The following is a 45,255-nucleotide window of genomic DNA, read 5'->3' on the forward strand; positions in this document are numbered from 1 at the left end:
CGCACCATCCCCAACCTTTGTGTCGTTCTTAGCGTCTTTGCGTGAGCCGCCTTTGATGTTGTCTTTCACCAGGAAGCCCCATTGACCGCCACTTTTCTACAATCGCTCATCGCCCTGTTCGCGGTGATCGACCCCCTCTCGGGGGCGGCCCTCTTTGCCGCCATGACCCCTGACAACACCGCCAACGAGCGGACCGCCATGGCACGCCGGGCGGCGCTGACCGTCTTTGGGGTGCTGACGGTTTTTCTTCTGTTTGGCGCCGCCATCCTCGCCTTTTTCTCGATCACCATCCCCGCCTTTCAAATCGCCGGGGGGCTGGTGGTGGGGATCATGGCGCTCGATCTGCTCAAGGCGACCCAAACCGGGGTCAAATCGACCCCCGAGGAGCGGCGCGAGGGGGTGGTGAAAACCGACGTTTCGATCACCCCCTTGGCGGTCCCCATGCTGGCGGGGCCGGGGGCGGTCTCGACCGTCATGCTGCTGACCTCCCGCCATCCCGGCACCGAGGGGACGTTGATGTTGCTGGCGGCGGTGGGGTTGGTGGCGCTGATCGTCTGGGTTTGCCTGCGTTCGGCGGCGCGGCTGGTCAAACTGTTGGGGCAGACCGGGATCAACGTGGTCAGCCGTTTGATCGGGTTGATCGTGCTGGCGGTGGCGGTGCAGTTCGTGATCGACGGGGTGGCGGCGGTGTTGCCGATGTTCAGGGGGGTGGGGTGACGCTGCGATGGGCCACTGTTGCACGCCCCCCTTTCGCCCCTCTTCCCCGCCTCACCCTCAAATCACCATGAAAATCGTCTTATGAATGTTCGATTTTCATGGTAAATTTCCTCCATGATCCCCCGCTCCCACTACCTAGAGGCCCTGCGCCTGGCTTTGGCCCGCAGCCGCATCGTGGCGCTGATCGGTCCGCGTCAGTGCGGCAAAACCACCCTGGCCCGTACCTTCCTGCCCGAAGGTGCGGCGAATTATTTCGACCTTGAGGACCCGGTGGCGCTGGCCCGCCTGAGTGAGCCGATGACAGCGCTTTCGGGGCTGACCGGGCTGGTGGTCATCGACGAGGTGCAGCGTCGCCCCGATCTCTTCCCGGTTTTGCGGGTGTTGGCCGACCGTCAGGGGTACGCAGGGCGTTTTTTGTTGTTGGGCAGCGCCAGCGGGGCGCTTTTGCGGCAATCGTCGGAAAGTCTGGCGGGCCGGATGGAGACCCTGACGCTGCGGGGGTTTGCGCTGGGTGAGGTGGGGGGGGATCAGGCAGATCGGCTGTGGCTGCGTGGCGGTTTCCCCCCCGCGTTTTTGGCCCCCGACGAGCAGGCCAGCCAGGTGTGGCGCAAGAACTTCATCCAAACCCTGCTGGAGCGCGACCTGCCCCAATGGGGGGTGCGCACCCCGGCGACGGCGTTGTGGCGCTTTTGGTCGATGTTGGCCCACTACCACGGTCAAACCTGGAATGCCGCCGAGCCCGCCCGCTCTCTGGGGGTTGGTCAGACCACCACCCGGCGCTACCTCGATATTCTGAGCGATGCGTTCATGGTGCGGCAGTTGCAGCCCTGGCACGCCAACATCGGCAAGCGGCAGGTGAAGGCGCCCAAAATCTACATCCGTGACAGCGGCCTGCTGCATCAACTGCTGGGCATCACCCTGCCCGGCGACCTGTACAACCACCCCAAACTCGGTGCCTCCTGGGAGGGTTTTGCGCTGGAGGAGGTGCTGGCGGCCGAGCAACCCGACGAGGCTTATTTTTGGGCGACCCACCAGGGGGCCGAGATCGATCTGGTCTTGCGCAAGGGGGGGCGGTTGCTGGGGGTGGAGTTCAAACGCAGCGACGCCCCCCGCCTGACCCCCTCCATGCACCACGCCCTAGCGGATGTGCAACTGGAACACATCGCGGTGGTGTACCCAGGGGCGGTGCGTTACCCCTTGAGCCCCCAGGTCGAGGTGGTGCCTTTGAATCAGGTGGGGCAGGGAAGGTTGTTTTAGAAGGGTTACCCCGCCACCCCAGCCACCACCCAATCCCCCTGACTTTCATCCCGTTCCACCACCTCAACCCCCCGCCATCCCGCCCAATCGTTGCGCACCGCCGCCGCGATCACCTTGTGGCTGAGCGCAGCCGCCTCCCGCCTTGAAACCGAACCGGGGATGGGGGGCAGATAGTGCAGGCGCACGGTCAATTCGGGCAGCTCCAGCAGCCGCCAGATGTGGCTCCCCAATCCCTCTTCCCCCACGAAAGGGGCGACCTGGGAGGGGTTGCGGCGCTCGTCCAGGTAGCTCAGTGCCACCGGCTGGATCGGGCGTCCGGCAAGGCTGGCCGCCTCCAGCATTCCGGCATGAAAGGGGGCGACCCGGTCGCCCTGGGTGGTGGTCCCCTCGGGGAAGAGCAGCACCGACTCCCCGGCTGCGAGCCGATCGGCGATCCCCTGCATCGAGGCCCGCGCCTCACGGGCGCTCCCCCGCTTAACAAACAGGGTGCCGGTCACCCGTGCCAGCCAACCGAACAGGGGCCAGGCGGCGACCTCCTCTTTGGCCAGAAACCTTCCTTCACGCATCGCCCCCAGCGCCATGATGTCGAGCCACGACACATGATTGGCCACGCACAGGTGGGGGCGGTCGAGTGGGGCGCCGTGCAGCTCGATGCGGATCTCAAGCGCCCGCAATATGCCGCGAAACCACCATTCCATGGCGGGGCGCAGGGAGCTCTGGTGCAAATGGCCCTGGCGGCGTTGCCAGGCGAAAAACAGGGCGATGGGGAGGCTGGCCAGGATGTGGCTGGTCAGGCGGAGCAGGCGGCTGGTACGGCGCAAGGCAACGGTCATGAGACCCCCCTTAGCTCAAAGTCGTCTGGCAGTAGTGCTTGCGGTAGCGCGACGAGATCCACCCCGCCCCGAGCCAGATGAAGAAATCGCTGCTGCCGAACTCGGGATCCCAAGCCGGTGCGCCGCCGATCTTGGCCCCGGTGCGCAGGTACCCCTTGAGCAGCGGGGGGATGGGGGCCGGTTCGCATTGAGCGTCGGCATCGAACAACGGTACCGCCAGGCGGGGGGTGACCCGGTGTTCGGGGTCGACCAAATAGCCGCCGAGCCGCTGGTAGAGGGCGCCGATCCGGTCGCCCCGCTCCTCGTGGACGCTGGCGCACCCCATCAAGAAGTCGATGTTGTGCCGCTCCATGGCGGCGGCGATGCCGTGCCAAAGCAGGGAGATCGTGCCGCCGTTGCGGTAGTCGGGATGAACACACGACCGCCCCAGCTCCATCACCCGTCCCCCCGCGCTCATCGGGCCGCTCAGGTCGAACTCCTGCTCGGAGTAATACCCCCCCAGCCGCTTGGCCCCCTCGGGCATCAACATGCGGTAGGTACCAACCACCTCATCGCGCTCCTCGTCGAAAACCAGCAGGTGTTCGCAGTAGAGGTCGAAGCGGTCGGTATCGAGCCCGGTGGCGGGGTTGCCGATGTGGGCGCCGTATTCCTGGTTGAAGATGCGAAAGCGCAGGCGCTGCGCCTCGCGCACCTCTTCAAGGTTGCGGGCAAAGAGCAGCTTGAGGCCGGTGTCGTTGCCGGTGGGGATGAGATCGGCGCGGTGCAGGGCAATCGAGGTTTGCAGCATGGGAGCCTCCCTTGGGTCGTCGTTGTTCGAGTCCCAGGGAGTGTGGTCGGGCCCCATGATGGGGGATTGACGGGGATGTGAGCGGGGCGTGACGACGATTTGAACCGGCTGTGACTTGGCGTTGAGCCCAGTGTGACACGTCAGGATTGACGGGGGTGCAGCCGGTGGGGGATGGGGCGAGCGGGGCAGTGCGGGGTGGCCGAGGCCGGAGGATCCAGCCTCAGACCACCACGATGGCGGCGGTGCCCAGCACCAACAGAACAGCGAAGAGCGATACAACCGATTTCAAGGGAATGGCCATGGTATTACCTCCTTTTTGTGGTTCCATTTGCCTGTGGTGAATTCCACCACTGCCCCTATACGAGGGGTACTAACAAGAAACGTTCCAACACTGCGGGGCGAAGCATAGGGATGGGATTTGATCGGGGTGTGATGGGGGTGGAACGGTGGGGGTTGGTGTGACGGGGTTACGACGCCGGTTGTTGGATGGAGGGAGACACGAGGTGGGGCATTGCCCGGTTCAACCGGTTTCCCCGCTTGGGGCTCCCCCTCACCCCGACCCTCTCCCCCTGGGGGGCGAGGGGAAAAAGCCCGGCATGTGAGGGGGGCATGGCACCGGTACGGCAGCGGCGAGCGGCCCTGATCGGTCAAGCCGATGCCCCCTCCGCCATCCCCACCTTTTGCAAGCGCTGCAACCCCATCACCCCCTTGACCGCCTGTTTGCCCATGCGGCGCACCAGCCCGGCTTGGTCGATCAGCCCCACCATCTGCCGCACCGGCAGCTCGTCCCGCGCCCCCGCCTTGAGCAGCATCCCTTTGAGTTCGTCGTACCCCTGACGCAGCTTGGCCATCTCGGCATCGCCGTCGAAGGGTTCGTCGCTGCCGGTTTGGGGGTCGATACGGCCCAGCAACGCCGCAGTCTGCCCCTTGAAACGGGCCAGCGCCTCCACCACTTGTGGGTGCTCGACCTCCCCCAGGGTGGTGAGCATTTGGGCAATTTCCTGGGCGTGCTCGGCGGTGGTGGCGAAGTACTGGGCCACCTGCATCGCTTCAGGCAGCGCCTGCGCCACCGGATCGGACAGGTCGCCGCGCTGCATCTGGGCGACGTATTGACCGACCGCGGCGAGCAGCGGCTCCAAAATCGCTCGGTCGCTGGAGAGCCGGGGCCCCGGTCCCCGCTCCGAACTCAAGGCGCCGCGGGCCATGCGATGGGCGATCCCTCCCACCCGGCGCAGCTCCAGGGCCAAGGCGTTGAGGGCCAGCGAGGGGGCGGCGAGCAGGGTGGTGTCGAGGTGGCGGGGTTTGGCTTCGTCCTCTTCAAAGGTGCGGAATTGCCGCTCCAGAAAACGGGCCAACGGCGGCGCCAGGGGCCAGATCAGCGCCACCCCGAGCAGATTGAAGGCGGTGTGGAAGAGCGCCAGGGTGGTGGCGGGGGAGCCGTCCAGCCCCATCCCCTCGCGCAGCCAAAGAATCGCCCCCAACAACCAGGGGAGGATGAGGATGGCGACCGCGCCGGTGAGCAGATTGAAGGCGACATGGGCCGCGGCCGCCCGCTTGGCGTTGGGGGTCGCGCCCAGCACCGCCAGGATGGCGGTCGAGGTGGTCCCCACATTGGCGCCGATCACCACTGCCGCCGCCGCACTCAGCGGAATCACCCCTCCCGCCACGGCGGTCAGGGTGATCGCCAGCGCCGCGGAGGAGGACTGCATCATCAACGTCAGGGCAAAACCGAGCAGCACAAAGAGGAGCTCGGCGCCGAATCCCTCTCCGGCCAGGTCGGCCAGGTCGATCCCCGCCTCGATCCCTTCGAAGGCGGTTTTGAGGATGTCGATGCCGAGAAAAAAGACCCCGAACCCGGCCAGCGCCTCGCCGATCGCCCCCCGGCGCAGTTGCGGCCCCGAGAGTTTGAGCGCCATGCCGACGCCGATGGCGGGCAGGGCAAAGAGTTTAATGTCGACATGAAAGCCGATTAGGGCGACCAGCCAGCCGGTCATGGTGGTGCCGATGTTGGCCCCGAAGATCACCCACATCGCCCCGAGCAGGGTCAGCAAACCGGCGTTGACGAAGCCGATGGTCGCCACCGTCACCGCGCTGGAGGATTGCACCATCGAGGTAATCAAAACCCCCGACAGCACCCCCCGCACCGGGGTGCCGGTCCAGCGCGACAGAATGCGGCGCAGGGCGTCGCCGGCGGCCAGTTTCAGGCCGTCGGTCATCAGGGTCATGCCGAGCAGGAACAGCCCCAACCCGCCGATGAGGGTGCCGATGGAGGTAAAAGTCATGGAGACTCCGGTGGAGAAAGCGACCGGAAGAGCTTGCCGCGACTGGGCGGGGGGCGCCAGGGGCACCCCCCGCAAATGGATCAGGATTGGCCGAGCCAGTCCTCGATTTGTTCCATCGGCAAATGGTCGGCGATGTGGCTACCGTAGTAGGCCACGGCGATGACGCCATCGGCTTCGATGAGGAAGTCGGCAGGAATCGACGCCATCGCCCCCTCAGCCCGCATCTTGCCGCGCATCATGGTGCTCATCAGGGTGCCCATGTGGCGCGCCATCCCCTTGATCATTCCCCACATCGAGGTATCGACCCCGTAGCGCCGGTACAGCGTGCGCGACGGGTCGGCCAGAATCGGGAAGGGGGAGGTGGTCAGGGCAGCGTTGTAGCCGAGCTGGGTTGGGGAGGATTCATACACCGCCAGCAGGTGCAGCCCCTGGGTTTTGAGGTGGTCGATTCGACCGAGCAGCCGATGGACCCGCAGATTGCACAAGGGGCAGGAGGCATAACGGTAAAAGGAGAGCAGCACCCGTTTGCCGCGGTAATCGGCCAGCTGAACGGGGTTGCCCTCCAGGTCGAGGAGCGAGAAATCGGGGGCGGGGGTGCCGGGGGTGAGCTTCATGGCGGTCATCCTTTCGGGGATCGGAAAAAACAGCGATGACCGTGATGTCGCTCGGGTGGGCCGGATCTTACAGGGGAGGTGTCATCCCACCGTCCACCCCACCTCCACCAACAGTCGCGCCCCCGCAAACACCTTTCCTACCATTTGCTGCCCGGTGTGAATCGCCCCGACCCCCTCCGGGGTGCCGGTCATGAGCAGGTCGCCGTCGGCCAGGGTCATGAAGGTCGCCACCTCCGCCAGCAGCGCCTGGGGTTTGAAGAGCATCCGCGCCACCCCACCGGCCTGAACCCGCGCCCCGTCGATCCATAGCTCCAGCCGTAAGGAATCGAGATCGCCGACGAAAGGGACGAAATCGGAAAAAACCGCCGCTCCGTCGAAGCCTTTGGCCCGCTCCCAGGGTAGCCCCTTGGTTTTGAGCCGCAATTGCACCGCCCGCTTGGTCAGGTCGAGACCGAAGCCGACCCCGGCGATGGCCCCTCCCTGAATCAACAAGGCGATCTCCCCCTCGTAGTGGATCTCGTCCGCTGTGCTGGCGAGCGGACGCGCCCCAATGGCCGAGTTGGGTTTGACGAAAATCACCGGCTCTTCCGGGGTTTCGTTGCCCAGCTCGGCGATGTGGGCGGCGTAATTGCGCCCGACGCAGACGATCTTGCTGGGGGCGATGGGTTGGCCGGTAAAAGAAACCGTATTCATGGGGCGCTCCTGTGGGTGGGGAGGGGGATTACGGCACCGCCGGGCTGGGAATTCAACGGCCTTGCCCCCACCATCGAGGGAACGACAGAAGGCCTCTCAAAAACCGTCGCGCCGCAGGTTTTTGGGGGTGCCCACAAGGGGGGATTCATGACCATCAGCGGTCTCGACCCGCAACGCTGGCTCGATGAGCACGGCGACACGCTCTATCGCTACGCCCGCCTGAGGGTGGGGGAGGCGGCGGAGGACATCGTTCAGGAGACCCTGCTGGCCGCCTGGCAGGGGCGGGCGCGCTACACCGGTCAAGCCGCCGAGCGGGGCTGGTTGATGGGGATCCTTAAACACAAGGTGGTCGACCATCTGCGTCGCCACTACCGCCAGCGCGACGTGGAGATCGACGCGGGGGAGGATGGGATCGACGGGTGGTTCGACGCCAGCGGCCATTGGGCCACCCCCCCCGGCGATTGGGGGGGCGACCCCCGCAAGCTGGCCGAATCGACCCAGTTCTGGAGCTGGCTGGAGCGCTGCATGGAGCGGCTTCCCCCCCGGCAAAAGCTGGTCTTCGCCCTGCGCGACCTGGAGGGGGAGGAGGCCGAGGTGGTCTGTAAGGAAATCGAGGTCAACGCGAATCACCTCTACGTACTGTTGCACCGCGCCCGCTTGTCGCTACGGCGCTGCCTTGAAGGCCAAGGAATTGGCGCGACGTTTCCCGAGGAGGGTTTGAAATGATCGATTGCCGCCGCGCCAGCGAGCTGGTTTCTCAATCGTGGGACCGCCCTTTGACCAGGCGCGAAAAGTTCGGTTTGCGCTTCCACCTGCTGATCTGCGCCGCCTGCCGCCGTTTCGAGCGGCAGCTCGCCCTGATGAACCGTGTCTTCAAGCGGGGCGAGGAGTGCCCCCCCGAGCCGATGCCGGTCGAGGTCAAGGGGCGGTTGGCCGAGCGGTTGGATCGGGCGATTCAGGCATCGACACCACCGCAGTCCCAAGAGGGTAATCGCCCCCCTCGGTCCGAGTGAGGGCTGCCGGTGGTGGCCCATTTGCGAAACTGCACGGCCCGTTCGGAGTTGACCTTGTACCCCACGGCGATGATGGCGGGGAGCTTGTAGTGCAGGGTGTTGTAGCTCTTGCCGTCGGCGGCAGTTATTCGAAAATTTCGAATAACTGAATCTTCCTGTAACTCACTGTCGGAAAACACCTTTTTCAGGTGATAGTTGATGGTGTGGGTCTCCACATCATAAAGCACCCCCATCATCTTTTGGGTCAGCCAGATGCTTTCATCGGCATAAACGGCTTCTACGCCACCGCTGCCGCTGGCGGCGACAAAGGTCAGGTATTCGGCGGCAGAGGAACGGACGAGGGAAATGTCCCTTTTTTCGCGCCCCTTTGAACTTTTGCCCTTGCTCATCTCAGCCCCTCCTTCTTTCTATCGTCGGAGTTGCTGAGACCGTTTGCCCCATCCTCATCGATTTCAAACAAATCAGGCGTCGAGCGATGGACGCCGATGCCGTGCTCCATCAGCAGCATCACAAGCTGTTCCCCGTTCATCAGGGCGATGGGGGTCTTGTCGGATTGGGCAGCTTCCTTGGCGGCTCCTGGGCTGAAGTCGCTTGTGGTGATGATCAGGCCTTGCTCGTGCGCTCCGAGGCTGCCGCGCACCTGCTGTACCACCGGGGCCTGGATGTTGTTCTTGAGCTTCCACTTCTTGACCTGGACGGCCATCTTGATGCGGACCACGTCGCCCACCACCAGGGTGCCCCGGACATCGATGCCGCCGTCGCCGCTGAGTTTGGTTACCTCGACCATCTCGAAGCCCATCTCCGCCAGCAACTGCGAAATAAGCTCCTCGAACTCGCCGGGGTTCATGGCCAGCAGACGCTCACGCAGAGCCTTTCGGACCTGCTGATTGTGCTGCTCGATTTGAAACGCCAAACCGCGCCCCATCCATTGGCTCAGGCCCACATAGCCTCGGCCGTGCTGAACGAAGCGGGGCCGCTCACCGCGTTTCTGCTGGCGCTTGATCTCGGTGATCACCTGGGCGTACATGGTGGCCTCGGGCGTTTTACCACCCGTCACCAGCCAACCTTTTTGCAGGGCCTTCTCGGTAATCTCCTTGTAGTGCATCGGTTTCTTGTCGCCGAACTCCTCAAGCACTTTCTGCGCGCAATCGGTGAACGAAAAACCAGCGCTTGCAGGGGTGGGTTCTGGCGCCTCTTGGACGGCCGTAGGAGCCGGCCAAGCGCCGCTCGGTATTTCAGCGGAATCCCGCAGCGCGAAGGTCTGAGGGCCGACCTTTACAAAGGGCGACTTCTCACCGTTGTTCTTGATGTCGGAGTAGAGCCGGGCGCTGACGGTGGCATCTGGGGTCTTGCCGCCGGACTGCCAGAGACCGGCGGCCATGATCCTCTCGGTGATGTCCCTAGCGTGCAGAGCCGTTCCGGCCTGTTGCAACACCTGGATGGCGGCCGCTTTGATGTCTCTGCCCATGATCACGCCCCACTCAACTGGTAATAGGTTTCCAACGATTCGGTCAGCCCTTCCTCCAGTTGCCGGGTGCTTTCAAAGCGCAGTTGCTGCCAGCTTTTGAGGTTGAAACCGATGTCGCTTTCCAACTCGTCGCCGCGCGCTTTTTTGTCGGCAATGAGGATGAAATTATCCTGCTCCAGCCCCTTGCCACGATTGAGCCCCATCAAATAACCGATCTCGTGGTAGACGTTGCGGTTGCCGAAGGTGAGATCGGCAATCAACAGGCCCGAGCCTTCGATCACCTTGAGGATTTCGTCGTCGATGGTGTAGCTGTGGCCCTTATTGAACTGATCGATGCGGATCTCCCGCAGGCGGATATCGAGCTGGTGTTTGTCGTTGATTTGCTGAACGGTCTTCTGAATCGTCTTGTAGGTCTCTTCGCTCTCCTTGCGAAAGGCCATGGAGATGAAGATCTCCCGGTGCCGGGCGGTGAGGATGCTGTCGAACACGCTCACCAGGCTGGCGGCGTCCACCGCCTGAACGCGGCCCAGGTGGTAGTGGTAACCAAGCCCCTGCGTGGTGGTGACCGGGGCGAGATGGTCGATGCGGTTGCTGGTCACCCAGCGGGCGAAGGCGGCAAGCTGCCGCCCCTCGTTGTACAGGGCGAAATAGAGAAAGGCCACCAGCACCCCGTGGCAGCCGTTTGCCGCCAGCTTCGGGCGTTCGCGATACAACCCGTTGACCTGCTGAACCGCGTCGCGCAGGCGCGGCACCTGCGCATCGAGCGCGGCGGCATCCTTGGCCTGACTGACCGCCTCGTCGCGCCCCATGAGAAACTGCGTCCATCCCAACGCCAGGGAGCGGCGGTTCTTCAGGGGCTCCGCCAGAGCGGCCAGATAGCGGTCGTCGATCTCGGCCAGCAGCTTGCGGGCCAGATAATAGGCCGGGCCGAAGCTAGGGCTTTCGAGCAGGGTTGTGTCGTCGAACAGGCTGCCGTCGCCATCTTCTAAAATCAGCCGCAGATTCTCCTCGGAGGTGAGCGGGATCTGTTTGGCGTTGATGTTGTGGAACACCACCTTCTCGAAGCGTTGGGCCTGCGTGGCGTCATCGTGCAGCACGATGCAGAACGGCGTGGGTAGGTTGTAGTTGGCCTCACCCGGGCTGGCGTGGTTGGCGGCGCTCAGGCGGTGGTTGCCGTCGATGCGGAACAGCTTCAGGCCGCTTTCAATCTTGTCATCTGGCAGGCTCAGATAGGCCAGTTGCGGCGCGTTGGCCCCGCCCACCGTCTCCAGCGCCTTCGGCAGCTTGGTGGTGACCGTCTTCACGCTCAGGCCGTTGACGTTGGAGGCAAAGCCGGTGCCGGAAAGGATGTCGGCGATGGGGGCGATGCTGCGCTTGCCCTTGTAGGCGTTGAAGTCGAATTGCAGCGAGGCCGACAGGATCACCTCGGGGAAGAAGAGATATTGCCGGTCGTCGAGAAAGCGCTCGATCTCCGCCTTGTGGGTGTCGATCAGGTTGCGCTGATACTCGGCGTTGAACTCGGAACAGCGGGCCAGATCGCCCAGCGGCGCAACGCCCCGGATCACCGTGAAGCCGCCCAAGGAGGTGTGCAGGATGCCGGAGAGGATCATGCCTTGCCTCCCTGCAACAATTGTTGCTCGAAACACTCGCGGGCCTTGCGCCAGACGGTTTCGGCGTGGGCCTGCAACCGCCGCGCTTTGTCTTTTCTGTCCACAACTTCGCGGGCAATGGTTTGTTGCGTGTCGGCATCAGGCACGGGAACGCGCAGTTCGGCCAAAGTGCTGGTGTTAATGCCTGCCTGGTTGTTGAAGAAGGTGCTTAACGCGGAGAAATAACCGATACCGCGAAACGCATTCAGCAGCGCGGCGACAAAATAAGGCTCGATGCCCGGTTTCAATGCAATGCGGGTCATGTGGTTGGAACAAGCGCAGGGCGTCTCCAAATCGAAGACGGCTGTCTTACCCACCCATTCGGCGGAGTTGGTGTTATTGAACAACACTTCGCCTTGAGTCAAATAATCATCCTCTTTGACCCTTGATGCCGGAACGCTCTTGGTCTCGGCGATGGATAGCTCGCCCCACGCATTCAAATTGAGTGGCCGCAAGTGTGGCACGGCGGCTTCATCTCCACGTGCCTGGTCCTGCCGACCAGCAGCAAAACCGGAACGCATGAACACCGCCAAGTCACCGAGATTCCGCGTGGCATGTTTTGACTGCTCGCTGGCGCGGCGGAGCCGCTGAAAATAAGGGCTGTGATAATCGGCATCGAGCCTGGGTTTTACCTGATTCAGCCGAACAGCAAAGACCCGGCGACCATCCGATTCCGGAAGAATCGCTAGTTCCGCGAGCACATATTTATCAATCGATTTAAGCAACCGCTCCGCCTCCGCCAGGGCGCGGTCGCGCTCGGCGCGGGCGGCGTCGAGTTCGGCCACCAGGCGGCGCTGGATGTCGAGGGGTGGGAGGGGGATTTCTAGGGATTTGAATTCCTCTTTGTTGATATTCGGTTGTCCTGCCGGACGTTGAATTGCACCAACCCATGACGCATAGGCATCTGTTTTCGTAAATCCGCAAACGAATTCAGGAAGTACCTCGTTGTTGAAACGAAACCGTATGCAGTATCCAGCGAAGACAGCCGGATCAAAGCGAACATCGTGCAGATAGGTCTTGCCAACCGTCGCTCCGCTTCGGGCAAACAGCAGATCACCTTTTGAAAGCAAATGTTTGTCAGCCCACTTTTCGGCGGCAACAAACTCATGGGGCAGTGTGATTCCGTCATCACCATAGTCTGTGATGCGGATATAACGAGGCTGATCATCACTTGTGCGTTCGACGGCACTTGCTGAAGTGCCATAACACGGCTCTTCGGAAACTAAGGTTGCGAGGCTACGTTTCGGATATGCGTAGTTTTGCTTCTTTGAGTTGCGCACAAATCCAGGATCGAGACGCTCGTCTGGCAGCTCCCCCCGCCGCACCGCAAAGCAGACTGGCTGCCCTGTGGGGACGGGGGCTAGACGAAAAAAGGTTCTGGGTCTCGCTTGAAGACGGCGTATTGGCCCAATAGACCGCTGCCGGGGATGACATGGCGATGGCGCTCGGACCAGTGGCCGGGCTTTTTGCCCTCGCCGGGCACCCAGTCGAAAGCCACCTGCCAGTCGAACAGATCGCTGCGCTGGCGCTCGGTGCGCGACTGTTCCGGCGTCTCGTCCAGCATCTCCACCTGGTAGGTGGTGCGGCCGGTGGCGTCGTAGCCGATGTTCTCGGCCATGGCCATGAAGATGGCCTCGTCGTCCGAGGCGGGCACGTTGGGCTGGCGTTTCTCCAGAAACACCACGCTTGACTTCACCCCCGCGCCGAAGTGGGCGAAGGCGAATTGCGGCAGGCTGACCACGGCCAGCACCTTGAAGCGCTCCAGTATCCAGTCACGCACCCCTTGCAGGCTGGCGTTGGTCAAGAGGCCGTCGGGCAACACCACACCGGCCTGGCCGCCCGGTTTCAGCAGTTGCCAGACCCGTTCGCAGTAGATGATTTCGGTCTTGACGCTGGAGCGCTGCTTGACCGCCTTCTTGCCCGCCTTGTAGTCGGCATTGGTGTCTTCGTCGTCGTCCTCGTCCTCGTCCTTGCCGCCGCCCTTGGCGACATAGCGGGAGAGTTCATAGCTGGAAAGGTAGCTGTGCAGCTCGTCCTTGATGACCGCGCCAAAGGGGGGATTGGTGGGGATCTTGTCGAAGCCCTTGCTCTCGTCCCGCTTGATGACCTCTTCGGGCTTGCCGGTCTCTTCGTTAATGACCGTCTCCCGGTAGAGGCCGAGGATGTCAAACATCCCTTGGTTCTTGCGGGCGATATTCGGCAGCGGTTCCAGTGCGTCGTTGCCGATGATGTTGGTATGGCCGTCGTCGTGGACGATCATGTTCATCTTGGCGACGCGGGCGATCTCCTCGTTGATCTCCACACCATACAGGCGCTTTTCAGCAAAGCTGTGCCAGTAGTCGAAGTGCTCCTTGCTGTCCTCCTCGTAGTACTCGCCCGCCAACTTGCGCACATGGTCGAGGGCGTGCAGCAGGAAGCCGCCGGAGCCGCAAGCCGGGTCAATCACGAAATCCTCGGCCTTGATGTCGAGCATTTGGGTGGCGAAGGCGATGATATTGCGCGGCGTGAAGTACTGGCCGAAGTCGCCTTTGAAAAAACCGTCCATGAACTGCTCGAAGGCGACGCCTTTGGTGTCCAGGTCGGTGGCGGTGAGATTGACGCCTTCAAGGTGGAGCACCACGTTTTTCAGGGTGGTGTCGTCGATCTTGATGTCGTCGTTGAAAACGTCCGGCTCGTTCTGGCGCTCGATGGCGTACATGGCCTTGATGCGGTTGGCCAGACGTTGCGGCGTTTCGTTGGTTTTGATCTGGAACTCGTAGGGCTGACACTTTTTACGCGGCTTCTTCTCGTCGCGTGTCTTCAGGAAGATCAGCTTGGTCAACTCACCAAAAGCCATGGGTGGCGAGAGGCGGCCGCCGCCCCATAGGGTTTGATGACACTTGCGGATGGTCTTGATCAGGTCGTCGCGACTGACTGCGCCGATGTCCGGCTTGGGGAAGGCGCTCTTGTAGTATTTGAACTCCTCCGGCTTACCGTACTGGATCGGCAGGTCGGCAACGATGTTCGCTTCGCGCTCCAGCGCGCCGAACTTGTCGGAACAGTCGTAGAAGGCGCGGGTCTGGCCAGCGATGACGCCGATGTACACGGCGCGAAATTTATGGGCGTGGCCGTTGCCGAAGGCCTGCTCCACGGCCTGCTTGAACTCGGTATCGGAAACGCCGTCACGCTTGCACTCGATCACGCCGAAGGGCTTGGTGCGCTCCTTGTCACGGAATACCACCAGATCGGCGCGGTCCACCGGAGTGCGGTCGGGAACCGTCACCTCCACGCCGATGCACTCAGGCTGATACCCATACCGATAGATCAACTCGGCGTAGTAGGCGGCTCGTACCTTCTCTTCTGGATCGCTCCACTTCTCGGAGACATTCACTGCCACGTAGCGGATCTTCTCGGTCTTGCCGCTGGTGATGAGTTGCAGGTGGCCGTCCGCGAAAGCACGTTGCAACAAGTCCTGGGTGTCCGTGGTCATCTCAATTCCCCTTCATTTCATACAGCCCTGTCTGGCTGATCTTCTTTTCTTCACAAAACTTCTTGAACTGCCGCTGAGCCAGCTTCGAAGGCACCGTCTTCCCATTTTCCCAACGATTGACCGTGGCGAAGCTCACCCCCAGGGCGTGGGCCAGTTCCTCCTGGGAGAGCGCCAGCTGCCGCCGCACCTCCTTGACCGTGGCCGGAAAGTTTTCGGGCTGGCGGATCATGGCCATTGGACGTCTCGCGCTGATTGAACCAGGCGCAGCAGGCCGGGCGCGACGTTCCACTGGTGGCCGTCGTCGGTGGCGATGCTGATGGTCTTCTTGTTGAAGCGCAGCACGGTGCCTTCCAGCATCCGGCCGTCTGGGGCCTGAAAACCGACCCGGTCGCCTCTGGTGAAGCTGGTCATCAGCGTGGTGGCGCGGGCCTGGGAGATGAGATTGAGCCGCTCGACGATCAGCCGGTTGAGAAAGAGCAGATCCTCTTCGTCCAAACGCTTGATCGCCTCGACGGCGGAGAGGCGGTCGACGATTTTGACGCTGCCGGGTTTCATGGCTGTTCCCCCTGTTGATGCGCTCGAAGACGCGAAATTGGTGTGTTTGTTGACGACGCGTTGGAGGCCGTCTTTCAGGAGCGGTGCGCCGAAGTTGATGGGCAGCCCGAGGGGCAGATTCATTCGCGCAGGTAGGTCAGAAGCTGTTTGAGATGAACCGACTTTTGCCGCTCAACCGACAGCCCTCGCTGTTCTGTTGAATATTTTGGCCAGTACCGCCTCATAGACCGATTCCAACAGCCCCAGCCCAGTATTCCGATGCAGTTGCAGCGCCACATCGACCACGATCCCGCCGACTTCCTCGATATCTCTTCGCGTCTTCGCGTGAGGCCATCTCAGACATTGACCTGCTCCTGTTCAATATAGGCGCGCAACTCCGGCCGCAGGGCCTTTTCGGTGACCAGATCGACCGGACAGCCGAGCAGGTCCTTCAGGTAGAACTGCACGCCGAAATAGCGCTTGGAGGTGGCCGGACCGTCGAAGGCCACCAGCACATCGACATCACTGTCTCTGCTCGCCGTATCGCGGGCGGTGGAGCCGAACAGGGCCAGCCGCGTCACGCCGAAACGGGCCTGCAACTCCGGCTTGCTGCGGCTCAGCAGGTCAAGAGCACGTTGTCTGTTCATCGCTCAGCCTCCAATCATCTGGTTCATCACCTGGCCTTGAGCGCCCCATACGCGGGCGCACGAAGACCATTAACAACCATCCGGCAATATAACATCCGCTATGCCACGTGCAGCTCCAAATTTGCGGGAGTCCCGACAGATTTAAAACTGCTCCGGTACGTTAATCGGGGAAGCAACCAGAACCCACAACGAGGAGCGACCGGCCATGGACATCAACGCCCGGTTTGACGGAATCATGAAAAGCATCAACCAGTTCGCCTTTGATCCTGCCGAGCAGCGGTTGCAGGAAAAAATGCAGAACTCCGGACAAGGTGCGGAGGACGGGGAAAAACCCGGAGGCATAGATGGTTGGAGGGGACAGTCGTAAGGCTGGCAGCAGGACGCGAAGTCGGGACGATAAGCGCAGTGCGGGGGACTTTGAGGCGAAGGAGTAAGCGGGATATGAGGGATTTGTGCCCCGTTGGCGCGGCAGCATCCCTACGGGACTCGCCTAAGGAGGCGCTGATTTATTCGCGCTTCCGAGCGACCCAGGGATGGGCCGCCAAAATCAGGAACGTAAGTGACTGATTTTGAAAGCGAAGCAAAAACCACGTTTTTTGCGAAGCGTGCTGATTCAAGGCAGGAGCCTTTAATCAGCGTTTCCCTAAGAAGGCGCTGATTCACGGCAAAACTCCGCCATTGAAGCGCCTGTAAATCCCCCCTATCCCCCCTTGAACAAGGGGGGGACGCTCGCGGGGGCGTTCGGGTTGAATTCATCGGCGCTTCCGGGCCAACCGTTCGCAGACTTCGGTCCACCCTCACGTAGGAGGCGACCCCGTCGCCGAACCCCTGCTGTACGCAAAGCGGCGTAAGGCGCTGGCCATACGCAGAAAAAACAAAAAACCCCGCAAGGCCCAAAGGCCCTGCGGGGTTTTGTTTTCGCCCGGATCTTCATGAATTTGCTCTTGCCCTGGCTTGTTCCTTAGCCGCACTAGGATCTTTTGTTCGTTTGGGCGTATGCACTGCTACGCCGCGCACTCACAAAAGCCCTATTGCGACCAAGGCCCGTCGCCATCATCAAGGCAATTCATGAAGATCCGGGCTAATTGGTGGAGGTGGCGGGAGTCGAACCCGCGTCCGAAAGTGATCCAAGCCGGTCTCTACATGCTTAGTCGGTGATTTGATTTACCGGCATTGACCCCCACCGACGGGGTTCGCAACCGGGGAGTCCAGTTAATCTCGATTGCAGGCCCCGGACATGCCTGAAATCCAGCAGCGGTGGATGATCGAGGTCCCAACCCCCCGATGCTCGGAGTTGGGTTCGAGGCCGCATTAAGCGGCGGCCAGCGCGATGTCGTCGTTGGCGACTATGTTTTTTCTTGGCTTTTTACGTGGATCCAAGACCACGGCATGCAACCAAACCTTTCACGCCTTCCGTCGAAACCGTGACACCCCCGTATTGGCCCTGTTGAGGCGGCAGGGGCAACCCCTCCTCCAATGGTTCATCCTTCGACAGGCTCAGGATGAGCGTATTGAGGGAGATGGAAACCCAACGCCTCGGGCCAAATTGTAAAGATCGTGTACGCACCCCTTCGACAGAGCTCGGGGGGATGGTTCCAAAACAGGGGCGGGATGATGACAGGGTGGGGCGATGCCGCAAGCGGCATTAACCCCCCCGTGCTCCGCTCTTCAGGATTCGCCCCTTCTCCCGCGCCCAATCCCGGTCTTTATCGGCCTGCCGCTTGTCGTGCAGCTTTTTGCCCCGGCACAGCCCCAGCTCCACCTTCACCCGGTTTTTGCTCCAGTGCAGGTCGAGGGGGATGACGGTCAACCCCTTCTCTTTGACCTTGCCCATGATCCGGTTGATCTCCTGCCGATGCAGCAGCAGGCGGCGGGTGCGGTCGGGGGCGTGGTTTTCCCGGTTGCCGTGGCTGTAAGGGCTGATGTGCCCTGCCAGCAGATAGGCTTCGTTGTGGTGAAAGGTGACGTGGGCGTCGGCAAGGTTGCCCTTGCCCTCGCGCAGCGCCTTAACCTCGGTGCCGACGAGTTCCAGCCCCGCCTCCAAGCGCTCCAAGACCTCGTAGTCGTGGAAGGCTTTGCGGTTGCTGGCGATCAGCCGCTCCGGTTTTTTGTCTTTCTTCGCTTTGCTCACGGCCATCCTAAAAAAATCCCCCTCTCCCATCAGGGGAGAGGGTCGGGGTGAGGGGTGGTGCTCGGTACCCTCTGCGACCCCCTTGCAATAGGAAAGTCGGGGTGAGGGGCGGTGTTCGGACCCCCTGCACCCGCTTTCGATGGAGGGGTGATCGTCGCCAAAACACGGCATCGGGGGGGCGGATTCCGGGTGCTGCTTTGGGGCGACCCGGGAATGACGCCCTCCCGGTCGGCGTTCGTGCGCGGGGGTTACTCCCCGCCCGGCAAAGACTCCTCCACCACATGGTCGTTCTCGGCGCGGGCGAGCTGCACCGCCAGGGTGGTGGGGGCGTCGGCGCGGGTGATGGTCTTGGCGATGATCTGCTTGGTGCCGCTGACCGACAGCAGCTCGAACAGATAGATGAATTCGTCCTCCAGCGCCTGAATCACCGGGGCTTGATCCTCGGGGCTGAGCTCCCACAACACCTTTTTGAAGTGGCCGAAACCCTTCTTTCGGGTCTTGTAGATGAACTGCTCCTGGGTGTCCTTGCCGCTCTTCTCGTCCGCGTGTTGGGCGGCGATCAGAGCGTCGATCCTGGCGACCAGCGCGGCGGGCAGGGTGTCGTAGATGATGTTCTGGAAGCCGGTGGCCAGGTGGATCTCGCAGGTCTGGGTGCCGGGGAAGCGGTTGAACATCTCTTTGGGCAGGGTCGAGGCGCCGTGCTGCACGCAGCCGCCCAGGCCGTATTCGTTGCGGGCCGCAATCGAGAGCTGTTCTAGGGTGGTGAAGTCGAGCTTCACATCCAAGATCTTGCCGTCGGGACCGGGGACGCCGCCGTGGCTGGTGCCGGTCTGCACCGACAGCTTCGACAGCCCCGGTTTGCCGGGGGCCATGGCGCCGAAGTCGCGGTTGAAGCCGTCGAGGAAGGCGCGCAGCTCGTGGATGTTGGAGTTTTCATGGCCGACCTCGCCGATCTCGCCGCCGACGGAGACGGTCACCCCGGCGGGTTCCACCGAACGGATGAAATCGGAGATCTCGGCGCAGTGGGTGTAGTTGAGTTTTTGCTGCTCATCGACGGTGGGGAAGCTCAGGTCAACCAGGGTCGAGGTATCGACGTCGATGTTGAAGAACCCCGCCTCAATCGCCTCGCGGGAGAGATCTTTGATGCCGTCGATGATCGCCTTGGGATCGTTCTTGTAGGTCTTGGCGTTGGCCTGGAAGTGGTCGCCCTGGATGAAGACCGGCCCCTCGACCCCCTCGCGGATGGCGGCGGCCAGCACCACGGCGGCGTATTCGGCGGGGCGTTGGAAGGTGTAGCCCATCTCGGAGCGGGCGATCTCAAAGATATAGGCCCCGGCGTCGATGGCGCTGGCCGAGCGGATCATGGCGCGGGCGACCTGGTAGGTCATGCCGCGGATGTTGACCGCCGGGACGGTGAAGCCGTCGACCTCGCCGCGCCCCATCGCCATGTAGAGCTCGTGGATCGAGGCGGGGAAGACCCCCACCTGAAGGCCGCCGTTGCGGATCAGGGTCCGGGCCAGGGCGCGCACCTCGGCCGATTCGCCGAAGGCCGCTTCGAAGGCGAGCAGATCCATTGATTCGCGGAAGCGGTGGGCGTCGAGAACGGTCACCGCCCCCTCTTCGTTGTCGAGGACGATGGCGTTGGCGACGGCGTCGAGCAGGGCCTGGCGGTTCATGCGGCGGACTCCTTGGCGGTTTTTTAGGCAGTAAAGACAAAGCTTGAATGGGATGCGCTGCGAGGATGGCCTGGCGGCGGTATGTGATCGGTTGTTTTTGTCCCCTCGCCCCTCAGGGGAGAAGGTTGGGGTGAGGGGTGGTTTTTGATGATGCCTTCAACTTGTGGGAGCGGCGTCCCCGCCGCGATTATTCAGCTAGGAGTCTGTCGGACTTGAGATCGTCCTACTGCGCCGGCGGGTAATCGGTCCAAATTTCCCCGGTTTTTCGTCACATAGACACCACTATGATCCTCAAAACCGTGAAAATTTGGCCTCGATTCCCCACTCGGCTCGCTACGGACGCTCAAGCCCGACAGACTCCTAGATAATCGCGGCGGGGACGCCGCTCCCACAAAAGCAGTGCTCCACAATTTCTCTTCAGTTGCCTGACACCAACCCCAAACCCTGCATCTCCTCCCACAGCGGCTGGCGGTACTGCTCCGACAGCGGCGTCAGGGGCAAACGCAGTTCCTCGCCGCAGCGCCCCAGCATGGCGACCGCCGCCTTAACCGGGATCGGGTTGGATTCCACGAACATCAGTTTGTTGATGTGCAGCAGCTTCATGTGCAGCACGCGGGCGTCGTCCCACCGCCCTTCGAGGCAGGCGTGGACCATGTCGCTGACCATGCGTGGGGCGATGTTGGCGGTCACCGAGATGACCCCTTTGCCCCCGATCGCCATGAAGGGGAGCACGGTGGCGTCGTCGCCGCTGATCAGCTCAATCTTGTTGCCAGCCAGCCGCAGGATGTTCGAGGCCAGCTCCATGTCGGCGGTCGCCTCTTTGATGCTCACCACGTTGGGAATCTCGGCCAGACGTGCGACCGTCTCGGCGCTCATGTTCACCGCCGTTCGCCCAGGGACGTTGTAAAGCATGATCGGCAGGTGGACCGCCTCGGCGATGGTCTTGTAGTGCTGGTAGAGTCCCTCTTGGGTCGGCTTGTTGTAGTAGGGGGTAATCAGCAGCGCCGCGTCGGCCCCCGCCTCCTTGGCAAAGGCGGTCAGCTCCAGCGATTCGCGGGTGGCGTTGGACCCGGTCCCGGCGATGACTGGGATGCGCCCCTTGGTCTGCTCGACCACGATGCGGATGACATCGTGGTGCTCGGCGTGGCTCAGGGTGGCCGACTCGCCGGTGGTGCCGGTGGCGACGATGGCGTCGGTCCCCTCGGCGATATGCCACTCGACCAGGGCGCGCAGCGCCACTTCGTCAACCTGCCCGTCCCGGAAGGGGGTAATCAGGGCGACCATGGATCCTTGGAACATAGGAACCTCGTGTTTCATACTTGAAATAACCGGCTTGTGAATGCCGGGTTTTTGATCTTGAGCGGTCCGTTTTGGGGGCAGGCGGGTAATGTGGCCACGGTTAGCCCCCCAAAAGACCGGGGACTATATCACAGCCCGCCTTCCCCCCTACAACCCGACGACGAGGTTCCCATGACGCTTGCCATTGGCGAAGCCGCACCCGAGTTTTCTCTTCCCAATGCCGCCGGACAAACCGTGCATTTGAGTGATCTGCGCGGCCAGTGGGTGGTGCTGTATTTCTACCCCAAAGATATGACCCCCGGTTGCACCACCGAGGCCCAGGAGTTCCGCGATCTCAAAGAGGCCCTGGCCGCCAAGAACGCGGTGGTGCTGGGGGCGAGCAAAGATTCGGTGGCCCGTCACGCCAAGTTTCAAGACAAAGAGGGGCTCAATTTCTGCTTGATCTCCGATGCCGACGCCGACCTATGCGAGCGCTACGGCGTCTGGCAAGAAAAGAAGAACTACGGCAAGACCTACATGGGGATCGTCCGCTCCACCTTTTTGATTGACCCCGAGGGGAAGATCGCCAAGGTGTGGACCAAGGTGAAGGTCAAGGGGCATGCCCAGGCGGTATTTGAGGCGATCCCATAATTAGACCCAAGGGGGGGAAGACAATGAATTACCGATGGCTTGGGTGGATGGGGTTTATCGCCGTGCTTGCCGGATGTGCTTCGGGCAAACCGCCGCTCCACCAAGAGTTGGGCAGCAACACCATCCGGGTGGGGGTGGTGCTCTCGTTCTTTGAGAAAAACGGTATCCCTGATCGACTCGACGCCATGGCGGCGGCCAGTTTAGAGACGGCGCTGAGTTCGACCGGGTTGATGGATCGCATGAGCAGCGGCATCGGCCGCGTCATGGGCGACGATTCGGATGAGGTCCACATTCAGCTCCTCACGCGAGATCGTCTGAAGCAGGTGATGCAAGAACAGAGACTCCAAACCAGCGGCGTGGCCGATGCCGACCAGATGGTGGCGCTGGGCAAGGTGGCCGGTTTGCAGGTGGTGGTTACCTTGGAGCCGACCTCACTCAGGAGCGAAGAGATCAAATTCCGCAAAGGGGAGCGCTACTGCGTGCAGCGCACCGCCTATGCGGGGTTGAGGATCGCCGCCATCCGGGTCGACACCGGCGCCATCGTGGTGGGTGGTTATTACGAGGGTGACGAAGAGAGCAGCGACTGCGACACCCGTAGCTATCGCATGGACAAACTCGAACCGGCCGACATGTTGATCCGCAAAGCGGCGCAGGAGGCGACCGAAAGTTTTGCCTCCGATTTCCGGGGGAGTTTGTAACCCCGCGAAGCCCCATCCCCTTCCCCTGTCTGAAGGCGCTTCGAGGGAGGGATTGGTGGGAGGGATTGGTGGGAGGGATTGGTGGGAGGGGATTGGTGGGAGGGGATTGGTGGGAGGGGATTGGTGGGAGGGGATTGGTGGGAGCGCCGTCCCGGCGCGATTATTTGAACGTTCTTCGAGGTTTCCTGTGTCTGAACCAATCCTGGTCCGCTATCGCTTGCTCGGTTGTCCCGACGAAGCGACCGCCCTGAAAAAGGGGGAGTCGGTCGCGGTGGGGATGACGGTGGGATCGTGGACCGACCTGCCCGCCGCCGAACAGGAGGCGATGCGCCCCTACAAGGGTTCGGCGGTCGCCTCGGGGATGGAGGCGGGGGGCGATGCCTGGGTCGAGGTCGCCTATCCGGCGGGTAATTTTCCGGCCCGTCTGCCTGCCCTGCTGACCTGCGTTTTTGGCAAGTTGTCCCTCGATGCCAGGGTGCAACTGGCCGACGTCACCCTGCCCCCCACGTTCGCCGCCGGATTCCCCGGCCCCCAATTCGGCATTCGTGGAGTCCGCGAACGGGCTGGGATTTCGGGGCGGCCGCTGCTGATGAGCATCTTCAAGTCGGGGCTGGGGATGAGCCTGGAGGATTTCGCCCAAGCCTTCGCGGAGCAGGCCGACGGCGGGGTCGATCTGATCAAGGATGACGAGATCGTCTTCGACACCCGCGCCTTCGAGCGCATCCGCGCCGTCGCCCCCATCGTCGAGGCGAGAGCCCGCTCTGGCCGTCCGCTGATCTACGCCGTGAACCTCGGCGGCCCGGTCGAGGAGCTAACCACCCGGGCCCGCTGTTTGGTCGAAGCGGGGGCGGGGGCGCTGCTGCTCAATGTGGCTGCCTACGGTTTCGACTCCTTGCATTCGCTCGCCGCCGCCAAACTCGGGGTTCCCCTCTTGGCCCATCCCGCCGTGGCGGGGGCGATCACTGGGATTGACCGACATCTGATCCTCGGCAAATTCATGCGCTGGTGCGGTGCCGATCTGGTCCTGTTTCCCGGCGCCTACGGCTCGCTCGCCATCCCGCAAAGCGATGCCGAGGCGATCAAGGCGGCGCTGGTGAGCGCGTCCAAACTTCATCGCCGCTCTTGGCCGGTCCCCTCGGCGGGGATTCATCCCGGCATGGTGGCGCGGCTTCAGGCCGATTTCGGCAACGACTACGTGGTCAACGCCGGGGGTGCCATCCACGGCCATCCCCTGGGGGTCCAAGGGGGGGTGGTCGCCTTCCGGCAGGCGATTGCCCGGGTTTCGGGGGGTATGGAATTGGCGGGGGCCGACGAGCCGGAGCTGAAGGCTGCGTTGGAGAAGTGGGGGATTGCCGAATGAGGTTTTGTCGGAGCGCCGCCCCCGGCGCGATGAGTCATTCAGGGGTAAAAGCCATCGGCGCGAGAACGAGCCTCCCACCTCCTTTTTCGACCGCAACATCGGAGCTCGATTGTGGGGGCGGCGTCCTCGCCGCGATGACGTTGCGATGAATCCGAAACGCCCCGTCATCCTCTGCGACTTCGACGGCACCATCACCAATCGCGACGTCATCATCTCGATCATGGCCCACTTCGCCCCCCCGCAGTGGGAGGCGATCAAGGACGAGATTCTCGCCCGCCGCCTGAGCATTCGCGCCGGGGTCGAGCGGCTCTTCGCCTTGATCCCTTTCCATCGCAAGGCTGAGATCGCAGCCTGGGCGGTGGCCAACATGACCATCCGCCAGGGGTTTGTGCAGTTTCTGACTGAGGTACGACGGCGGGACATTGAATTTCGGGTGGTGAGCGGCGGCATGGGTTTTTTCGTCCGCCCCATCCTCGCCCCCTTCGCGATTGCCCCGAGCGAAATCCTGGTCAGCGATGTGGTCGAGCGGTCCGATGGCATGATGGGGGTCGCTTGGGCAACCCCTTGCGACGACCAATGCAACAACGACTGCGGCCTGTGCAAACCGACGGTACTGCGCGGCTTGGTGGGGCGTCATCGGGTGGTGATCGGCGATTCGGTCACCGATCTGGCCGGGGCGCGGATCGCCGAAACCGTCTTTGCTCGCGATTACCTGGCCCGGACCTTGGGCGAAGAGGGGCGTACCTTTTACCCCTTCGAAACCTTCGACGACATCACCCCGAAATTGGCGGATTTGGTATGACCCCACCCCCCTCGATCCTCACCGAATTCAAACGCCGCCTCGCCGCTCGCGGTTGGATGCCCGCCACCAGCGGCAATCTGTCGCTCAAGGTGGGGGGGGATCCGCTCACCTTTTGGGTCTCGGTCTCGGGGCGCGATAAAGCGGTCGACAAGGCCGACGATTTTATTCAGGTCGTTTGGGCGGGGGGCAAGCTGGAGCGCAAAGGGGGCCCCGCCGCCGACCCCCGCAAACCCTCGGCCGAGGCCAAGGTGCACGGTCGTATTTACGAGGCGACCGATGCAGGCTGCGTGCTGCACGTCCACACCCTGCCCGCTGCGTTGCTGTCGAAGCTGTGCCCCGGCGACATCCTGCAATTCCAGGGTTTGGAGCTCATCAAGGCCTTCGGCATGTGGGAGGAGGATGCGGTGCTCACCGTGCCGCTCGCCTCCAATCCCGCCGATTTCGACGCCTTGGCGCGGGCGGTGGCCGGGGCGATTTGCGAAGGGGTGCCGGGGGTGTTGGTACGGGGGCATGGGTTGTACGCTTGGGGCGCGGACGGCCCCGCCGCCATCCGCCACCTGGAAGCCTTCGAATTCCTTTTTGCATACGCCGTCGAGGCGCTGAAATTGACAGGGGAGACGCCATGGCCGTCGTGACCGTATCGACCGGAGAACGCTTCGAGGGGGAGGCGGCTCGCCAGTACTTAGACGAGCACGGGGTGGTGCTGGAATTCTGGAGTGCCGACGCTCTGCCCGAGGATTTGCGCAAGGAGCGGACCCCGAGCAGCGAGCAGAAGGATGAAATCCTCACCGCCTTCGCCGGTCGGATCGACGACCTGAAAACCAAGCGGGGCTACAAGGCGCAGGATGTGGTGGTGCTCAATCCCGACACCCCCAACCTGGAGGCGATGATGGTCAACTTCCGCAAGGAGCATCACCACGAGGATGACGAGGTCCGCTACGTCATCGACGGCGAGGGGGTCTTCACCATCAACGGGGGCGATTTTACCTTCGATATTCTCTGCCAGGAGGGAGACGCCATCGTCGTCCCCCAAGGAACCCGCCACTGGTTCGACCTAACCGATTCGCGCCGCATCGCCTGCATCCGCATCTTCGATACCCCGGAGGGGTGGAAGGCGATTTATTGAGCTGGGAATACCGATTGAGGAGGTGCATATGCCGTCGCTTTTGCGCAAGGAGGAGGCTCATCGATTGATTGACGAGCTGCCCGCCGACGCTACTTGGGAAGACCTGATGGGCGAGATTTACGTCCGGGAGGCGGTTGAGAAAGGGCTGGCCGATAGCGCGGCGGGACGAACGCGGGCTGTGGAAGAGATTCGGGGGAAATACGGTCTACCTGAATGAAGGTTCATTGGACCCGGTCGGCTGAAAGTCACCTTGATGCCATCCATCGGTATATCGCGCAGGACTCGCCTGTATATGCCCAGCGGATGGTGGATCGCATTACCCGCCGCTCGATGCAAATCGCGGCTTTTCCCAGGTCGGGGCGAATAGTGCCCGAGTATGGCCACGATGCGATTCGGGAGGTGTTCGAATCTTCGTACCGCATCATCTACCGGATTTATTCCGACAGAATCGATGTCTTGGCCGTCCTTCACGGCGCTCAAGCACGACTGAACAGCCAATTCTGAATCAGCGCACCGAGCCCGTTTTTATTTTGAGGTCCCCATGTCCCAACCCCGCATCGAAATCTACGTCACCACCATCTGCCCCTACTGCGTCCGGGCCAAAACCCTGCTGCAAAAAAAGGGGCTGCAATACGTCGAGATCAATGCCGAGGATCCCGCCGTTCGCGCCGCCATGGTCGAGCGGGCGGGGGGGATGCGCACCGTGCCGCAGATCTTCATCGGGAAGACCCACGTCGGCGGCTGCGACGACCTCTACGCGCTTGAAAAAGCCGACAAGCTCGATCCCCTGGTCGCCGCCGAGGCGGCCCAAGCGGCAGGCTAACGGGGGCGAACGTGACGCAAGCGGCAGGTTGGTCCCTCAAGGTACGCATCCTCTCGATGGGGCCTGCCCCCTTTGCCGAAACGGCGGCGGCGGCGCGCAGTTGTTACAGCGCGAGGCCCGTTCTGCCCGAGGGGCTCCCCCCCGAACGTTGGGGCGACCTGCTTGCCTCGATCATCCAGGCGGGCCATCACACCACGCTCGCCCACACCCACATCACCTTCCTGGTCGAGGGGCTCTCCCGCCACTGCATTTGGGCCTTTTTGCATCGCCACCCCTTTTACAACTCTGAGCAGGTCTCCCAGCGTTACGTCGCGGTCGCGGTTGATGCGATGGCGGTCCCCCCCGGATTGCCTCCGGCGGCGGCGAACCGCTTTCGCCAGGGGATGACCGCGATGATGGCCGCCTACCAAACCATGACCGAGGCGCTACGCCCGGCGGCCCACGCCCAGTGGAGCGAGCGGTTCCCCCCCAAACGCAAGGGGTTCGAGCGCGATGTCGGCAAACGGGCGATGGAGTCGGCCCGCTACCTGCTGCCGCTGGCGGTGACCGCCCACCTGCACCATACGGTCAGCCTGCTCACCCTGATGCGGCTGCACGCCGCCGCCCCCCTGTGCGAAACCCCCGATGAGGCAGGGGCGCTGACCCGCTTGATGGTCGAGGCGGTCATCGCCATCGATCCCGAGATCGCCCGGTTTATCCCCGGGCCGGTCGCCCGCGATCCCCAGCCCGAGGTCGATCCCGGTTTTGTTGCCGATTTCGACGCCCGGTTGGGCAAGCGCACCAGCCTGCTCGTCCATGCCACCGACAACGGCGACCGGGCATTGGCCGAGGGGGTGCGGGCCGCCATGGGGCAAACCCAGGCGACCATGAGCGACGTCGAGGCGATCGCCTGGGGGCTCGATCCGGCCCGCAATCCGCTGCTCGGTCTACCCTTCAATCTGACCGAGCACGACGCCCGGCTGACCGCCCTGCACCACGTCCATTACACCTTCCATAAAAAGCTTTCCCACACCGCCGACAGTCAGAACCAGCGCCACCGTATGACTCCGGCGACTCGGCCCCGGTTGGTCGATCAAGTCGGCGAAAATCCCGAAACCATCGACCCTTCGTTGTTGGCGGGGGCCGACGAAGCCGTGCAGGCCGAGTATCGACAGGCGCTGGAGGCGGGGTTCGTCGCCTGGCGTGAGGTGCTGGCCTTGGGGGGGGATCCCCTCGACGCCGCCTACCTGCTGCCCAACGCGGTGGCGGTGCGGATGGTCGAGTCGGGGGATCTGGCGGCGCTGCGTCACAAGATGGCGATGCGGCTGTGTTTCAACGCGCAAGAGGAGATCTGGCGGGCGGCGGTGGAGGAGGCGGTGCAGATCGGTCAGCGTCATCCCGAGATTGGCAAGCTGCTCCTCCCCCCCTGCACCATCCGCGACCGGGCCGGGGTGCGCCCCTTGTGCCCCGAGGGGGAGCGCTACTGCGGGGTGCCGGTGTGGAAATACGAGATCCAAGAATGGGAGCGGGTGATTTGAGAGGGGCGCCTGCGCAGATCAAACCCAACCAAAACCGCCATAAGTAATTATTGAATATATGTGTCATACCGTTGACCCCACGATCCAACGGGAGTAGACCTATGCCTCGGTCGATGGCTTCTTAGAGGCTCCATCGAGCCCAGCCGTTGGCGATGGAGGGTACGTCTCATGACGAAAAGGATTGGCATTGCTGCCCTGGTTTTGCTCGGGGCTCTCACCCCACTTGTGGGGTCGGCGGCAACCGCAACCGCCGACTACGCCATGTTCAAGCGGAGCATCGCCCCCACCTACGCCTGGGGTGAGAACGGTGTCCTGACGATCCCCAAGGCGCAGCCCATCGGGCGCTACAACCTCTATGGCGCCGCAAGCGGTTTCGACGCGGGGAGCATCCAGGGCGAGAAGGTCTACAACACGAAAGCGACCTTCGTGCTCGGCACTTCCGAAGATGTCGAGATCGGCTACACCAAGAACCAGTTGATTTGGAACAACGGCGACCGCACCGACCTGGATGCCGACGTTTTTCACCTCAAGGCGCGGATCCTCAATCTGAGCGAGTACTTCCTGCCTCAGATCTCTATCGGCACCGTCGGGGTGTCGATGAGGCAAAACCAGTTCACCTCCAGCAGCAGCGTTTTGTTCAATCCCTTCCTGGTCGCCACCTCCCGCATTCCCCTGTTCACCGAAAGCGCGATCCTGTCGCTCACCGTCGACGCCGAGCAGATCTACCTCAACGGCGAGGCGACCTCGACCTTCTACAACGCCGGGATCGATCTTTCCCTGTTCGACGAGGTGCTGATCGTTGCCGCCGAGGTGCAGGGGGCGGGGAAGAAAAACGCCGATCCCATCGTCAACGTCGCAGCCCGAATCAAGCTGTTTGAGGTGCTCAGTGTCGGGGCGGGTCAATACAACATGACCAAGGGGGCCTACGACGCCAGGGTGCCGGGCAGCAGCGCCTACTTTGTGGGGTTCGTTGCGTTGCAATTACCCCTGGGCGATTGGACCGGCGAGGGGAGGGAATAAGCCATGACAACCCTATATGGACCCAAAAACACCATGGCCACAACCGGTCGCTGGCTCGGTTTGGGCGTTCTGGCCGCGGCCATCCTGGGCGTGTTGATGAGCGGCTGCGGCAAGATCCGCGACCTGCCGGTCGACAAGCCGATCACCCTGCTCAACGGCAACATGCAAGAAACCAAGCAGTTCGACATGCTCGACACCCTTTATGTGCAGTTGGCCGGTTTGAGTGTCAACCAGATGTATACCGTTCAGGCGCTCGACCCGTCGGGTCAGCTGATCTCGACCCTGTCGCTGCTCGCCGACGAAAACGGGGTGATCCCCCCCGCAGCGCTGTGGTACGACGTGGGGCTGCGCAAGACGGCGGCCGGGGCGACCACCTCCCAGCCCGACACCGGCGGAACGCTCTCGGTGCAAGCCTTCAACATCCACGTTACCGGCAACGACGGTACCGATTACACCGAGCCCTTCTACATCGTTTATTCCAACAACAACGTCGGTCAGCAACCCCGCCCGGTGGTTTGGGCGACCAGCTCGGCGACCCGCGACGCCGGATTCGAAAACGCCTTCGAGGAGAGTGGGACGACCGACAACCTGGGCGCGGCGGGCAAAACCAAGGTCTATCTTGAGGCCCGTCACCTGCCCGCCGCCGTCAATGGGGCGGCGACCACGGCGGTCGACGTGTACATCCTTCCGGCTAAGGGGGCGGGGGATGTGTGGAACGACGGCGACACCCTGGGCGACAAATACGTGATTCGGCAGTTGGGGGTGGCGGTGGCCGACGACGGCTCGGGGGCCAAGGAGTTCGCCAATCCGGTGCTGATTTGGGATCTCGACAACCCCTTGACCCCGCTCATCAACCCCACCGAGAACAACAACAGCTACGACATCGTCGTCGACGTCAATCGTAACGGGGTGTTTGACCTGGGCGACGACCTCAACGGCGACGGGGTGACCGATCATTACGTCGACGGCATCGATGGTCAGGGGGTGATCGGTTTCATCGTCACCAACACCCCGGCCAACGATTTCTTCGCCACCGTCACCGACGCCAGCGGCGCCCAGAGCGACACCCTGCCCGATGGGCAAAGCAACAGCGATCAACTCGCGCTGACGCTGGATAACCTCCCCTTCGGTGCGGCGCCGGTCATCCACCTGTACCAGCACCTGACCACCACCGATGCCGTTCCCCCCATCAACCTGACGGTGCAACCGGCCAACGGCACCACTCATCTGCTCGACTACGTCAACGCCACCCTGTTTGTCGATACCACCTCGGCGTTGGCGGTCCAGTACCCCACCGGGGTGACCACCCCGGCGACGGTCGCCTACGACCTGACGGTGACCGGAATCGGGGCGACGAACTACACCAAAACCATCAAGGTGGTTCATCCCGCCACCGCCCTGATCCCGACCAACGGCACCGTCGACACCCAGGTTTTCGACGAGACCGGCACCGGCGGCGGCAACACCAAGGTCTATGTGCGCACCGTGACCTCAGGGCTGACGGGTGGCGCCACGGCGACGGTGTATGTGGTCCCCCACGCGACCGCCTGGAACAACGGCGACCGACTGAGCCCCTTCACCACCCAAACGGCGACGACGGTGCCTTTGGCGGGCGACCTGAACCAGCTGCTGGTTTGGGATCTCGACGCCTCGCCGCAATTGGTCAACCCGACCGCCGCCAACAACGGCTACGACCTGGTGGTCGACGCCGACAACAACGGGATCTACACCGCCGGGGTCGATTTGTTGGCGAGCTTGGGCTTTTCGGTGCGCGACACCACCGCCAACAGCATAGCCAACCTCATCTTCGCCAACATCGCCTCGGGAGGGGTCTTCAACTACGTGTGGTGGGATCACTGGACCTGGTCGAACAACCCCCGTGATTTCGACTACCGCGACAGCTTCCACGCCAACGGTTTAGATACGAAGTATGCCTACGGCGGCGCCGGAACGCCGAGCGGCTACGGCATCAAGGCGGTTTGGAATCCCTACCTGCGCTCGAACTGGAGTGTGGTACCCGCCAACACCCCGTCGATCTACGACGGGCAGTGGGTCGATGTTTACATCGTCAATGCCGCCACCGCCGACTTGAGCGCCAATGCGGCGCTGGGCAGCGGCGGCAATGCCGACGTGGCGGGGGGCAAAAAGACGATGCCGGTGCAGCGCAGTTGCTGGAACGGCGCCTGCCAGCAGAACATCTGGTCGCCCAACTTCACGGTCGGCAGTTACTTCGTCATCGTCGACATCAACCGCGATGGCTTACTTACCGAGGGGGTCGACATGGTCGATGCTGTGCGGCAGGACGGCACCACCATCGCTCAGGATCCCTCCGTGGTCGGGTTCTCGGTGGTGCCGTAAACCGCAAGACATGGCCGGTCAACCTGGGGAGGGCGCTTGCGCCCTCCCTTTTTTTTGGGCTTGATGGCGGGGTTCATGGGGGCGGTTTGCGGGGGAGGGGAAGATGAGTCCAGGGGTGCGGGCGGTACGGTTCATCATCAGCGGTCGGGTGCAGGGGGTTTGGTTTCGCGACTCCATGCGCAAAGAGGCGGAGCGGCTGGGGATTCAGGGCTGGGTGCGCAATCGTCCCGACCGCAGCGTCGAGGCGGTTGCGCAAGGGGAGTCGGAGCGGGTCGAGGCGCTGATCGCCTGGGCCTGGCAGGGGCCGCCGATGGCCCGAGTGGAGGAGGTGGTGGTGGAAGAGATCGCGGCCGATCCGGGGGTCGATGGGTTTCGGGTGCGGGGGTAGAGGGGGGTAGGGCAAGGCGAAAAGCGCCTCCCGACCGTACCCCCCTAGGGAGACGCCGATTTATTCGGCGCTTCCGAGCAACCCACGGATGGGCTGCCACGTGGTGCGCTGTCGTAGGAGGCGACTCTGTCGCCGAAGCGCTGCTTCGGGTTCATGAACTTTTGAGCATTTATTTCGAGGTGGTATCGATCTTGAAACTCGGCAAGCGCTTGCAACGGATCGAAGCGATGGTTGCGCCGGAGTACGCCCACATTTGGGATTGTTGCTGCGACCATGGCTTGCTCGGGGCCTCGTTGTTGGCCCGACAAGCGGCCCCAACGATTCATTTTGTCGATACCGTCCCCAAACTCATGGACGAGTTGGAGGCCAAGCTGCAACGGTTTTTCCCCGATGTGCCCGCGCAGTACCAAACCCACTGTCGTGACGTGACCACCCTGCCGCTTTGGCAATATGTGGGACGCCAGCTGGTGATCATCGCCGGCGTCGGCGGGCAAGCGATGGCCGGGATGGTCGCATCGCTGCATCGGCAATGCCGCACGACCGCCATCGATTTTTTGCTCTGCCCCGTGCGCGATCAATTTGCGCTGCGCCAACAACTCATTCGGCTCGATTTCGGCCTGATCGATGAGGTGTTGCTGGAGGAAAATCGCAGGTTCTACGAAATCCTGTGGGTCTCCTCGGGGGGCGATCCGCAACGACCTAGGGTCAGTGCCGTCGGGGAATCGTTTTGGCAAACCGACTGCGTCGAACAGGCCAAGGTCGCAGCCGATTACCTGAGCAAAACCTTGGACCATTATCGCAGGATGCAGCGGGGGAGGGGTGCAGAAGTGGGGATTGTTATTGAGGCTTATCGGGGGGTAAGGACGTGAGCGTTCGAAGACCCACTCGGATCAACCTGTGGTTTGGGAAGGTTGCACCTCTATATCGTTCCGGCTGGATGATGGATGAAGCTTGATGTGCCGTGGGGCAACGGGTCATCGGATATGTTGGTTACGGGGTGAGGGATGTAGCTGATACATGGGTATGTGGCGCATGATCGTTTTCAACCCAGAGGTGGTTCAAATATTTGCGGGAAACGAGACCTTCCTGCGTTTGCCCGTTGAGGGGTTGCTCTTTGACTTCCCCTCCTCCGGATGCAACCAAGCATGCAAAAATCCCTGCAAATGGGGGCGCAGCAAACCCTCCTCCTCAAGGTAAGCCTGTAGCGATTTGAGTTCGGTTGCGTGCTCATCCTCCCCCAAAATCCCTTGGGCCAGCGCCCAGTCAAGCCAGACCAGCCAGGTGTTGAGTACATCGGTTTCACAGTAATCGCGCACGTCGGCGCGCTGCCCGCCAAACCATTTTTCCAGCACCTTCGAGCCGTCCAATCCGAATTTGCCGGGGTAGCCCAGCGCCACCGCCACCTGATCGAGCTTGGCGCCGCTGCGGGCCTGAAAGTTGGCAAGCACATCCATCAGGTCGGTGTGGCGGCGCTGGTAGCGGCCCCAGTAGTTGTCGAATTTGGCATGTTGGCTGGTGGTGTCAAAGAAGGTGGGGCCGGGGATGCGATTGAGCATGGCACGGTGGTGCAGCACCGGCAGATCGAAGCCGCTGCCGTTCCAGCTCACCAGCAGGGGCCGTTTTTCCATGGCGTGCAGAAACTTGGTAATCAGCGCTGCCTCGTCGTCCTCGGCGGCGCCGAGCGCCCGAACCTTGAAGCTGCCGTCGGGGTGCCGCCAGGTCATGGCGATGGCCACGATCTTGTGGAACAGCGGTTTGAGGAAGTCGCTGCCGCCGGTCTCCCCTTTGCGCCGAATCAGCATCTTCTCGGCCACGGTGCGGTCGTCCCCCGTCAAACCCCAGAGCCGCCTGCCCAGATCGACATCGGGGACCGTCTCTAAATCGAAGACCGCAACCGGTTCGTGGAAGGGGGAGGCGATGCGGGGGGCGGGGGACCAGGTCATGGGGTGCTCCTGCACGTGTTGAAAGAGGTTTGCGGCTTGCGTCGTGGGACGAAGGGTCCAAAGATTACCCCCCATCTAGGGGGCGGGGTCCAGCCCCGATTGGGGTCGTTCCATTCTGGGGCGGCCAAGTGTGGAGGTCACCATGTTCGGACTCGGCACCACCGAGCTTATGCTGATTTTGGTCATCGTCATCGTCCTTTTCGGGGCCAACAAGCTGCCCGCCCTCGGCTCGGGGATCGGCAAGGCGATCAAAGGGTTTCGTAGCAGCATGAAGGACGATGAGCCCAGCGCGAAGGGGGATGATGCCCCCCGCATGACCCAGGCCGCTGCGCCGCAGCCCCCCGTTCGCACCCCTTCGGACGAAAAGACCACCCCCTCCGCATGACCACCCAGGCGTTGCCGCCGGGCGAGGAGGAGGCCCCTCAGGGGCAGCCCCTGCTCGAACATCTGCGCGAGCTGCGTAAGCGAATCATCGTCGTTATGGCGATTCTCGCCGTCGGGGTGGCGGTTTGTTTTGAGTATGCAGACCCCCTCTACCGCGTGCTGATGGCCCCCTTGGTCGAGGCGATGGGCGATTCGGGCAAGCTGATCTACACCGGCCTGCCCGAGGTCTTCTTCACCTACCTCAAGGTGGCAATCCTGGCCGCCTTCATCCTGACCAGCCCCCTGACCTTCTACCAAATCTGGGCCTTTGTGGCGCCGGGGTTGTACCGTTCTGAGAAACGGGGTTTTTTGGCCTTTGTGGTCGGCTCGGTGGGGCTTTTTGCGCTGGGGGCGGCGTTCGCCTACTTCCTGGTCTTCCCCCTGATCTTCAAGTTCTTCCTCGGTTTTGCCAACGAGACCATCGAGGCGCTTCCCGCAGTGAAGGAGTATCTCAGTCTGGTGGTGAAGTTGATTTTTGCCTTTGGGGTGGCCTTCGAGGTGCCGCTGATTTGTTTGGTGTTGGCCAAGGTAGGGATCCTGACCCCACGGGCGATGGCCGAAAAACGGCGCTATGTTTATGTGGGCATGTTCGTGATCGGCGCCCTGCTCACCCCCCCCGATGTTATCAGTCAGGTGATGCTCGCCATCCCCATGATTCTGCTCTTCGAAGTGGGGGTGGCGCTGGCCCGCTGGATCTATCCCGAATCGCAGGAGGACGAAACCTCTTCCGCGTAAAAGTCTCGTAACAATCGGGGTTTTTCTATGAATAAAAACCTCAATCCTTGATTTTCGGGGGGGGGTCCAGCATGCTTGCCCCACTGCAATCGAGGCATAACGCAAGATCCTCTAATCCCAAGTTCCCTTCGATAAGCCGTACCGTCCCGTGCTGAATGAACAGGCAGGCGGAGCGGACTTTTACCCGACCGACCTGGAGGACCTATGACCATCAGAACCTGGATCGCTATGGCTGCCGCCACCGCGTGGCTCGTCTCCTGTGCCCCAACCCCCCCCGTCGAGGAGGAGCCGGTGGCCAAACCTGCCGACCAGGGTCAGACCGCCCCTACCGATACCGGCAGCACGATGGAGGGTCAGGGGGTTGGTGATGGCTCCGATGTGGCTGCTGGTGATGTGACGGATGATGTGGCGGGCGATCAAACCGGGCAGCAGGGGGGCGATCAGGCGGTCGCCCAGGATCAAACCCCCGTGGTGCTTGAGCCGAGTCATACCATTTACTTCGACTTTGACCGCTCCGAGATTCGCCCCGGCGACCGGGCGATTCTTGAAGCCAATGCAGAGTGGCTCAAGGCCAACGGCAACGTCACGGTGATCCTTGAAGGGCATTGCGACGAGCGGGGTACTCGGGAGTACAACCTGGGTCTGGGCCAACGCCGTGCCGATTCCGCCCTTAAGGTGCTGGTTGCCCTCGGAGTCAACGCCAGCCAGATTCAGACCGTCAGTTATGGCGAGGATCGTCCCGTCGATCCAGGCCACAACGAAGATGCCTGGGCCTTGAATCGCCGGGTTGAGCTGGTCATTCAGTAACCCCGATTCGATCCGTCCGTTTTGGGGAGGCGTTCCGGGTGGGACGCCTCCCCCAGTTTCGACCCCCGGAGGGCCCATGAGGCCGTCCGGGGGTCTTTTCGCTTCGAGACGCTGCACATGCTTGGTCGTATCTCCCACCATTTGCTGCTGCTTGCCGCCTGTGCCTGCGCCCTGACCGGGTGTGTGACCGCCGATGATCTGTTGGCGGTCCAGGCCCAGGTCGACGAAAACCGTGACCGTGTCTCCGCCTTGGAGCGCCGCCTAGAGGCGGTCGAGGCCCGGTTTACTCAAGCTCAAAAAGAGCTGGGGATTCAGCAGAAGGGGATGGTTTCGCGCATCGGCGAGGTCGAAGAGATCCGCAGCAGCTTGGCCTTCGTGCAGGGTCAGGTCGACACGGTGATGCACCGTCAAGATGGGGTCGATCAGGGGGCCAAGCGGCTGCGCGCCGATGTCGACTTGCGCCTGCAAGACATCGAAACGGCGCTCGACCGGCTGCAAAAGCAAGTCGAACGGGCCGTCAACCAACCCACGCCCCCCGTGGCTGCCAGTTCGGGGGCAACGACGACGGCGGGATCGCAAAAGGCGCCCAAGGATCTCTACACCGACGCCTATCTGTTGCTCAAGGCCGGCGAGTTCGAACACGCCATCGCCGCGTTTACCAAATTCCTTGAGATCCACCCCGATACCGAGTTCTCCGACAACGCCCAGTACTGGTTGGGGGAGAGCTACTACGCCCTGGGTCGCTACGACCGGGCGGCGGTCGAGTTCACCCGCTCGATCCAGAAGTACCCCAAGGGGAAGAAGCTGGCCGCCAGCACCTTGAAGTTGGGCTACAGCTATCAGGCGTTGGGTCAAACCGACGACGCCAGGGCTGCCTACAACAAGGTTGTCGGCGATTTCCCCGGTACCCCCGAAGCGGCCAAGGCCGCCGACAAACTCAAAGAAATCGATGCGGCGACAAGCCACTGATCGGTTTTCCTGAGTTCATGCCAACTGGGGTCCGCGTGGTCACCGAAATCCAACTCTCCGTCGCCGAGATCTACCGCTCCCTGCAAGGGGAGACCAGCCGGGTGGGGTGCCCCACCGTGTTGGTCCGCTTGGCCGGTTGCCCATTGCGTTGCGTCTGGTGCGACACCCCCGGAGCGCTGCTGAGCGAGCAGGGCAAACCGATGTCGGTCGAGGCGATCCTGGCGGCAGTAGCGCAGGCGGGGGCTGGGGATGTGCTGCTCACCGGTGGGGAGCCTCTAGTCCAAGAGGGGGCCATCGCCCTGCTGGGTCGATTGGTCGATACCGGACGCAGGGCGCTGCTTGAGACCTCGGGGGCGTTGCCGATCCACGCGGTGCCACGCGGGGTGAAGATCATCATGGATCTCAAGGCGCCAGGATCGGGGATGGTGGAGCACAACCGACTTGCCAACCTCGGCCTGCTCGGCCCCGAAGATGAGATCAAGATCGTGGTGGCCGACCGGGCCGATTTCGACTGGGCGGTAGCGCTGTGTCGACAACACCGGTTGACGGAGCGTGTGGGGTCGGTGTTGCTCTCCCCGGCGGCGCCGGACACCTCGCCCCGCGAGCTGGCCCAATGGATCTTAGACAGCCGGATGAACCTGAGGCTGCAACTGCAAATGCACAAGATCGTGTGGGGGAGCGATGCCCAAGGGGTCTGACGGCGCAAATCAAACCAAGGCGGTGGTGCTGCTCTCGGGGGGGCTCGATTCGGCCACCGCCCTGGGCTATGCGGTCGCCTGCGGCTATCGGGTCACCGCCTTGAGTTTTCGCTACGGCCAGCGCCATCGCATCGAGCTGGAGGCTTCGCGTCGGGTCGCCCACCACTTTGGCATCACCGACCACCGCATCGTCGACCTGCCGGTCGAGGCGTTTTTGGGCTCCTCCTTGACCGGACAGGGTGAAGTCGGCAAGGGGGGGGTGCAGGCGGGGGTGATTCCGGCGACCTACGTCCCGGCCCGCAACACCATCTTTTTGTCGTTGGCCCTCGGGGTTGCCGAGGTGCTGGGAGCCCAGGCGATCTTCATCGGGGTCAACGCCGTCGACTACTCCGGTTACCCTGACTGTCGACCCGAGTTCATCGGCGCCTTTCAGGCGATGGCCGACCGGGCGACCAAGGCGGGGGTCGAGGGGGTGGGGCCTCGCGTCGAGGCGCCGCTGCTGCGGCTGACCAAGGGGCAAATCATTCAGCTTGGCAGCCGTTTGGGCGTCGACTACGGCTTGACCTCGTCGTGTTACGACCCGAGCGAAAGCGGCGCCCCCTGCGGCGGCTGCGACTCCTGCCGTCTGCGGGCCGAGGGATTTGCCGAAGCTGGTGTGCGTGATCCGCTGTTGGTCCGGGCATGAGCGAGGGATTAACCCTGTTCGATCTATTCGAGGAATTCCTCGACAGCCTCGACGACGGCGAGCGCAGGCAAGCCGAACGCTGGATCAACCTGTTCAAGTCGTACCTGGCCACCTATGGCGGCATTGCCGTTGAAGAAGAAGAGTGGGCCGAGGAAGAGGGGGAAGACTGGCCCGCCCCCGAACCCGACCTTGAGGACGAAGACGAAGGGGATGCCGCCGCCCCCTGGCTTTTTGTGCCGGTCGACCGGCTGGGGGAGGACCACGTCGCCGACTTTCTCGGCTGGTACCTGGTGCAGTATGTGGTGCTGACCACCGCCGAGGCAGGGGAGGCGGTGGCCTGGGTCGGTCGGGTGCTTGAATCCTTCCATCGGGCGGTGGGGAATACCTCGGGGCGACGCAAGGATTTCGACGATCTGCTTCAGTCGTTGGCCAACGATCTGCCCCGGGTGGTGCAGGCCAAAGAGGTGTTAACCCACGCCGTGCAATCGGGGACGATGCTCCCCCCGTTTGTGCGGGGGCGGCGGGTCGAGGGGTTTCAGGCAGGGTATTTCACGGTGGTCGAGGTCGGGGAGCGGGGGGTGCTCTTCGACGAGGTCGACCGGGGCACCCAGCTCGGTCCCCTGCCGTTGCCGCAGTATCTCAAAGATTTGCTCCGGATCGGGGACACCCTGAATCTGGAGCTCGGTTTACGAGGGGGGGTGTGGTCGCTGCTTGAGGTCGGCCACATCTACCCCCCCTGTATTTTCATCGGTGAAGGGGAACAAGGGCCATGAGCGCGAAGAAGCCGGTGACCTACAAAGAGGCCGGTGTCGACACCCACGCAGGTGCCGAGCTGGTCAACCGGATCAAACCCAAGGTCAAAGCGACCTTCCGTCCCGAGGTGATGGCCGATCTAGGGGGTTTCGGTGCCCTATTTCGCCCCGAACTTGCCGGGATGGAACGGCCGGTGTTGGTCTCCGCCACCGACGGTGTGGGGACGAAACTCAAGCTGGCCTTCATTTCAGGCAAGTTCGACACCGTCGGCATCGATCTGGTCGCCATGTGTGTGAACGACCTGGTGGTGCAGGGGGCCGAGCCGCTGTTCTTCCTCGACTACTTCGCCACCGGCAAGCTCGATGTTGGTGTGGCCGAGACGGTGGTCGGAGGAATTGCCGACGGCTGCACCATCGCCGGTTGCTCTCTGATCGGGGGCGAGACCGCCGAGATGCCCGATTTTTACAGCGCCGGGGAGTTCGATCTGGCGGGCTTTGCGGTCGGTGTGGTCGACGAGCCCAAGGTGATCGACGGCTCGAAGGTACGGGCGGGCGATGTGATTCTGGGGTTGCCGTCGTCCGGGGTGCACAGCAACGGCTTTTCTCTGGTGCGCCGCCTCTTCACCGAACAAGAGCTGTTGGCAGGGACGGAGGGCAGCCGCTGGGTCGACCGCCTGCTGACCCCCACCACGATCTATGTCAAACCGCTCTTGGCCTTGATCCAAAAGGTCGAGGTCCATGCCCTGTGCCACATCACCGGCGGCGGCTTTTACGAAAACGTCCCCCGGGTGATCCCCGAGGGGCTGGCGGCCGAGTTTACCTGGGGCTCCTGGCCGATGTTGCCGCTGTTCGACGAGATCCAGGATCGGGCCGCCATCGACCGGCGCGAGATGGCCTCCACCTTCAACTGTGGGGTGGGGATGATGGTGGTGCTGCCCGCCGCTCAGGCCGAAGCGGCCCAGGCCGCTTTAAATGAGGCGGGGTTGACCTCGTACCAGATCGGCAAGGTGACGACCCTGCAAAAAACCGGGGGGGAAAGGGTGCTCATCCATGGCATCTGACCGCGCTCGCCTGGGCATTCTGATCAGCGGCAACGGCACCAACATGCAGGCAATTGTGGCCGCTTGTCGCAGCGGAGCCATTGCGGGGCAGCCCGCCTTGATTCTGAGCAACCGGGCGGAGGCCCCCGGCGTCGCCTGGGCTCGGGAGCAGGGGTTGCCGGTGCAGGTGCTGGCCGGATCGGCCTATTCCGATCGGCGCAGTTACGACGACCAGTTGGTGAAGCTGTTGCAGGATGCGGGGGTCGGCACTGTCTGTTTGGCCGGCTATATGCGGCTGGTAACCCCGGTGCTGCTCGATGCCTTCCCAGGCAACGTGCTCAACATTCACCCCTCGCTCCTCCCCTCATTCAAGGGATTGGATGCCATCGGCCAAGCCTGGCGCCACGGGGTGCAGGTGGCGGGGGTGACGGTGCACTACGTCGACGAAGAGATGGACTCCGGCCCCATCATCGCCCAGGCGGCGTTGAGCGTTGATCCCGCCGACACCCTTGAAACGTTGACCGCCCGGATGCACCAACTCGAACACCGCATCTACCCCGGGGCGGTGGCGGCCCATGTGGCGGGGCGTCTGGTCATCGAGGGGCGCCGGGTACGGCAGATCGAACGGCGGTAGGGTGGATTGGCATTGCGCCTCCACCGTAAATATCGGAATTGAAACCATTTATTGGCCCAGGCGACCTTCGCCGGGCGCGATGTTTATCAAGAAGTAGGAGCAGACCATGCCTTTGACCGCGCGCGACATCATGACCACCGAACCTGTTGAGGTTTCTCCCGATACCCCCGCCTCCGATTTGGCCGAGATCATGGTCGAGCACGAGACGGTGGCGGTGGCGGTGGTCGACGAGCAGAAGCGTTTCATGGGGCTCGTGACCGAACGCGACCTGCTCGACCGCAACAAGCAGCTGCACATCCCCACCCTGATTACCATCTTCGACGCGGTGATTCCGCTCGAAGGGGTGCGCCGTTTCGACGCCGACCTGAAGAAGCTGACCGCCACCAATGCCGGCGACCTGGCCAATCCCGAGATGCCCTGCGTCAACCCCGACGCCCCCTTCGACACCGTTGCCACCGTGATGAGCGAGCGGGGGGTCGACGTGCTCCCCGTGGTGCAGGGGGAGCGTTTGCTCGGCATCATCGATCAGCAAGACATTCTGCGGGCGATCATCGCCATCCGGCGTGGCTACTCCAAGCCGCCCCAGGCGAAAAAAGGGCGTAGTTGAGCTCTGTCCTAGGACAACCGGGTCGCCATGCGATCCCGACCCTCGACGATGTGGCGGCGTTGGCTCAGGCCATCGCCGCCGAGCTTGTCCCCCCCGCGTTGATCCTTCTTTCCGGCCCCTTAGGGGCGGGCAAAAGTGAGTTGGTGCGCCAGCTGCTGCCGCTGCTTGGGGTGAGCGAGACCATCCTTTCGCCCACCTTTGGTTACCTGCGCTCCTATCCGGTGGGAACAACCACCTACCACCACTTCGATCTTTATCGGCTCGGCGACGAAGAGGAGCTTGAATTCCTCGGGGTGCGCGACCTCATGCGTCATGACGCGGTGTGGCTGGTGGAATGGCCCGAAAAGGCCCCTTCGCTCACCCATCACGCCACCGCCACCCTGACCTTCTCGGGGGATGAGGGTGACCGGATGGTAACCATCGAGCCGGGCCCCGGCCCCGACTGGCGCTGAGATGGCCGCCAAGAAGGGCGTGACAGCGCAAGAGCCGTTCACACTGGAACAACTGATCGCGGCTCGCGACACCTTGCATCTGCCTCCCCGCGCCACCTGGGCCCAGGTCGAGCGTTCGTTCAAGCGGTTGATGAAGCGTTACCATCCCGACCGGGCGACTACTCCCGACGAAGCAAGTGCATTCCATCTCAAGGCCCAAAAACTGATCGAGGCACGCGAGCTGCTCGCCCGTTTTCGGGAGGATGTTCCGATGCCCCTCACCGACGCCGGTTATTTCGAGGCCTACCCCGAGGAGCGCTGGAAATACACCGTCGGGGCGGCGCCGAGCCGCGAGCGGGGGGGACGATAGTTCACCCTGCGACGGAGCCGAAGCGGCTCAAGGCGTGGTCGATGAAACCGCGCACCTTGGGGGTCAGGTAGCGGGCGCTGGCGAAGACGACGTGGACCGGTGCCGGGGCGGGGTGCCACCCGGCAAGCACCGGAGCGAGCAGCCCCCGTTCGACCTGGGGGCGGGCCAACGGCATGGGGAGCAGGGCAATCCCCAACCCGGCCTCGGCGGCGTCGCGCACTGCGAAGCTGTTGTTGACCCGCAACCGGGCAGCCACCGCCACCTCGACGACCTCTTCCCCTTGGTGCAGACGCCATCCCGAACGGGCTGGTCCGCCGCTGAAGCGCAGCAGCGCGTGGTGCTCCAGCTCTGCGGGGGTTGCGGGGGCCCCCCGCCGTGCCAGGTAGTCGGGGGATGCGAACAGGGCGTGGTGCAGATCCCCCAGCTTGCGGGCAGCCAAACTGGAGTCGGGCAAGGCGCCCACCCGGATCGCTAGATCGAACCCCTCGTGCACCAGATCGACCACCCGCCCGGTGAATTCCGCCTCCACCTCGACCCGGGGGTAACGCTCCAAGTAACCGTCGATCCACCCCCCCACCTCGATCATGCCGAACTCCACCCCGCAGGTCAGCTTGAGCACCCCGTGGGGCTCCCCTTGAGCCTGCTGGACCATCGACTCGGCCTCCTCAACCGCCCCCAGAATCCCCACAGCCCGTTCGTAAAACTCCCTGCCCACCTCGGTCAGTGCTAGGGAGCGGGTGGTGCGTTCCAGCAGCCGCACCCCCAGCCGCCGTTCCATACGGGCGATGAGCCGCGAAAGATGCCCCTTCTGCATCCCCAGAATTTCGGCGGCACGGGTGAAGCTGCCGCTACGGACCACTTTGACGAAAGCGCCGAGTTCGTTCAGATCCATTGTTGCCTCATTGGGTAACAAAGAGTTGTTTTTCGCAGTATTTATTCATTAGCGCGGGGGAGCAACACTGCGGCCACCTTTTCACCGCACCCCAAGGAGCGCGCCATGAATACGCAAGCAACCCCCGCCACCCGCCGGATCGCCATCGTCCTGGCCAACCCCGCGATCTCCACCACCACCGGTTGGCCGGTCGGTTTTTGGTGGAGCGAATTGACCCACCCCTATCGGGTGCTGCGCGAACAGGGGTACGAGGTCGACCTCTTTAGTCCCCAAGGGGGGCGCTGCGTGGGGGACGCCATGAGCGATCCCGAAGATGCCAGCGGCTACAGCGCCGCAGACGCCGTCAGCCGCGAATTCATCCACGATCCACAGCTGCGGGGGTTGCTCGACAACACTGGCAAGGTCGCCGAGATCCGGGTGGACGACTACGACGCCATTCTGGTCGCGGGGGGGCAGTCGCCGATGTTTTCGTTCGAACAGGCGACAGATCTGCACGACACCTTCGTCGCCTTCCATCAGGCGGGCAAAATCGCCGCCGCCCTGTGCCACGGCAGCGCCATCCTCGCCTTCGCCAAACTGCCCGACGGGCGGTATCTGGCCGAAGGAAGGCAGGTCACCGGTTTTGCCAACGCCGAGGAGGATGCAGCCGATCAAGCCACCTGGAGCTACGGACTATTGCCTCAGGGGCAACATGTGATGCCCTGGCGAATCGAGGATCGGCTCAAGGGGTTGGGGGCCGATTTTGTCCAAGGCGAACCCTGGGGCCCCTTCGCGGTGCGTGACGGCAACCTGATTACCGGGCAGCAGAACAACTCGGGGGAGGCGACCGCCCGGCTGATCGCCGCCGCTCTGGAAGAGGCGGGGGGGCGGTCATGAACATCGCCATCGTCGGCGCGGGCAACGTGGGGCGGGCACTGACCCAAAGGTGGGCGGCGCGGGGGCTGCCGGTTGTGGTCGGGGTGCGCGACCCCGATCGCCACCATGAGACGATCCGAACCCTGGGGGGGCGCTGCGTGACGGTCGAACAGGCCATCGCGCAGGGGGATGTGGTGGTGCTCGCCGTGCCCTATGCCGCCGCGTTGGATCTGGTGCAGCGGCTGCCCGACTGGGGGGGCAAGGTGTTGGTCGATGCCAGCAATCCCCTGGCGCCTGGGTTGACCGGGCTGACGGTCGGGACCCAGAGCTCGGGGGGGGAACAGATCGCCCGATTGGCCCGTGGGGCGCGGGTGGTCAAGGCCTTCAACACCACCGGCGCCGAAAACATGGCCGACCCCCACTACGTGTTGGGGCGGCCGATGATGCCGGTTTGCGGCGACGATCCTGAGGCCAGGGGTGTGGTGTTGGATCTGGCCGAGACCCTCGGTTTCGAAGGGGTCGATCTCGGCACGTTGAGTTCGGCCCGCTACCTCGAACCGCTGGCGATGGTCTGGATTCACCGGGCCATCAAACTGGGGCAGGGGCGTGAATTCGCATTCGGATTGCTTCGGCGCGCGTAAAGCGTCGCGCCAAGGGGGAGGGGACGCCCGCACCGGTGTCCCTTCTGCCGCAAGGCGAATGGGGCCACCATGGCGGCCCAAAAGCGTCCAGGTTTCCCGTGAGGCCGCCATGCCCCTGCTTTGCATCGCCCACCGTGGCGCCAGCGCCGAGTTCCCCGAAAACACCCTGCCCGCCTTCGCCCGCGCCCTTGAACTGGGGGCCGACGGGATCGAGTTCGATCTGCATCTGAGCTTTGATGGGGTGTTGGTGGTCATCCACGACGAGACCCTGGCGCGGACGACCTCGGGTCAAGGCAGGGTCGCCGAGCACACCGCAGCGCAGCTGGCCGAACTCGGGGTGCCGACCTTGGAGCAGGTGCTCGATTTGGCCGAGGGGCGTTGCTTGCTCAACCTTGAACTCAAGGGGGTGGGGACGGGTGGGGCACTGGCCAAGTGGGCGACCGCCCGTCGCGCCGCAGTCCATTCCCCCCGGAATTGGCTGGTCTCCTCCTTCAACCGCAAGGAGCTTGAGGACTTCAAAGCGGGGGAGGGGATGGCGCCGTTGGGGTGGCTTTGCCGCCGTTTAAACGCGGTCGAGATCGCCACCGCACGGCAACTCGGGGCCTGGTCGGTCCACCCCGGTTGGCGGGGGCTGACGAGCCATGAGGTCGAAGAGGCTCGGAAGTCGGGATTCAACGTCATCCCCTACACCCTCGACACTCCTGAGCAATGGCAACGGGCGAGCGATTGGGGGTGCGACGGGGTGTTCAGCAATCGGGTCGAACCGTTGCTGACTTGGCGAGCGGATCGTTCTTAAGAAAACGCTGATTAAACGCTCTTGCCTTGAATCGGCACGCTGCGCAAAAAGCGTGCGATTGCGCCCCGCCCCCCCCGCAGCGTCATCCCCCCGCAGGCAATGTGGTAGGAGCGCCGCCCCCGGCGCGATTGCGTCTGATGCGACGAGGTAGGAGCGCCGCCCCCGGCGCGATTGCGTCCCGCCCCC

50 protein-coding genes and 1 other RNA gene are annotated in these 45,255 nt (G+C 63.1%); 32 read left to right on the forward strand and 19 right to left on the reverse strand.

What is annotated here, in order from left to right; translation table 11 throughout:
• Window positions 1–81: 81 nt before the first annotated feature.
• Entirely contained in the window at window positions 82–717 is a 636-nt protein-coding gene (locus AUJ55_01000; GenBank protein ID OIO61139.1) for a hypothetical protein, read from the forward strand.
• A gap of 114 nt (window positions 718–831) precedes the next feature.
• Window positions 832–1,974, forward strand: a complete 1,143-nt coding sequence (locus AUJ55_01005) for a hypothetical protein (protein OIO61140.1) — start codon at window positions 832–834, stop codon at window positions 1,972–1,974.
• Between the two features lie 5 nt (window positions 1,975–1,979).
• Here the strand turns inward: AUJ55_01005 and AUJ55_01010 are convergent, their stop codons facing one another.
• From AUJ55_01010 to AUJ55_01030, 5 genes are all read right to left on the reverse strand, one after another.
• Complete coding sequence (locus AUJ55_01010; GenBank protein OIO61141.1) at window positions 1,980–2,807, reverse strand: hypothetical protein; 828 nt, start codon at window positions 2,805–2,807, stop codon at window positions 1,980–1,982.
• Window positions 2,808–2,817: 10 nt separating this feature from the next.
• A complete protein-coding gene (locus tag AUJ55_01015) occupies window positions 2,818–3,594 on the reverse strand; it encodes a hypothetical protein (protein ID OIO61142.1) in 777 nt (258 codons plus the stop codon).
• Between the two features lie 647 nt (window positions 3,595–4,241).
• Complete coding sequence (locus tag AUJ55_01020; protein OIO61143.1) at window positions 4,242–5,876, reverse strand: hypothetical protein; 1,635 nt, start codon at window positions 5,874–5,876, stop codon at window positions 4,242–4,244.
• An 80-nt stretch (window positions 5,877–5,956) separates the two neighbouring features.
• Window positions 5,957–6,490 carry a hypothetical protein gene (locus AUJ55_01025; GenBank protein OIO61144.1) on the reverse strand — a complete coding sequence of 178 codons (534 nt, stop codon included), beginning with the start codon at window positions 6,488–6,490 and terminating at the stop codon, window positions 5,957–5,959.
• Window positions 6,491–6,571: 81 nt separating this feature from the next.
• Entirely contained in the window at window positions 6,572–7,183 is a 612-nt protein-coding gene (locus tag AUJ55_01030; GenBank protein OIO61145.1) for a 2-keto-4-pentenoate hydratase, read from the reverse strand.
• A 147-nt stretch (window positions 7,184–7,330) separates the two neighbouring features.
• Here AUJ55_01030 and AUJ55_01035 point away from each other — a divergent pair, with 147 nt between their 5' ends.
• Window positions 7,331–7,909, forward strand: coding sequence for a hypothetical protein (locus AUJ55_01035; protein ID OIO61146.1), 579 nt, complete (start codon window positions 7,331–7,333; stop codon window positions 7,907–7,909).
• A gap of 229 nt (window positions 7,910–8,138) precedes the next feature.
• On the opposite strand, the gene AUJ55_01040 is transcribed toward AUJ55_01035, so the two are convergent.
• From AUJ55_01040 to AUJ55_01095, 12 genes are all read right to left on the reverse strand, one after another.
• The gene (locus tag AUJ55_01040; protein ID OIO61147.1) at window positions 8,139–8,585 is read right to left on the reverse strand and encodes a hypothetical protein; all 447 of its coding nucleotides are present in this window, start codon (window positions 8,583–8,585) and stop codon (window positions 8,139–8,141) included.
• Window positions 8,582–9,664, reverse strand: coding sequence for a restriction endonuclease (locus AUJ55_01045; GenBank protein ID OIO61185.1), 1,083 nt, complete (start codon window positions 9,662–9,664; stop codon window positions 8,582–8,584). The genes AUJ55_01040 and AUJ55_01045 overlap by 4 nt, the downstream gene beginning before the upstream one ends.
• Before the next feature lie 2 nt (window positions 9,665–9,666).
• Window positions 9,667–11,274: a hypothetical protein gene (locus AUJ55_01050; GenBank protein ID OIO61148.1), complete on the reverse strand. Its 1,608-nt coding sequence runs from the start codon at window positions 11,272–11,274 to the stop codon at window positions 9,667–9,669.
• Window positions 11,271–12,383, reverse strand: a complete 1,113-nt coding sequence (locus tag AUJ55_01055; protein OIO61149.1) for a hypothetical protein — start codon at window positions 12,381–12,383, stop codon at window positions 11,271–11,273. The genes AUJ55_01050 and AUJ55_01055 overlap by 4 nt, the downstream gene beginning before the upstream one ends.
• A gap of 290 nt (window positions 12,384–12,673) precedes the next feature.
• Complete coding sequence (locus AUJ55_01060; GenBank protein ID OIO61150.1) at window positions 12,674–14,782, reverse strand: hypothetical protein; 2,109 nt, start codon at window positions 14,780–14,782, stop codon at window positions 12,674–12,676.
• Window position 14,783: 1 nt separating this feature from the next.
• Window positions 14,784–15,011 carry a transcriptional regulator gene (locus AUJ55_01065; protein OIO61186.1) on the reverse strand — a complete coding sequence of 76 codons (228 nt, stop codon included), beginning with the start codon at window positions 15,009–15,011 and terminating at the stop codon, window positions 14,784–14,786.
• On the reverse strand, window positions 15,008–15,337 hold the full coding sequence (locus AUJ55_01070; GenBank protein OIO61151.1) for a hypothetical protein: 330 nt from the start codon (window positions 15,335–15,337) through the stop codon (window positions 15,008–15,010). The genes AUJ55_01065 and AUJ55_01070 overlap by 4 nt, the downstream gene beginning before the upstream one ends.
• A 335-nt stretch (window positions 15,338–15,672) precedes the next feature.
• Window positions 15,673–15,963, reverse strand: coding sequence for a DNA polymerase subunit beta (locus tag AUJ55_01075; protein OIO61152.1), 291 nt, complete (start codon window positions 15,961–15,963; stop codon window positions 15,673–15,675).
• Window positions 15,964–17,049: 1,086 nt separating this feature from the next.
• Window positions 17,050–17,398: a transfer-messenger RNA gene (gene ssrA, locus AUJ55_01080) on the reverse strand.
• Between the two features lie 210 nt (window positions 17,399–17,608).
• Window positions 17,609–18,100 carry an SsrA-binding protein gene (locus AUJ55_01085; GenBank protein OIO61153.1) on the reverse strand — a complete coding sequence of 164 codons (492 nt, stop codon included), beginning with the start codon at window positions 18,098–18,100 and terminating at the stop codon, window positions 17,609–17,611.
• A gap of 242 nt (window positions 18,101–18,342) precedes the next feature.
• Window positions 18,343–19,770 carry a hypothetical protein gene (locus AUJ55_01090; protein ID OIO61154.1) on the reverse strand — a complete coding sequence of 476 codons (1,428 nt, stop codon included), beginning with the start codon at window positions 19,768–19,770 and terminating at the stop codon, window positions 18,343–18,345.
• Between the two features lie 417 nt (window positions 19,771–20,187).
• Entirely contained in the window at window positions 20,188–21,069 is an 882-nt protein-coding gene (locus tag AUJ55_01095) for a 4-hydroxy-tetrahydrodipicolinate synthase (GenBank protein OIO61155.1), read from the reverse strand.
• Window positions 21,070–21,240: 171 nt separating this feature from the next.
• On the opposite strand from AUJ55_01095, the gene AUJ55_01100 reads away from it, so the two are divergent.
• The 14 genes from AUJ55_01100 (at window position 21,241) to AUJ55_01165 (ending at window position 32,660) form a co-directional block, all read left to right on the forward strand.
• Complete coding sequence (locus AUJ55_01100; protein ID OIO61156.1) at window positions 21,241–21,699, forward strand: peroxiredoxin; 459 nt, start codon at window positions 21,241–21,243, stop codon at window positions 21,697–21,699.
• Between the two features lie 23 nt (window positions 21,700–21,722).
• Window positions 21,723–22,397 (forward strand): hypothetical protein, encoded by a 675-nt coding sequence (locus AUJ55_01105; GenBank protein ID OIO61157.1) that lies wholly within the window; start codon window positions 21,723–21,725, stop codon window positions 22,395–22,397.
• Between the two features lie 187 nt (window positions 22,398–22,584).
• Window positions 22,585–23,757: a hypothetical protein gene (locus AUJ55_01110; protein OIO61158.1), complete on the forward strand. Its 1,173-nt coding sequence runs from the start codon at window positions 22,585–22,587 to the stop codon at window positions 23,755–23,757.
• Window positions 23,758–23,902: 145 nt separating this feature from the next.
• Window positions 23,903–24,559, forward strand: coding sequence for a hypothetical protein (locus AUJ55_01115; protein OIO61187.1), 657 nt, complete (start codon window positions 23,903–23,905; stop codon window positions 24,557–24,559).
• Window positions 24,556–25,194, forward strand: coding sequence for a methylthioribulose-1-phosphate dehydratase (locus AUJ55_01120; GenBank protein ID OIO61159.1), 639 nt, complete (start codon window positions 24,556–24,558; stop codon window positions 25,192–25,194). The genes AUJ55_01115 and AUJ55_01120 overlap by 4 nt, the downstream gene beginning before the upstream one ends.
• A complete protein-coding gene (locus AUJ55_01125) occupies window positions 25,182–25,685 on the forward strand; it encodes a hypothetical protein (protein ID OIO61160.1) in 504 nt (167 codons plus the stop codon). Before AUJ55_01120 ends, AUJ55_01125 begins: the two co-directional genes overlap by 13 nt.
• A gap of 28 nt (window positions 25,686–25,713) precedes the next feature.
• Window positions 25,714–25,902, forward strand: coding sequence for a hypothetical protein (locus AUJ55_01130; GenBank protein OIO61161.1), 189 nt, complete (start codon window positions 25,714–25,716; stop codon window positions 25,900–25,902).
• Complete coding sequence (locus AUJ55_01135; protein OIO61162.1) at window positions 25,899–26,189, forward strand: plasmid stabilization protein; 291 nt, start codon at window positions 25,899–25,901, stop codon at window positions 26,187–26,189. Before AUJ55_01130 ends, AUJ55_01135 begins: the two co-directional genes overlap by 4 nt.
• A 37-nt stretch (window positions 26,190–26,226) precedes the next feature.
• Window positions 26,227–26,508, forward strand: coding sequence for a glutaredoxin 3 (locus AUJ55_01140; protein OIO61163.1), 282 nt, complete (start codon window positions 26,227–26,229; stop codon window positions 26,506–26,508).
• An 11-nt stretch (window positions 26,509–26,519) separates the two neighbouring features.
• The gene (locus tag AUJ55_01145) at window positions 26,520–28,025 is read left to right on the forward strand and encodes a hypothetical protein (protein OIO61164.1); all 1,506 of its coding nucleotides are present in this window, start codon (window positions 26,520–26,522) and stop codon (window positions 28,023–28,025) included.
• Between the two features lie 168 nt (window positions 28,026–28,193).
• A complete protein-coding gene (locus AUJ55_01150; protein ID OIO61165.1) occupies window positions 28,194–29,045 on the forward strand; it encodes a hypothetical protein in 852 nt (283 codons plus the stop codon).
• Window positions 29,046–29,048: 3 nt separating this feature from the next.
• Window positions 29,049–31,403, forward strand: coding sequence for a hypothetical protein (locus tag AUJ55_01155; protein ID OIO61166.1), 2,355 nt, complete (start codon window positions 29,049–29,051; stop codon window positions 31,401–31,403).
• Between the two features lie 103 nt (window positions 31,404–31,506).
• Entirely contained in the window at window positions 31,507–31,791 is a 285-nt protein-coding gene (locus tag AUJ55_01160) for an acylphosphatase (GenBank protein ID OIO61167.1), read from the forward strand.
• Between the two features lie 140 nt (window positions 31,792–31,931).
• A complete protein-coding gene (locus tag AUJ55_01165) occupies window positions 31,932–32,660 on the forward strand; it encodes an SAM-dependent methyltransferase (protein OIO61188.1) in 729 nt (242 codons plus the stop codon).
• Between the two features lie 189 nt (window positions 32,661–32,849).
• On the opposite strand, the gene AUJ55_01170 is transcribed toward AUJ55_01165, so the two are convergent.
• Window positions 32,850–33,734 carry a hypothetical protein gene (locus AUJ55_01170; GenBank protein OIO61168.1) on the reverse strand — a complete coding sequence of 295 codons (885 nt, stop codon included), beginning with the start codon at window positions 33,732–33,734 and terminating at the stop codon, window positions 32,850–32,852.
• A 142-nt stretch (window positions 33,735–33,876) separates the two neighbouring features.
• Here AUJ55_01170 and AUJ55_01175 point away from each other — a divergent pair, with 142 nt between their 5' ends.
• The 12 genes from AUJ55_01175 to AUJ55_01230 all read left to right on the forward strand — a co-directional run bounded on the left by AUJ55_01175 (window position 33,877) and on the right by AUJ55_01230 (window position 41,885).
• Window positions 33,877–34,119: a hypothetical protein gene (locus tag AUJ55_01175; protein OIO61169.1), complete on the forward strand. Its 243-nt coding sequence runs from the start codon at window positions 33,877–33,879 to the stop codon at window positions 34,117–34,119.
• Entirely contained in the window at window positions 34,116–34,892 is a 777-nt protein-coding gene (locus AUJ55_01180) for a twin arginine-targeting protein translocase TatC (GenBank protein ID OIO61170.1), read from the forward strand. Before AUJ55_01175 ends, AUJ55_01180 begins: the two co-directional genes overlap by 4 nt.
• 204 nt (window positions 34,893–35,096) lie before the next feature.
• On the forward strand, window positions 35,097–35,699 hold the full coding sequence (locus tag AUJ55_01185; protein OIO61171.1) for a peptidoglycan-associated lipoprotein: 603 nt from the start codon (window positions 35,097–35,099) through the stop codon (window positions 35,697–35,699).
• Between the two features lie 117 nt (window positions 35,700–35,816).
• Window positions 35,817–36,668, forward strand: a complete 852-nt coding sequence (locus AUJ55_01190; protein OIO61172.1) for a tol-pal system protein YbgF — start codon at window positions 35,817–35,819, stop codon at window positions 36,666–36,668.
• A 17-nt stretch (window positions 36,669–36,685) separates the two neighbouring features.
• The gene (locus AUJ55_01195) at window positions 36,686–37,366 is read left to right on the forward strand and encodes a hypothetical protein (protein ID OIO61173.1); all 681 of its coding nucleotides are present in this window, start codon (window positions 36,686–36,688) and stop codon (window positions 37,364–37,366) included.
• Window positions 37,350–38,051, forward strand: a complete 702-nt coding sequence (locus AUJ55_01200; GenBank protein OIO61174.1) for a 7-cyano-7-deazaguanine synthase QueC — start codon at window positions 37,350–37,352, stop codon at window positions 38,049–38,051. Before AUJ55_01195 ends, AUJ55_01200 begins: the two co-directional genes overlap by 17 nt.
• A complete protein-coding gene (locus AUJ55_01205) occupies window positions 38,048–38,824 on the forward strand; it encodes a hypothetical protein (protein OIO61175.1) in 777 nt (258 codons plus the stop codon). Before AUJ55_01200 ends, AUJ55_01205 begins: the two co-directional genes overlap by 4 nt.
• Window positions 38,821–39,864 (forward strand): phosphoribosylformylglycinamidine cyclo-ligase, encoded by a 1,044-nt coding sequence (locus tag AUJ55_01210; GenBank protein ID OIO61176.1) that lies wholly within the window; start codon window positions 38,821–38,823, stop codon window positions 39,862–39,864. Before AUJ55_01205 ends, AUJ55_01210 begins: the two co-directional genes overlap by 4 nt.
• Window positions 39,854–40,477, forward strand: coding sequence for a phosphoribosylglycinamide formyltransferase (locus AUJ55_01215; GenBank protein OIO61177.1), 624 nt, complete (start codon window positions 39,854–39,856; stop codon window positions 40,475–40,477). The genes AUJ55_01210 and AUJ55_01215 overlap by 11 nt, the downstream gene beginning before the upstream one ends.
• 106 nt (window positions 40,478–40,583) lie before the next feature.
• Window positions 40,584–41,084: a hypothetical protein gene (locus tag AUJ55_01220; GenBank protein ID OIO61178.1), complete on the forward strand. Its 501-nt coding sequence runs from the start codon at window positions 40,584–40,586 to the stop codon at window positions 41,082–41,084.
• Window positions 41,081–41,536 (forward strand): tRNA (adenosine(37)-N6)-threonylcarbamoyltransferase complex ATPase subunit type 1 TsaE, encoded by a 456-nt coding sequence (locus AUJ55_01225; protein ID OIO61179.1) that lies wholly within the window; start codon window positions 41,081–41,083, stop codon window positions 41,534–41,536. Before AUJ55_01220 ends, AUJ55_01225 begins: the two co-directional genes overlap by 4 nt.
• A 1-nt stretch (window position 41,537) precedes the next feature.
• Window positions 41,538–41,885 carry a hypothetical protein gene (locus tag AUJ55_01230; protein ID OIO61180.1) on the forward strand — a complete coding sequence of 116 codons (348 nt, stop codon included), beginning with the start codon at window positions 41,538–41,540 and terminating at the stop codon, window positions 41,883–41,885.
• Between the two features lies 1 nt (window position 41,886).
• Here AUJ55_01230 and AUJ55_01235 read toward each other — a convergent pair whose 3' ends face one another.
• Window positions 41,887–42,777, reverse strand: a complete 891-nt coding sequence (locus tag AUJ55_01235; GenBank protein ID OIO61181.1) for a hypothetical protein — start codon at window positions 42,775–42,777, stop codon at window positions 41,887–41,889.
• A gap of 105 nt (window positions 42,778–42,882) precedes the next feature.
• Between AUJ55_01235 and AUJ55_01240 the strand changes: the two genes are divergently transcribed.
• The 3 genes from AUJ55_01240 to AUJ55_01250 all read left to right on the forward strand — a co-directional run bounded on the left by AUJ55_01240 (window position 42,883) and on the right by AUJ55_01250 (window position 45,069).
• Window positions 42,883–43,653 carry a type 1 glutamine amidotransferase domain-containing protein gene (locus AUJ55_01240; protein ID OIO61182.1) on the forward strand — a complete coding sequence of 257 codons (771 nt, stop codon included), beginning with the start codon at window positions 42,883–42,885 and terminating at the stop codon, window positions 43,651–43,653.
• Window positions 43,650–44,273: a hypothetical protein gene (locus tag AUJ55_01245; GenBank protein OIO61183.1), complete on the forward strand. Its 624-nt coding sequence runs from the start codon at window positions 43,650–43,652 to the stop codon at window positions 44,271–44,273. The genes AUJ55_01240 and AUJ55_01245 overlap by 4 nt, the downstream gene beginning before the upstream one ends.
• A 109-nt stretch (window positions 44,274–44,382) precedes the next feature.
• The gene (locus AUJ55_01250; GenBank protein OIO61184.1) at window positions 44,383–45,069 is read left to right on the forward strand and encodes a hypothetical protein; all 687 of its coding nucleotides are present in this window, start codon (window positions 44,383–44,385) and stop codon (window positions 45,067–45,069) included.
• Window positions 45,070–45,255 lie beyond the last annotated feature (186 nt).

The sequence above is a fragment of the Proteobacteria bacterium CG1_02_64_396 genome (genome assembly GCA_001872725.1).
Lineage (GTDB): Bacteria > Pseudomonadota > MNWR01 > CG1-02-64-396 > CG1-02-64-396 > CG1-02-64-396.

Coding starts and splice junctions, on each gene's coding strand:
- AUJ55_01005 (OIO61140.1), top strand. CDS start 832: ATGATCCCCCGCTCCCACTACCTAGAGGCCCTGCGCCTGGCTTTGGCC.
- AUJ55_01010 (OIO61141.1), bottom strand. CDS start 2,807: ATGACCGTTGCCTTGCGCCGTACCAGCCGCCTGCTCCGCCTGACCAGC.
- AUJ55_01015 (OIO61142.1), bottom strand. CDS start 3,594: ATGCTGCAAACCTCGATTGCCCTGCACCGCGCCGATCTCATCCCCACC.
- AUJ55_01020 (OIO61143.1), bottom strand. CDS start 5,876: ATGACTTTTACCTCCATCGGCACCCTCATCGGCGGGTTGGGGCTGTTC.
- AUJ55_01025 (OIO61144.1), bottom strand. CDS start 6,490: ATGAAGCTCACCCCCGGCACCCCCGCCCCCGATTTCTCGCTCCTCGAC.
- AUJ55_01030 (OIO61145.1), bottom strand. CDS start 7,183: ATGAATACGGTTTCTTTTACCGGCCAACCCATCGCCCCCAGCAAGATC.
- AUJ55_01035 (OIO61146.1), top strand. CDS start 7,331: ATGACCATCAGCGGTCTCGACCCGCAACGCTGGCTCGATGAGCACGGC.
- AUJ55_01040 (OIO61147.1), bottom strand. CDS start 8,585: ATGAGCAAGGGCAAAAGTTCAAAGGGGCGCGAAAAAAGGGACATTTCC.
- AUJ55_01045 (OIO61185.1), bottom strand. CDS start 9,664: ATGGGCAGAGACATCAAAGCGGCCGCCATCCAGGTGTTGCAACAGGCC.
- AUJ55_01050 (OIO61148.1), bottom strand. CDS start 11,274: ATGATCCTCTCCGGCATCCTGCACACCTCCTTGGGCGGCTTCACGGTG.
- AUJ55_01060 (OIO61150.1), bottom strand. CDS start 14,782: ATGACCACGGACACCCAGGACTTGTTGCAACGTGCTTTCGCGGACGGC.
- AUJ55_01065 (OIO61186.1), bottom strand. CDS start 15,011: ATGATCCGCCAGCCCGAAAACTTTCCGGCCACGGTCAAGGAGGTGCGG.
- AUJ55_01070 (OIO61151.1), bottom strand. CDS start 15,337: ATGAAACCCGGCAGCGTCAAAATCGTCGACCGCCTCTCCGCCGTCGAG.
- AUJ55_01075 (OIO61152.1), bottom strand. CDS start 15,963: ATGAACAGACAACGTGCTCTTGACCTGCTGAGCCGCAGCAAGCCGGAG.
- AUJ55_01085 (OIO61153.1), bottom strand. CDS start 18,100: ATGGCCGTGAGCAAAGCGAAGAAAGACAAAAAACCGGAGCGGCTGATC.
- AUJ55_01090 (OIO61154.1), bottom strand. CDS start 19,770: ATGAACCGCCAGGCCCTGCTCGACGCCGTCGCCAACGCCATCGTCCTC.
- AUJ55_01095 (OIO61155.1), bottom strand. CDS start 21,069: ATGTTCCAAGGATCCATGGTCGCCCTGATTACCCCCTTCCGGGACGGG.
- AUJ55_01100 (OIO61156.1), top strand. CDS start 21,241: ATGACGCTTGCCATTGGCGAAGCCGCACCCGAGTTTTCTCTTCCCAAT.
- AUJ55_01105 (OIO61157.1), top strand. CDS start 21,723: ATGAATTACCGATGGCTTGGGTGGATGGGGTTTATCGCCGTGCTTGCC.
- AUJ55_01115 (OIO61187.1), top strand. CDS start 23,903: ATGAATCCGAAACGCCCCGTCATCCTCTGCGACTTCGACGGCACCATC.
- AUJ55_01120 (OIO61159.1), top strand. CDS start 24,556: ATGACCCCACCCCCCTCGATCCTCACCGAATTCAAACGCCGCCTCGCC.
- AUJ55_01125 (OIO61160.1), top strand. CDS start 25,182: ATGGCCGTCGTGACCGTATCGACCGGAGAACGCTTCGAGGGGGAGGCG.
- AUJ55_01130 (OIO61161.1), top strand. CDS start 25,714: ATGCCGTCGCTTTTGCGCAAGGAGGAGGCTCATCGATTGATTGACGAG.
- AUJ55_01135 (OIO61162.1), top strand. CDS start 25,899: ATGAAGGTTCATTGGACCCGGTCGGCTGAAAGTCACCTTGATGCCATC.
- AUJ55_01140 (OIO61163.1), top strand. CDS start 26,227: ATGTCCCAACCCCGCATCGAAATCTACGTCACCACCATCTGCCCCTAC.
- AUJ55_01150 (OIO61165.1), top strand. CDS start 28,194: ATGACGAAAAGGATTGGCATTGCTGCCCTGGTTTTGCTCGGGGCTCTC.
- AUJ55_01155 (OIO61166.1), top strand. CDS start 29,049: ATGACAACCCTATATGGACCCAAAAACACCATGGCCACAACCGGTCGC.
- AUJ55_01160 (OIO61167.1), top strand. CDS start 31,507: ATGAGTCCAGGGGTGCGGGCGGTACGGTTCATCATCAGCGGTCGGGTG.
- AUJ55_01170 (OIO61168.1), bottom strand. CDS start 33,734: ATGACCTGGTCCCCCGCCCCCCGCATCGCCTCCCCCTTCCACGAACCG.
- AUJ55_01175 (OIO61169.1), top strand. CDS start 33,877: ATGTTCGGACTCGGCACCACCGAGCTTATGCTGATTTTGGTCATCGTC.
- AUJ55_01180 (OIO61170.1), top strand. CDS start 34,116: ATGACCACCCAGGCGTTGCCGCCGGGCGAGGAGGAGGCCCCTCAGGGG.
- AUJ55_01185 (OIO61171.1), top strand. CDS start 35,097: ATGACCATCAGAACCTGGATCGCTATGGCTGCCGCCACCGCGTGGCTC.
- AUJ55_01190 (OIO61172.1), top strand. CDS start 35,817: ATGCTTGGTCGTATCTCCCACCATTTGCTGCTGCTTGCCGCCTGTGCC.
- AUJ55_01195 (OIO61173.1), top strand. CDS start 36,686: ATGCCAACTGGGGTCCGCGTGGTCACCGAAATCCAACTCTCCGTCGCC.
- AUJ55_01200 (OIO61174.1), top strand. CDS start 37,350: ATGCCCAAGGGGTCTGACGGCGCAAATCAAACCAAGGCGGTGGTGCTG.
- AUJ55_01205 (OIO61175.1), top strand. CDS start 38,048: ATGAGCGAGGGATTAACCCTGTTCGATCTATTCGAGGAATTCCTCGAC.
- AUJ55_01210 (OIO61176.1), top strand. CDS start 38,821: ATGAGCGCGAAGAAGCCGGTGACCTACAAAGAGGCCGGTGTCGACACC.
- AUJ55_01215 (OIO61177.1), top strand. CDS start 39,854: ATGGCATCTGACCGCGCTCGCCTGGGCATTCTGATCAGCGGCAACGGC.
- AUJ55_01220 (OIO61178.1), top strand. CDS start 40,584: ATGCCTTTGACCGCGCGCGACATCATGACCACCGAACCTGTTGAGGTT.
- AUJ55_01230 (OIO61180.1), top strand. CDS start 41,538: ATGGCCGCCAAGAAGGGCGTGACAGCGCAAGAGCCGTTCACACTGGAA.
- AUJ55_01235 (OIO61181.1), bottom strand. CDS start 42,777: ATGGATCTGAACGAACTCGGCGCTTTCGTCAAAGTGGTCCGTAGCGGC.
- AUJ55_01240 (OIO61182.1), top strand. CDS start 42,883: ATGAATACGCAAGCAACCCCCGCCACCCGCCGGATCGCCATCGTCCTG.
- AUJ55_01245 (OIO61183.1), top strand. CDS start 43,650: ATGAACATCGCCATCGTCGGCGCGGGCAACGTGGGGCGGGCACTGACC.
- AUJ55_01250 (OIO61184.1), top strand. CDS start 44,383: ATGCCCCTGCTTTGCATCGCCCACCGTGGCGCCAGCGCCGAGTTCCCC.